Annotated in this window: 49 protein-coding genes (1 of these 49 cut by a window edge); 22 read left to right on the top strand and 27 right to left on the bottom strand. The window is 61.8% G+C overall.

Features of this window, described 5'->3' with window-relative positions; all coding sequences use genetic code 11:
- Positions 1 to 3549, bottom strand: the 5' portion of a protein-coding gene (gene carB / locus VJZ71_11885) for a carbamoyl-phosphate synthase large subunit (GenBank protein ID HKQ48761.1). 57 nt of this gene lie to the left of the window's left edge; the window shows 3549 of its 3606 coding nt (coding positions 1-3549); it begins with the start codon at positions 3547 to 3549; the stop codon falls past the left edge of the window.
- A 123-nt stretch (positions 3550 to 3672) separates the two neighbouring features.
- Here carB and hutH point away from each other — a divergent pair, with 123 nt between their 5' ends.
- Entirely contained in the window at positions 3673 to 5238 is a 1566-nt protein-coding gene (gene hutH, locus VJZ71_11890; GenBank protein HKQ48762.1) for a histidine ammonia-lyase, read from the top strand.
- Between the two features lie 5 nt (positions 5239 to 5243).
- On the opposite strand, the gene VJZ71_11895 is transcribed toward hutH, so the two are convergent.
- The 4 genes from VJZ71_11895 to VJZ71_11910 are packed head-to-tail and all read right to left on the bottom strand — an operon-like array spanning position 5244 to position 8675.
- Entirely contained in the window at positions 5244 to 6047 is an 804-nt protein-coding gene (locus tag VJZ71_11895) for an ABC-2 family transporter protein (protein ID HKQ48763.1), read from the bottom strand.
- Positions 6048 to 6051: 4 nt separating this feature from the next.
- The gene (locus tag VJZ71_11900) at positions 6052 to 6861 is read right to left on the bottom strand and encodes an ABC-2 family transporter protein (GenBank protein ID HKQ48764.1); all 810 of its coding nucleotides are present in this window, start codon (positions 6859 to 6861) and stop codon (positions 6052 to 6054) included.
- Positions 6858 to 7889: an ATP-binding cassette domain-containing protein gene (locus tag VJZ71_11905; protein ID HKQ48765.1), complete on the bottom strand. Its 1032-nt coding sequence runs from the start codon at positions 7887 to 7889 to the stop codon at positions 6858 to 6860. Before VJZ71_11905 ends, VJZ71_11900 begins: the two co-directional genes overlap by 4 nt.
- A 60-nt stretch (positions 7890 to 7949) precedes the next feature.
- Positions 7950 to 8675, bottom strand: a complete 726-nt coding sequence (locus tag VJZ71_11910) for a hypothetical protein (GenBank protein ID HKQ48766.1) — start codon at positions 8673 to 8675, stop codon at positions 7950 to 7952.
- Positions 8676 to 8992: 317 nt separating this feature from the next.
- Here VJZ71_11910 and VJZ71_11915 point away from each other — a divergent pair, with 317 nt between their 5' ends.
- From VJZ71_11915 to VJZ71_11930, 4 genes are all read left to right on the top strand, one after another.
- A complete protein-coding gene (locus tag VJZ71_11915) occupies positions 8993 to 9538 on the top strand; it encodes a type II secretion system protein (protein ID HKQ48767.1) in 546 nt (181 codons plus the stop codon).
- Positions 9519 to 10763 carry a phosphoglycerate kinase gene (locus VJZ71_11920; GenBank protein ID HKQ48768.1) on the top strand — a complete coding sequence of 415 codons (1245 nt, stop codon included), beginning with the start codon at positions 9519 to 9521 and terminating at the stop codon, positions 10761 to 10763. The genes VJZ71_11915 and VJZ71_11920 overlap by 20 nt, the downstream gene beginning before the upstream one ends.
- Before the next feature lie 26 nt (positions 10764 to 10789).
- Positions 10790 to 11368 (top strand): histidine phosphatase family protein, encoded by a 579-nt coding sequence (locus VJZ71_11925; protein HKQ48769.1) that lies wholly within the window; start codon positions 10790 to 10792, stop codon positions 11366 to 11368.
- Between the two features lie 121 nt (positions 11369 to 11489).
- Complete coding sequence (locus VJZ71_11930; GenBank protein ID HKQ48770.1) at positions 11490 to 12404, top strand: class I fructose-bisphosphate aldolase; 915 nt, start codon at positions 11490 to 11492, stop codon at positions 12402 to 12404.
- Here VJZ71_11930 and VJZ71_11935 read toward each other — a convergent pair.
- Positions 12388 to 13602 carry a hypothetical protein gene (locus tag VJZ71_11935; protein ID HKQ48771.1) on the bottom strand — a complete coding sequence of 405 codons (1215 nt, stop codon included), beginning with the start codon at positions 13600 to 13602 and terminating at the stop codon, positions 12388 to 12390. The two genes, VJZ71_11930 and VJZ71_11935, sit on opposite strands and share 17 nt — an antisense overlap.
- Complete coding sequence (locus VJZ71_11940; GenBank protein HKQ48772.1) at positions 13599 to 15341, bottom strand: hypothetical protein; 1743 nt, start codon at positions 15339 to 15341, stop codon at positions 13599 to 13601. Before VJZ71_11940 ends, VJZ71_11935 begins: the two co-directional genes overlap by 4 nt.
- 158 nt (positions 15342 to 15499) lie before the next feature.
- On the opposite strand from VJZ71_11940, the gene VJZ71_11945 reads away from it, so the two are divergent.
- The gene (locus tag VJZ71_11945; GenBank protein HKQ48773.1) at positions 15500 to 17434 is read left to right on the top strand and encodes a hypothetical protein; all 1935 of its coding nucleotides are present in this window, start codon (positions 15500 to 15502) and stop codon (positions 17432 to 17434) included.
- Between the two features lie 104 nt (positions 17435 to 17538).
- Here VJZ71_11945 and purH read toward each other — a convergent pair whose 3' ends face one another.
- Complete coding sequence (purH, locus tag VJZ71_11950) at positions 17539 to 19254, bottom strand: bifunctional phosphoribosylaminoimidazolecarboxamide formyltransferase/IMP cyclohydrolase (GenBank protein ID HKQ48774.1); 1716 nt, start codon at positions 19252 to 19254, stop codon at positions 17539 to 17541.
- 134 nt (positions 19255 to 19388) lie between these two features.
- Entirely contained in the window at positions 19389 to 21326 is a 1938-nt protein-coding gene (locus VJZ71_11955) for a PQQ-binding-like beta-propeller repeat protein (protein ID HKQ48775.1), read from the bottom strand.
- 585 nt (positions 21327 to 21911) lie between these two features.
- On the opposite strand from VJZ71_11955, the gene VJZ71_11960 reads away from it, so the two are divergent.
- From VJZ71_11960 to VJZ71_11970, 3 genes are all read left to right on the top strand, one after another.
- Entirely contained in the window at positions 21912 to 22823 is a 912-nt protein-coding gene (locus VJZ71_11960) for a hypothetical protein (GenBank protein ID HKQ48776.1), read from the top strand.
- A 79-nt stretch (positions 22824 to 22902) separates the two neighbouring features.
- Positions 22903 to 23067 carry a hypothetical protein gene (locus VJZ71_11965; GenBank protein HKQ48777.1) on the top strand — a complete coding sequence of 55 codons (165 nt, stop codon included), beginning with the start codon at positions 22903 to 22905 and terminating at the stop codon, positions 23065 to 23067.
- Between the two features lie 269 nt (positions 23068 to 23336).
- The gene (locus VJZ71_11970) at positions 23337 to 24365 is read left to right on the top strand and encodes a rod shape-determining protein (GenBank protein ID HKQ48778.1); all 1029 of its coding nucleotides are present in this window, start codon (positions 23337 to 23339) and stop codon (positions 24363 to 24365) included.
- Here VJZ71_11970 and VJZ71_11975 read toward each other — a convergent pair whose 3' ends face one another.
- Together VJZ71_11975 and VJZ71_11980 are read right to left on the bottom strand one after the other, a co-directional pair.
- Positions 24366 to 25181 carry an ABC transporter permease subunit gene (locus VJZ71_11975; protein ID HKQ48779.1) on the bottom strand — a complete coding sequence of 272 codons (816 nt, stop codon included), beginning with the start codon at positions 25179 to 25181 and terminating at the stop codon, positions 24366 to 24368.
- Positions 25178 to 26089, bottom strand: coding sequence for an ABC transporter ATP-binding protein (locus VJZ71_11980; GenBank protein ID HKQ48780.1), 912 nt, complete (start codon positions 26087 to 26089; stop codon positions 25178 to 25180). Before VJZ71_11980 ends, VJZ71_11975 begins: the two co-directional genes overlap by 4 nt.
- A gap of 655 nt (positions 26090 to 26744) precedes the next feature.
- Between VJZ71_11980 and VJZ71_11985 the strand changes: the two genes are divergently transcribed.
- Positions 26745 to 28445 carry an amidohydrolase gene (locus tag VJZ71_11985; GenBank protein HKQ48781.1) on the top strand — a complete coding sequence of 567 codons (1701 nt, stop codon included), beginning with the start codon at positions 26745 to 26747 and terminating at the stop codon, positions 28443 to 28445.
- Positions 28446 to 28497: 52 nt separating this feature from the next.
- Positions 28498 to 29577, top strand: coding sequence for an NAD-binding protein (locus tag VJZ71_11990; GenBank protein ID HKQ48782.1), 1080 nt, complete (start codon positions 28498 to 28500; stop codon positions 29575 to 29577).
- A gap of 95 nt (positions 29578 to 29672) precedes the next feature.
- Here VJZ71_11990 and VJZ71_11995 read toward each other — a convergent pair whose 3' ends face one another.
- The gene (locus VJZ71_11995) at positions 29673 to 29855 is read right to left on the bottom strand and encodes a hypothetical protein (protein ID HKQ48783.1); all 183 of its coding nucleotides are present in this window, start codon (positions 29853 to 29855) and stop codon (positions 29673 to 29675) included.
- 154 nt (positions 29856 to 30009) lie between these two features.
- On the bottom strand, positions 30010 to 30957 hold the full coding sequence (queG, locus tag VJZ71_12000; protein ID HKQ48784.1) for a tRNA epoxyqueuosine(34) reductase QueG: 948 nt from the start codon (positions 30955 to 30957) through the stop codon (positions 30010 to 30012).
- A 116-nt stretch (positions 30958 to 31073) separates the two neighbouring features.
- On the opposite strand from queG, the gene VJZ71_12005 reads away from it, so the two are divergent.
- From VJZ71_12005 to VJZ71_12045, 9 genes are all read left to right on the top strand, one after another.
- A complete protein-coding gene (locus tag VJZ71_12005; GenBank protein HKQ48785.1) occupies positions 31074 to 31535 on the top strand; it encodes a hypothetical protein in 462 nt (153 codons plus the stop codon).
- Between the two features lie 245 nt (positions 31536 to 31780).
- Positions 31781 to 33634, top strand: a complete 1854-nt coding sequence (gene sppA, locus VJZ71_12010; GenBank protein ID HKQ48786.1) for a signal peptide peptidase SppA — start codon at positions 31781 to 31783, stop codon at positions 33632 to 33634.
- Positions 33635 to 33789: 155 nt separating this feature from the next.
- Positions 33790 to 34284 (top strand): hypothetical protein, encoded by a 495-nt coding sequence (locus VJZ71_12015; GenBank protein ID HKQ48787.1) that lies wholly within the window; start codon positions 33790 to 33792, stop codon positions 34282 to 34284.
- A gap of 17 nt (positions 34285 to 34301) precedes the next feature.
- Positions 34302 to 35012: a hypothetical protein gene (locus VJZ71_12020; GenBank protein ID HKQ48788.1), complete on the top strand. Its 711-nt coding sequence runs from the start codon at positions 34302 to 34304 to the stop codon at positions 35010 to 35012.
- 63 nt (positions 35013 to 35075) lie between these two features.
- Positions 35076 to 35753, top strand: a complete 678-nt coding sequence (locus VJZ71_12025) for a hypothetical protein (protein ID HKQ48789.1) — start codon at positions 35076 to 35078, stop codon at positions 35751 to 35753.
- 234 nt (positions 35754 to 35987) lie between these two features.
- Positions 35988 to 38102, top strand: coding sequence for a thioredoxin domain-containing protein (locus VJZ71_12030; GenBank protein HKQ48790.1), 2115 nt, complete (start codon positions 35988 to 35990; stop codon positions 38100 to 38102).
- A 51-nt stretch (positions 38103 to 38153) separates the two neighbouring features.
- On the top strand, positions 38154 to 38759 hold the full coding sequence (locus tag VJZ71_12035) for a hypothetical protein (protein ID HKQ48791.1): 606 nt from the start codon (positions 38154 to 38156) through the stop codon (positions 38757 to 38759).
- Positions 38760 to 38879: 120 nt separating this feature from the next.
- Entirely contained in the window at positions 38880 to 39107 is a 228-nt protein-coding gene (locus tag VJZ71_12040) for a type II toxin-antitoxin system HicB family antitoxin (GenBank protein ID HKQ48792.1), read from the top strand.
- Positions 39104 to 39340, top strand: a complete 237-nt coding sequence (locus VJZ71_12045; protein HKQ48793.1) for a type II toxin-antitoxin system HicA family toxin — start codon at positions 39104 to 39106, stop codon at positions 39338 to 39340. Before VJZ71_12040 ends, VJZ71_12045 begins: the two co-directional genes overlap by 4 nt.
- A gap of 60 nt (positions 39341 to 39400) precedes the next feature.
- Here the strand turns inward: VJZ71_12045 and VJZ71_12050 are convergent, their stop codons facing one another.
- The 8 genes from VJZ71_12050 to VJZ71_12085 form a co-directional block, all read right to left on the bottom strand.
- The gene (locus VJZ71_12050; protein HKQ48794.1) at positions 39401 to 40483 is read right to left on the bottom strand and encodes a hypothetical protein; all 1083 of its coding nucleotides are present in this window, start codon (positions 40481 to 40483) and stop codon (positions 39401 to 39403) included.
- Positions 40480 to 42183 (bottom strand): potassium transporter TrkG, encoded by a 1704-nt coding sequence (locus VJZ71_12055; GenBank protein ID HKQ48795.1) that lies wholly within the window; start codon positions 42181 to 42183, stop codon positions 40480 to 40482. The genes VJZ71_12050 and VJZ71_12055 overlap by 4 nt, the downstream gene beginning before the upstream one ends.
- A 57-nt stretch (positions 42184 to 42240) precedes the next feature.
- Positions 42241 to 42495 carry a PGPGW domain-containing protein gene (locus VJZ71_12060; GenBank protein HKQ48796.1) on the bottom strand — a complete coding sequence of 85 codons (255 nt, stop codon included), beginning with the start codon at positions 42493 to 42495 and terminating at the stop codon, positions 42241 to 42243.
- Between the two features lie 15 nt (positions 42496 to 42510).
- Positions 42511 to 43491, bottom strand: a complete 981-nt coding sequence (locus VJZ71_12065; protein ID HKQ48797.1) for a TerC family protein — start codon at positions 43489 to 43491, stop codon at positions 42511 to 42513.
- Positions 43492 to 43554: 63 nt separating this feature from the next.
- Complete coding sequence (locus tag VJZ71_12070; GenBank protein ID HKQ48798.1) at positions 43555 to 46683, bottom strand: CusA/CzcA family heavy metal efflux RND transporter; 3129 nt, start codon at positions 46681 to 46683, stop codon at positions 43555 to 43557.
- Between the two features lie 43 nt (positions 46684 to 46726).
- Positions 46727 to 47089: a hypothetical protein gene (locus VJZ71_12075; GenBank protein ID HKQ48799.1), complete on the bottom strand. Its 363-nt coding sequence runs from the start codon at positions 47087 to 47089 to the stop codon at positions 46727 to 46729.
- A gap of 21 nt (positions 47090 to 47110) precedes the next feature.
- Positions 47111 to 48640: an efflux RND transporter periplasmic adaptor subunit gene (locus tag VJZ71_12080; GenBank protein ID HKQ48800.1), complete on the bottom strand. Its 1530-nt coding sequence runs from the start codon at positions 48638 to 48640 to the stop codon at positions 47111 to 47113.
- Between the two features lie 86 nt (positions 48641 to 48726).
- Positions 48727 to 49140 carry a hypothetical protein gene (locus VJZ71_12085; protein HKQ48801.1) on the bottom strand — a complete coding sequence of 138 codons (414 nt, stop codon included), beginning with the start codon at positions 49138 to 49140 and terminating at the stop codon, positions 48727 to 48729.
- 127 nt (positions 49141 to 49267) lie between these two features.
- Between VJZ71_12085 and VJZ71_12090 the strand changes: the two genes are divergently transcribed.
- Positions 49268 to 50839, top strand: coding sequence for an NCS1 family nucleobase:cation symporter-1 (locus VJZ71_12090; protein ID HKQ48802.1), 1572 nt, complete (start codon positions 49268 to 49270; stop codon positions 50837 to 50839).
- Positions 50840 to 51118: 279 nt separating this feature from the next.
- Here VJZ71_12090 and VJZ71_12095 read toward each other — a convergent pair whose 3' ends face one another.
- Together VJZ71_12095 and VJZ71_12100 are read right to left on the bottom strand one after the other, a co-directional pair.
- On the bottom strand, positions 51119 to 51706 hold the full coding sequence (locus tag VJZ71_12095) for a hypothetical protein (protein HKQ48803.1): 588 nt from the start codon (positions 51704 to 51706) through the stop codon (positions 51119 to 51121).
- A gap of 53 nt (positions 51707 to 51759) precedes the next feature.
- Positions 51760 to 52923: a TIR domain-containing protein gene (locus VJZ71_12100; GenBank protein HKQ48804.1), complete on the bottom strand. Its 1164-nt coding sequence runs from the start codon at positions 52921 to 52923 to the stop codon at positions 51760 to 51762.
- A gap of 1047 nt (positions 52924 to 53970) precedes the next feature.
- Between VJZ71_12100 and VJZ71_12105 the strand changes: the two genes are divergently transcribed.
- Positions 53971 to 54348 carry a hypothetical protein gene (locus VJZ71_12105; GenBank protein HKQ48805.1) on the top strand — a complete coding sequence of 126 codons (378 nt, stop codon included), beginning with the start codon at positions 53971 to 53973 and terminating at the stop codon, positions 54346 to 54348.
- A 90-nt stretch (positions 54349 to 54438) separates the two neighbouring features.
- On the opposite strand, the gene VJZ71_12110 is transcribed toward VJZ71_12105, so the two are convergent.
- The 4 genes from VJZ71_12110 to VJZ71_12125 all read right to left on the bottom strand — a co-directional run bounded on the left by VJZ71_12110 (position 54439) and on the right by VJZ71_12125 (position 57485).
- Positions 54439 to 55290, bottom strand: coding sequence for a metal ABC transporter permease (locus VJZ71_12110; protein HKQ48806.1), 852 nt, complete (start codon positions 55288 to 55290; stop codon positions 54439 to 54441).
- Entirely contained in the window at positions 55290 to 56108 is an 819-nt protein-coding gene (locus VJZ71_12115) for an ABC transporter ATP-binding protein (GenBank protein HKQ48807.1), read from the bottom strand. The genes VJZ71_12110 and VJZ71_12115 overlap by 1 nt, the downstream gene beginning before the upstream one ends.
- Complete coding sequence (locus VJZ71_12120) at positions 56105 to 57037, bottom strand: zinc ABC transporter substrate-binding protein (GenBank protein HKQ48808.1); 933 nt, start codon at positions 57035 to 57037, stop codon at positions 56105 to 56107. The genes VJZ71_12115 and VJZ71_12120 overlap by 4 nt, the downstream gene beginning before the upstream one ends.
- Before the next feature lie 172 nt (positions 57038 to 57209).
- On the bottom strand, positions 57210 to 57485 hold the full coding sequence (locus tag VJZ71_12125) for a flagellar biosynthesis anti-sigma factor FlgM (GenBank protein HKQ48809.1): 276 nt from the start codon (positions 57483 to 57485) through the stop codon (positions 57210 to 57212).
- Positions 57486 to 57671 lie beyond the last annotated feature (186 nt).

The following is a 57671-nucleotide window of genomic DNA, read 5'->3' on the forward strand; positions in this document are numbered from 1 at the left end:
CCCGCGCGCCTTCATCGCCCGGATCGCCGACACCGCCGCCTGCGCACCAGCGAGCGTCGTAATCAGCGGGACATTTCGCGAAATCGCCGCCGCGCGCCACCGCCCCTCTTCCCACGCCGCCCCATAGTGAACCGGCGTGTTGATCAGTAGATCGAGCACGCCGTAATTAATGAGGTCAAGCAAGAATCCCTCCGGCGCGCCGGCCTGTTTGGAAACCACGACGGACTGAATCCCCGCATCCTTGAGCACTTGATGCGTACCCACGGTTGAGAACAACTTGAACCCTAGTTCCTGCAGTTCCCGCGCAATGGGAATGACCCGCGGCTTGTCCGGATCGTTCACGCTGACGAGCGCATTGCCCGACGTCGGCAGCGACAGTCGCGTAGCAATCGCCGCCTTCGCATAGGCCAGCCCGAACGAATCATCGATCCCCATCACCTCGCCCGTGCTCCGCATCTCCGGGCCGAGCGTCGCATCCACGCCGGGAAACTTGTTGAACGGAAACACGGGCGCCTTGATCGCCGTCATCATCGGCCGAATCCCCCGCCCCACGCCCCGGTCCCACAAAACGTCGCGCAGCGACCGGCCGAGCATGACCGCCGTCGCCACCTTCGCCCACGGCACGCCGGTCGCCTTGCTCACAAAGGGGACCGTCCTCGACGCCCGCGGATTCACTTCCAGCACGAAGACCGCCTCATCAGTTATGGCGAATTGCACATTCATTAAGCCGCAGACGCCGATTCGCTTCGCCAGAAGCTGCGTCTGCCGCTCCAACTCGCGCATGGTCTCTGGAGATATAGAGTGGGGCGGAATCGCGCACGAACTGTCGCCGCTATGCACTCCCGCCTGTTCAATATGCTCCATGATCCCGCACACGACGCAATCGCCGCGCGGATCATCGGGATGCCGATAGTCCGCCACGGCATCGACGTCGATCTCCGTCGCATCCAGCACAAACTTATCGATGAGGACCGGATGGACTGTGCCGGCCGACGACGTAACGCGATCGCTCGCCGCAAAGGCCTTCTCCACGTAGCGATCGAGATCGTCCTGGTTATTGCAAAGCTCCATCCCTCGCCCGCCCAGGACGTAACTCGGCCGGATCAGCACGGGATAGCCGAGCTTGTCGGCGATCCGCCGCGCTTCCGGGACATCTCGCGCCGTAGCGCTCGCCGGCTGCCGAAGCCCCAGGTCATTGAGGATCTTCTGAAACTCGTCGCGATCCTCCGCCAGATGAATTGACTCCGGCGGCGTCCCAATGATCGGCGCGCCCGCCCGCTTGAGCCCCTCCGCGAGATTCAGCGGCGTCTGACCGCCGAACTGCACAACGACGCCCTGAATCTGCCCCGCTTCTCCGATTGCCCGCAAAACACGGATCACATCACCGTGCGTCAGCGGCTCGAAAAAGAGCACATCCGATGTGTCGTAATCCGTGCTGACCGTCTCCGGGTTCGAGTTGATCATCACCGTCCGAAAGCCCATCCGCCGCGCTTCCATCGCCGCGTGGACGCAGCAGTAATCGAACTCGATGCCCTGCCCGATCCGATTCGGCCCGCCGCCCAGCACGATGACATGGGGCTGGGCGTCGATCCGCAGCTCTTGCTCCCGATGGTGCACGATCCGGCCGCCCTCCACCCGAATCGTCGGCTCCTCGCAACTCGAATAGTAATACGGCGTCGCCGCCTCAAACTCCGCCGCGCACGTATCCACCATCCGAAAACGCCCGTCGTCGTCGCGGCCTCCTAAATCGGGATGCGCGATATCGTCCGCCTGCAGCGCCTGTGCGAGCTGGTGCCCGCTGTACCCCAGCATCCGGCTTCTTTTGAGCAGGTCCGCCCCGACCCCCACCCCGCCGTGCGCCGCCGCCGAGCGCACCTGCGCCGCGTGTGCGAGCAAGTCGCCCTCAAACTCTACCAGCTCGCGCATCTGCTCCAGAAACCACGGATCGATCCGCGTCAATTCGTGTATCTGTTCGACGGACCAGCCGAGCTTGAAGGCGTAGCGGATGTAATACGGCCGCCCCTGGCACGGCTTCTTCAGCTTCATCCGCAGAATCAGCGGATCGATCGGCCAATGCGTCGCTGACGATTCATCCACGTCCGGCGGCGCCTCGCCCAAGCGGCTGCCCGACAGAACATTGGGCTCCTCGATCGCCCGCCCACCAATGCTCTTCACCGACGCTCCCACCGCCGCGCCCACCAGTTCCGCCTCATCCTCCTCGCGCCGCTCCAGGCTGCGATACGCATCGGCCTCGCCATCCGCGTGCTTGCGATGTGCCGCCCGCAACCAGCGATCGTTGCGATCCAGCCCGAACCCCGGCCGCTGAATCTCCATGCTGCGAATGCATTTCTGAAACGCTTCCTTAAAAGTCCGGCCGATGGCCATCGCCTCGCCGACGCTCTTCATCTGCGTCGTCAACGTCTCGTCCGCTTCAGGGAACTTCTCAAACGTCCACCGCGGGATCTTTACCACGCAGTAGTCGATGACCGGCTCAAAGCTCGCCGGCGTCGTCCGCGTAATGTCGTTAGGAATCTCGTCGAGCGTGTACCCGACGGCCAATTTTGCCGCCACCTTCGCAATCGGATAGCCTGTCGCCTTGCTGGCCAGCGCGCTGGAGCGCGACACCCGCGGGTTCATTTCAATGATGCACTGCCGTCCGGTCTTCGGATCGACGGCGAACTGCACATTGCTCCCCCCGCAATCGACGCCGATCTCCCGCATGATCGCCTTTGCCGCGTCCCGCATCTGTTGGTATTCGCGATCTGTCAGCGTCTGGGCCGGCGCCACCGTGATCGAATCGCCTGTATGCACCCCCATGGGGTCGACGTTTTCAATCGAGCAGACCACCACCACGTTGTCATTGCGGTCGCGAATCACCTCCAGCTCGAATTCCTTCCAACCGTATAGGCTCTCCTCGATCAGAATTTCGCCGATTCGAGAGCATTTGAGCCCGCGCGCCGCGATCTCTTCGAATTCCTCCCGCGTCTCGCAAAAACCGCCCCCCTCGCCTCCCAACGTGTACGCCGGTCGGATGCAGCACGGCAGCCCCACCTTTTTAAGTACATCGTTAGCCTCGTCCATCGAATGCGCCGTCCCACTTACGGGTACATCCAGCCCGATGCGAATCATCGCTTCCTTGAACAGCGTCCGATCCTCAGCCTTGGCAATCGCCTCAGGCGTTGCCCCGATCATCTCCACGCCGTACCGCGTCAGGATCCCCTGCTCATACGCCTCCATCGCGCAGTTGAGGCCCGTCTGCCCCCCCAGCGTCGGCAGCAGCGCATCGACCCGCGGCCCCCGCGCCTGCTCCGTCTCCAAGATCTTCTCAATGAACGCCGGCGTGATCGGCTCGATGTACGTTCGATCCGCGAACTCCGGGTCCGTCATGATCGTCGCCGGGTTGGAATTGAGCAGGACAACGCGATACCCCTCCGCCCGCAGGGCCTTGCACGCCTGCGTCCCGCTGTAGTCGAACTCGCAGCCCTGCCCGATCACAATCGGCCCGGATCCGATCAGCATAATCGTCTTGATGTCTTCGCGTTTGGGCATTCTCTCGTCCGCCTCGGCCGGTTTTTCGACCGGCCTCCTCGCAGCCGGGCAATTATATCGAGCCGCGCCACCAGCGACACACGATTTTCGCCACGCGGCCAAGTCGCCGGTATATTGCTCTCCGTGAAACGAAACTCACAGCCATCGGATCAGAGGGAAACCACGCCGGCGCATGCCGTTCATCTGGACGGCTCGCCGCTGACGCTCGTTCAACTCGACGCCGCCTACGACCGCCCGCTTCAGGTTTCGATTTCTGATGAGGTCTGGGCCGCGATTCGAGCGGCCCGTGCGAAGATCGAAGCTCACCTGGCCGGCGGCGAGGTCATTTACGGCGTCAACACCGGCTTCGGAAAGCTCTGCAACAAGCGGATCGCGCCGGATGAAGTCGAAAAGCTCCAGGAAAATCTGATCATCTCTCACGCCGTCGGCGTCGGCCCGCCGATCCCGCTTGAACTCGTCCGCTTCATGATGCTCTTCAAGATCGTCGCCCTCGCCGCCGGGGCCAGCGGTGTTCAACCCGCCGTGATCGAGTGTCTCGCCGCCATGCTCAACGCCGACTGCCTGCCCGTCATTCCAACCCGCGGCTCGCTCGGCGCCAGCGGCGATCTCGCGCCGCTCGCACACATGGTCCTGCCGATGATCGCTCGCGGGGATGTCTCCGTCGCTGGAAACGTACGGCCGGCAGCGGGTGCCTTCGAAGAACTCGGCATCAAGCCCGTGAAGCTGGGTGCGAAAGACGGCCTGGCCCTTGTCAACGGCACACAGATGATGCTCGCCTATGCCGCCGCAATCTGCGTCCGCGCCCGCCGCCTGGCCAAACACGCCGATCTGCTGGCGTCGATGTCGCTCGAAGCCCTCCGCGGCAGCCTCAAGCCCTTCGACGAGGGCCTCATCGCCCTCCGGCCTCACCCCGGCGCGGTCGAAGTCGCGGCCAACATCCGCCGCCTCATGGCCGACAGCGAAATCCTCGTCTCCCACGCCAACTGCGACAAAGTCCAGGACCCCTACAGCCTCCGCTGCGTTCCCCAGGTCCACGGCGCCTGCCGCGACGCCCTGCGACACGCGACCGAAACGGTCCTCATCGAACTCCGCTCCATCACCGACAACCCAGTGCTCGTCAACGGCGAAGTCATCAGCGGCGGCAACTTCCACGGCGAGCCCCTCGCCCTCACCCTCGACTACCTCGCGATGGCCCTAACCGAATGGGCCAGCATCTCCGAGCGCCGGACATACCTTCTAACGCTTGGCCACGACGGTCTGCCACCGCTCTTAATGAAAAACACCGGTCTTAACAGCGGTTTCATGATGCCCCAATACACCGCCGCCGCGCTCGTGAACGAATGCAAAGTCCTCTCCCACCCCGCCAGCGTGGACACCATCCCGTCGAGCCTCGGTCAGGAAGATCATGTCTCCATGGGTGCAACGAGCGCCCTGAAATGCTGGCAGATCATCGACAACGCCGAGACCGTCCTCGCCATCGAACTCCTCTGCGCCGGTCAGGCCCTTGATTACCGCCTCCCCACCAAACCCGGCCTGGGTCCGCGTCTTGCTTTGGAAGCGTTGCGCCAATCAATTCCCCACGCCGAGGCCGACCGCGCATTCGGCGAGGACATTCAAACCGCGCTGCGCTTGCTGCGCAAACAGGCGGTTCTCGCACCTGTCGAAAAGGCCCTGTCCCGGCTCGACTGACGATCCTACGCCGACGCCCCGCTGTAGTGCCTCAGCCCGAATCGCCAAAACCGATTCGAGACGATGAACATTCCCGCTGCCAACAGGCAGGCCCAGCCGAGTGCGGCCGTCGGCATCTTGGATGAATCGCCGAGAAACGTCGCGGCGGGGACCATCGTGATGAATGCCAGGGGCAAGATGTAAGTCAACGCCCAGCGCAGCCAATCCGGATAAATCGTGATCGGATAGCGGCCGGCCTCGAACACATTCCAAAAGACCATCTCGATGTTCTGGATACGCACAAACCAAAAACAAAGCGTCGCCAGCATCAGCCAAATACCATAGACAATGACGTATCCCGCCGCGATAACGCCGACGAACATGGCAAGGTTGACCGGCGACACCGCCCCGTGGAGCTTGACGCACCCAATGACGCAGACGGTCAGTCCGAGGACGACGTCGACGAGCCGATAGATGATGATCTCGCGGATGCTGACCAGTAGCTGGGCGTTGACCGGCCGAAGAAGGACGAAGTCGAGCGTCCCTTTTTGGATGTCCTCCAGCAGCTTGTGCATGTTCGGAAGGATTGAGATGCGCAGGCCCCCGGCCACCATCCGATACACGCCGGTCAGCACCAGCATATGCTGCCACTGCCAGCCCCGGATCTGCGGCGTGTTATGAAAGACCGTCCAGACGACGAGCAATTCGCTCGCCAGGTGCATGATTGACACGACGATCCGCATCATCATGTCGAAGCGATAGGCCGCGACATTCTGAATGCTCACGCGGGCAAACAGCGCCGCCAGTCTAATGGGTCGCTTCAGGGACATCGGATCACCCGCTCACCGCCGAGTAACGTTTGACGGCCGCCGCCCACCCGACGCGAAAAAGGATCACCAGCCCAGCGAGCCAGACCAACTGCATCGCCAGGCCGGTGGCAATCTGGCCGGTATCCGTCATCTTGCCCGTCAGCACCTCTGCCGGAAACGCAAACATCCAGCGAAATGGCAAAGCCCAGGCAAACGAAAGAACCGCGCCGGGCAGGGCCAACATCGGCGAGAATCGCCCGCCAAGAAACATGCTCAGACCAAAATAGACCTCGCCGACCGCATCGAGCTTGGGCGTCCAGAAAGCAATCAAGGACACCACGTAGCCCAGGACGAAATTCAGCGCGCCGGCCAGCACAATCGTGAAGATCCCAACAGTAATCTGCCATGGCGGCGCACGAAAATCCGGCGCGTACAGCCAGAAGCAAATCGCCCACATCGGCGCCAGGAAACCGAGCGTCGCAATCTTGTAGGCGAGGTTATTCGCCATCGACTCCCAGATGGGCAAGATCGGTCGCAGAAGCTTCGCCGAAAGCTCTCCACTGCGTATGCGGTAACCCATCTCATAGGTATCCCACGCCGTGGTCACGTGCCCGATGACCATGATTGCGAAGTAGTAGGCCGCCAATTGGCCCTTCGAGAACCCCGCGATCTGGCCATCCGGTCGGCCCTCTGCTGCGGCGCTCCACATCGCATACAACACTGCGGGATTCACCAGGCCCCAGATGGCCCACAAGATGATCTCCCCGCGATACTGAAGCATCACGCCGATATAGACGCGAAGAAAAGCGGGAAACGCTCGCACGATGGTCGTCACGTTCCGTGCGCCTCCGCGGGTTGACGGGAAGAATCCGGGTTCTCTCCGGCCGCGGCCTGTTCGCTGAAGGCCCGCTTGATCACGTCCTCGATCGGCGGATCTTCGATCGTCAGATCGAGAATTGGGAGGTCGTTGAGCAGCCGCTCGGTAATGGCCGGGGCGCTGCGCTTGGGCACCCGCAGCTCCACCTTGCGCCCCTCGCGGACCAGCACCTCTCCCAGGGCCGCAAAGTCGTAGCCGTCCAGTTCGCGGTCCAGATCGACTTTGATGACCTTGAACGGGGCCAGCTTGGCAGACAGCGCGTCGAGCGCCCCATCGAACAGAATGCGCCCGTGGTGGATGACGATGATCCGCTTGCACAGCGCCACCACGTCGGCCATGTAATGGCTCGTCAAAATGATCGTTGCGCCGTGCCGCTTGTTGTAGCCGGCGATGAACTCTCGAATCCGCGCCTGCATGGTCACGTCCACGCCGATCGTGGGCTCGTCGAGAAAAAGGACCGCCGGGCGATGCAGCAGCGAAACGCAAATCTCGCACTTCATCCGCTCGCCCAGGGACAACGTCCGCACCTGCTTCTTTAAGATCGGCGTCAGGTCCAGCAGCTCCACCAACTCGTCGAGCGTCTCTTGATACTGCGCCTTGGGGATGTTGTAGACCGCCCCATGGACCATGAACGAATCGATCGCCGGTAGGTCCCACTGCATCTGCGAGCGTTGCCCCATGAGCATGCTGATCTGCCGCAAATACTCCGCCTCCCGGTTCCACGGCACATGATCCATGACTCGTGCCGTTCCCGACGTTGGGTACAACAACCCCGAGAGCATCTTCAGCGTGGTCGTCTTGCCCGCCCCGTTGGGACCCAGAAAGCCGACGATCTCCCCCTTCTCGACGGTGAAGCTGACCTGATCGACCGCGTTGACCTGTCGATACTTCCGCCGAAACACGCTTCGAAGCGATGCGACGAGCCCGCCTTCCCGCTCCGGTACGCGAAAGTTCTTGCTGAGTGAATCCACCTCGATTTGGGGCATAGAGAATTGACGGAGTGTAGCCGCGGTCGCCGACCGGAATCCAGCCCGCCCTCCGCCGATTTATGGAGAGGGCTTGGCCAGCGCCTTGTCCACTTGCTCACGCATCTTCTTGTAGTCGCGGTTGATCTGCAGCGTCTTGTCCAGGCGGATCATCTCGTCCAGCTTCTCGCGGGCGATTTCCCAGCGCTTCTGGGCCACGTCCTCGCGAGCCTCCCGGAGCAGCAGCCGGGCACGGTCCGTGTTCTTCATTTGCGGGCCGGTCTCCTCGTGCATGTAGGACGTGACAAACTTGACCAGATAGACGCTCCCAACCACGCCCCCGCCCAGCAGCAGCGCGATAAAAATGTATTTGAACGCGAACGTGCCAAAAAGCGTCCCGAAAGCGTCCGCGATCTTGGTGAAGACCGTCGCCTTCCTGGGCTTCAGTTCCGTAAGCTGACCCTTTTTCTTCTCTTCCTTCGTGCCGGGTCCGGCTCGGCCGGTCAATTGGTCGTAGCTTTCGATCAGCTTGTTCTGCTCCTCCCGATACTTCGCCTCCTCCTCCGCTGAGAGCTGCTTTTTCTTCTGTGCCTCCTGGAATTTCATCAAGGCCGCTTGCTCGTCGACCTTCGGCGTGGCGGACGATCGCCCCGTCGCCGGTTTTTTCGCGGCGCCCGCGCTCGCTCCGACCGTCACGCCGGGGATGCGCAGCGGCCCCTTGCAATGCGGGCAGCGAACCGCCTTTCCGGCCAGTTCGTCCTTGACCTTCATCTGCTTGCCGCATTTACAGGAAACGGAGATCGCCATGTGCAGGTTTTTCCGTTGAAATCGTGCAGCGCGTTCGTCGCGCCTGCCTCCGCCCGTTGCCCAATGGACCTAATGGATTATTGGTGTTCCGACCGTGTATGACAAGCATCGCCCTATTGCGATCGAAGGAGCCTTGCGGAGAGGTGTGACTTCGCCCGATAGCGATAATGGACCGCACAGCGTCCGCCAAACGCAAAGCGCAGCATCTTGACCCCCCCGGCCGTTCTCATAACATCGAAGGGATGATGGAGAAGGTGGAGGACTCGCCGGGGCTCAATTTTCGCGCCCGCGCTGGCCGCCCAACCCAGGGGCGTGCGATGACCCTCATCGAAATGGCGGTCGCCGTCCTGCTGATCGGCGCCGGCCTGTTTCTGCTGGTGGGGTGGACGCGGGGCCTCCAGTCCGACGCCCGCCGGACCCTGGCGGTGCGGCTCCTCGCCGAACTGGATAAGGCCCTCGCTCAATATCATCGGGCGAACGATCGCTATCCCATCGCCCCTCAACCGAACGCCGCCGCTCGCGTGACCATCGCCCTTCTCGACTTCGAGCGAACCCGGCAGACGCTCGACGATCTGCCGCCCTCCGTCTGGCGCGGCCCGGGACAGCGTATTCTGGTAGACCCCTGGGGGACGCCGCTCAAGTATTTCTCCGAGACGGACGAATCGCGCTACGTTCTGGCCAATAACGGCCGGCCGGTCTTCGTTTCGGCAGGTCCGGATCGCGATTTCGGCGATGAAGACGTGTCGAAAATCGGCGACAACCTGCGCAGCGACGATCCGGGTCCGGCGGGATTCCGACTGGACCACATCATGCGCGAATCGTTAACGGAGGAGGAGCCCGCGGGTGGCGAAAAAGAACATTGACCGGGTCGACGTTCGCGATCGACGCGTCTTAATGCGCGTCGATTTTAACGTCCCGTTGAAGGAAGGTCGGATCACCGATGATCGCCGCGTGGTCCAGGCGCTGCCTTCGATTCGCTCGGTCATGGACCGCGCCGGCAAACTCATCCTCATGAGCCATTTGGGACGGCCCTCCGGCAAGGGCCCCGAGTCCGCCTTCAGCCTGCGCCCCGTCGCGGAACACCTGGCGACGCTGTTGGGGAGAGGCGTGCGCCTGGCCGACGATTGCGTGGGAGATCAGGCCAACCAACTTGTCGATGAAATGAAATCCGGCGACGTGCTGGTCCTGGAGAACCTGCGCTTCCATGCCGAGGAAACGCTGGTCGATTCCGCCAAGAAGAACCCCGACAAAAAGCCAACGGCGAATCAGCAGGAAAAGATCGACGCGTTCGCCCGTGCCTTGACGCGGAACGCCGACCTTTACTGCAACGACGCTTTCGGAACCTGCCATCGCAAACACGTGAGCATGTACGATGTGCCCATGCTGCTGGGCGCCGGCAGGAGAGTCTGTGGCCACCTCGTGCAGAATGAGCTGAAATTTCTGGGAGACGCACTCGCTCAGCCTGAACGGCCGTTTGTCGCGATTCTGGGCGGGGCCAAAGTCAGTGACAAGATCAAGGTCATCGAGAATCTGCTCACCAGGGTGGACACGATCCTCATCGGCGGGGCAATGACCTACACCTTCAACGCCGCGAAGGAACTTGGCGTAGGCAAGAGCCTCTGCGAGCGGGACAAGACGAACGTGGCCAAAAGCCTTCTGGACAGAGCAGGACAGAAGTTGCGCCTGCCGAGCGATCACGTCTGCGCTTCGCAATTGGAAAAAGGGGCTGCCACAAAGACGGTGGCCGGCGCGATTCCCGATGATCTCATGGGTTTGGACATCGGTCCTATGACTATTGCGGATTACCGCAAGTTGTTGGCGACCGCCAGGACGATCGTGTGGAATGGACCCATGGGCGCATTCGAGACGACTCCCTTTGATCGGGGAACGTTGGCCATCGCACAGGCGCTGGCGGACGCCACGGCCAATGGCGCAACGACCATCATCGGCGGCGGCGACTCGGCCGCGGCCGTCGAAGCCGCCGGCCTGGCCGACAAGATGACCCACATTTCCACCGGCGGCGGCGCCAGCCTGGAGTTTCTCGAAGGCAAGCCCTTCGCTACCATCGAGATCCTGGACGACGCCTGACCGCATCGACTATTGGCGCGAGCCCCATGACCCGACTCATCCTCATCGCCACAGCACAGACGGATTGGCGCGTCCAGGACCGACTGGCCGGTGACACCGATCTGCCCCTCAATCAGACCGGCCACGAACAGGCGGTCGCCGATGGCGGCGCCCTCACCGCGCTGGCGCCGACCATCTGCCGTTGCGGTCCCGAGCAGGCCACCAAACAAACCGCGGGGATCATGGCGCACCAACTTGGTATTCGCTTTCGCACCGTCAAGGAGCTTCGCGAGGTCGACCTCGGCCATTGGGAGGGGCTGACGATGGATGAATTCCGCGAACGCTTTCCCAAGGTCCATCGCCAATGGCGCGCCGAGCCGACGACCGTCGAACCGCCCGAAGGCGAGTCCATTCCCACTGCCGCTTCGCGCCTATCCAACGGACTCAAAAAAATTCTCAAGCGCCATCCCGACGAGGCCATGATCATCGTCGTTGGCCCGCTGGCCCACGCCATCCTTCGCTGCCGACTGCAGGACGGCAATTACGAAAAATTCTGGGAGTACGCGGACAGCGACGAGCGACGGTGCGACCTGACGATCGAACCGGCCAGCATTGCCGCACCCTGACTCGTCTTCGCGTGGCTTTGGGATATTGCTCGCTAATGACGATGCGCGCGAGGCCTTGACGATGAACGGGGAATCGTTACCTTCATGGCCATAGGCTCCATTTTCCTGGAGGGACACCACCATGACCGAGCGCGTTCGCGAAATCCTGAGCTGGTACAAAGGTGAAAACCCCGGCGTCCTGACCAATCTGGCCCGGATGCTCAACCACGGCCGCCTTGGCGGCGTCGGCCGCATGGTGATCCTCCCCGTCGATCAGGGATGGGAGCACGGTCCCGTGCGCAGCTTCGGCCCCAACGACGCCGGCTACGATCCTCACTATCACTTCAAGCTCGCTACGGAAGCGGGCCTGAATGCCTACGCCGCTCCGCTGGGTTTCCTCGAAGCTGGCGCCGCGGACTTCGCCGGCGATGTCCCCCTCATCCTCAAGGCCAACAACCACGACATGCTGGCCGACGAAAAAGATTCGTGGCAGGCGCTCACCGCCTCGGTTCGCGATGCCCGCCGCCTCGGCTGCTGTGCCGTCGGCCTGACCATCTACCCCGGTTCGGCTTTGCGGAAACAAATGTATGAAGAGTGTCGGGCCTACGCCGAGGAAGCCAAGGCCGCCGGTCTGGCCGTCGTCGTATGGAGTTATCCCCGCGGCAGCTCACTCTCCAAGGAAGGTGAAACAGCGATCGACGTGTGCGGCTACGCAGCGCAGATCGCCTGCCAGTTGGGCGCGCACATCATCAAAGTGAAACTGCCTTCCAACCACATCGAACAGGACGCCGCACGGAAGGTCTACGAGAAAGAAAAGATCGCCATCGGCACGCTGGCCGAGCGCGTCAAGCACGTCATCCAGTGTGCGTTCAACGGCCGCCGAATCGTTATTTTCAGCGGCGGGGCCAAGAAGGAGAATGACGCAGACGTATTTGAGGAATGCAAGGCCATCCGCGACGGAGGCGGCTTCGGCTCCATCATCGGCCGCAATACCTTCCAGCGCAAGCGCAACGACGCCCTAAAGTTCCTCGACCAGATCATCAAGATCTACTCGTAGGTTCGACCTCCGGTGAAGGAGCGCTCGCGGACGGCAATAACCCGTTTTCCTTCATGACGCGGTGAATCTCATCCGCGAGAATCTGGTTTCCCTCTTCTCGTAAATGGCTGTCTCGCGGAAAAAAAGGCCGCTCGCCGGCCGCCGCGCGTTCACGAAAGACCGGGAGCATATCCACACAGAGGATTTCCTTCTTCCTGCACCACGACGCCACTTCATTGCAAAACGTATCGGGGGGCATCTTGCGGGCATAGGGCAGCAGCGCCGCCGCCCGCTCGTGATAGACGAACGCCTTTGCCGGGATGGACACGACGATCAGCGTCGCGCCGACCTTTGCGGCGGCGTCGCGCAGGGACACCATCGCGCGCTCCGAGGAGGCCTTGCCTTCCGCCAGAATCGTGCTGCGCGTGTCTTGCGCCGCATAGGCATCGGCATCAAGGACATAGGTTTCGCCGTCGATTTCGCACTCCGCCGTCCCTCCCAGCGGCGGATGTTGCCAATCCGGCGGCAGTCGATAGGCGTTTTTTCGTACCGCCTCGAAAATGGCGTTCGACCGCGGGTAGTCGATCTGCGGGCCCAGCGTCTGCCGCGCCGCCCACCACGCCTGAAAGCACGCCTCATCAATCCAGTCATTGACAAAAGTGACCATGATGACGACGCGCGGTCGATGGGACGCACCGTGGACCTCGAAACACCGCAAGAACTGCGTCGGCGCGCTGGCGGAAATCCCCAGGTTCAGGACGTTGCGGCCGATCGCCGCCTCCAGCCGTTCCGTCCACGCCGCCTCCAATGCAACCTTGTGGCCGAACACAAAGCTGTCACCAACCGCCACCGCCCAAACCGGAGCCTTCGTCGGATGGTCACGAAAGCACACACCGTTCGCCCCAATGGGCTCGGACTTGTAGATGTATGCGCGGCCCAGTTCGTTCGTTTGCGCCACCACGACACCGCAGCGCATCGTCTTGCCAATATACGGATCGGCGACCCAATCGTCGTCGCTCCGCCATTCCGCGGTCAGAGGCGAGTACCCCCGGCGAAATTCTTCGCTGCCTTCCGATCTCAACCATACCCAGGCCGAGAATCCGAACAACACCAACGAAATGCTGAGGAGGCCGAGTGCCAGGCGCGCGTACAACGGCCCTCGATGGGACACCGACGATGGCGGTGCAGGTTTATTCGCTTCGGTGGGGTCGTGCGTCATGGTGTCTCAATCGGTTGAATGCGTTCCGCCCGCAGATAATCCTGCCACTCCCGCCATGGCCGCCCGCGAAAGTAAACCGTGCAGAGATCGCCATAGCGCACTTGTCCGCCGTAATCGCGCCGGACCCATTCCTTCAGCGGTGCCAGGAGCCGTCCTTCGAGGTGGCCATGCCGGAGATCGGGTTCCTCCGCCAGTGAAAAACCGCCTGCCGGAACCAGAAGCGTCGGCGGAGATGCCGCGTCGCTTGGATCCGACGGTTGCACATCGATCGGCGTCCAATCGACGATCGTTTCCGGCGGCGTCGCTTGCAATCGCATCAACACCTCCGGCAGCGGCGGATCGAGCAGCCGAATGCGCCCCCCAAAGATGTCGATCGCCTGGCAGATCTCCAGCGGTGTCCGGCGACCGGCGTAGTAGCTCACGGCGTGATCGCTCGGCCAAAGCATGATCGCCTGATCGTCGGCCGACGTCTCACGCAAGACGCGGACCAGTTTGTCCACGCGCTCGCGGCGATGGTGGTACGCCCTTCGCGCACTGCTCTGCGGGCTCATCAGAAATTGAACGTGGTCCCGGAGTTGGCAGACCCCGACGACGAGACCGATCAGGAAGACAAATGTCGTCGCCGGGCGTTTCCGCGGCGTCCAGGGCGCATCCATCGCCCAGGCCGCGAGCACCGTTGCCGGCGGCGCCGCCTGCAAGAGGTAGTGCCCGTACCCATGCGGAGCAACCACGAATATCAGCGTGGCGGCCAAGGCGTACACCACAACCAGTCCGAATTCGACGTCAATCGTTTCATAGGCGCCCTCCTCCCCGGTCCCGGCGCGCCGGGATCGCCGTCGCGTCCAATAGCCCATGCACGCCGCCAGCGCCGGGCCGAACACGATCACGCTGAGAAAAAGATGCCGACCGACGCCCGACCAATGGTCCCACTCCAAAATGCGCCATCGCTGGTGCTCCGCCGATGTGGCCCGAAACAGGTCATGCACAGCGACCTGCCGCCAGAACGCCCCGAGCGATTCATTGGCCCGTAACCAGATCAGGATACCGATCCATGGGATCGCCGCGCCCAGCCAACACAGGGCCATCGATTTCCAACCGGATGATCGCCCCAACGCCCGCCATCGGGCCAGAATCCCAATCGAAATAATGGCGAGCAGCAACACGCCTGTCTGCTTGAACGTCGCCGCCAGCCCGCAACATAGCCCGATGAGCAACCATCGTGCCGCCGCCCGACGCGCGACCAGAAGCCACACGGCCGACATCTCAAACAACGCCACGAACTTCTCCAGGTTGTCTCCCCAATCCGCCAGGACGCGATGACTCAGGACGACGCTCAAAAAACATGTCGCAAAAACCGCCGGGCCGCGCGGCGCAAAACGCCGGGCCACCGCGTAAGTCACCCCGCAGACCGCGACGGTTAGAAAGGCATCCAGCCAAAGGAAAGCTCGATCATCACCCACCCCGAAGACCCGATCCAGGCCGGCAAAGGTCAGGAATATCCCCGGCGGCTTGCTCTCCCACAGATCCTGATAAAGCCGTGCTCCGTCGAGCATCCTGGCCGCAAAATAGGCCCATATTCCGGTATCCGTCTGGAGGGGAATCTCCGACCACACCCACCGCCCGGCAATGACTTGGATCAGGGCCGCCGTAACCACCAGGGACAGGGTCCAGTCCCATCGACCCGACTTAGGGATACCTGGCGAAGCCTTTTGTGCCGGGAGCGCGTCGGGCGTGGTCATTTGCAAAGTCTAGTCGGAGCCCGGGGCCGCGAGAAATATTCCGACTCCCCTCGTTAATACCTCATGGAACCGGAATCTCATTGCGCGGGCGGCCCAACTTCTCGACCGCCCCCGCCAGCCGTGTAATTCTTTGGCCGCCTGAAACTCGGAGGAAAGTCATGAATCGCTCGCGAACCCTGCTCGCTGCCCCCACCCTCACCCTGTTACTTATCGCCGCCACCCCTACCAATGCCCTCGCCCAGTCCAGCAATCAGCCCGAATTCTACAAGGCGTACTACCTCGAAAAAGAGGCCAAGGACTACGCCGCCGCCCGCACACTTTACAGCAAGGTCGTTAATGCCCGGGTCAGCGATGATGTAGCCTCCGCCGCCCGGGCCGGCGCCGATCGCTGCCGCGACCACCTTGCCGCGCAGAACTTCGCCTCCCTCATGCCCCCGGATGCCCTGGCCTATGTCGAGATCACCCGCCCCGGTCAAATCATTGAAAAGCTCGCCGAAATGCTCGGCCTCACCACGAACGACATGCAGCAGGTTCTGTCCAAACGCCCGAGCAAGGCGTCGTCGGCCCCCTTCCATGTCCCCGAGGAAGTCGCTATCAGCCCGGCGCTCTTTGAAGTGCTCAGCAGCTTTGGCGGCGCGGCCTTCGCGATGACCAATTTCGATCCGAACGAAGGCGGCCCGCCCTCCGGTCTCGCCGTCATCCACCACGGCGACGCCGCCTTGCTCAAGGGTCTTCTCGAAACCTTCTTCCAGTTCTCCCCCGTCGCCGAAAAAATCGGCGATATGCCCACCTTTGGTTTTCATTGTTCCAAGATGGGTGAAATCACCGGCGTTCTTACGCAATCGCTTCTTATTGTCGGCACCGGCCGTGATCTCGTCGAAGGCGCGGTCAAACGCCTGGTAAACTCGGATACCCCATCGCTCGCCACGCGCGACGACCTCTCCGAGGTCATGACCGATCGGACCGGTGCAACAATATTCGCATTCTGCGACCTCGCGGCCGTCTTGAAGCGCGTGACCGGCTCGATGTCTGAGGATGACCGGCAAGAGTTTCAAGTCGCCAATGTCCTGGGCGATCTCGACCATCTCCGCTGGGCGACCTACTCGATGGGTATCCACGAAGGCGCGCTCACTACGCAACTCGCCGTCCGCTACGCCGACGATCATCGCAGCATCGTCTACAACCTCCTGCGGCTTCCGCCGATGACGCGACAGTGCCTGTCCCGCGTGCCCAAGGACGCCGCAGGATTCTTCGGCCTCGGCCTCAACCCAGCCCTCGTCCAGGCCGCCGCCGACGCCGCTGGCCAGCCCGGAGACAAAGTCGCCGTGACCGGCTTCGACATCGGTCGCGAGTTCTTCGGAAACATCCGCGAGGTGTGCGCGTTCATCGTGCCCGGCGCGATGTCCGAAGGCGACGGCGAGGTCTCGAAAATCCCCAACGTCGGCATCCTCCTCGCCGTGAACGACGTTGCCCGCTCCAAAGCCCTGTGGAACCAACTACTGACCATCCCTGGTCTCGTCGCCGGCAAGGAGCCGATCGCACCCAAGGCGGTGCAAATTGGGGAGACGGACGTGATGTCTTACGCCATTCCCGAATTCGGCCGGGTCTATCTCGCCGAATTCGACGGTTGCATCGCCATCGGCCTGACGCGCACTGCCCTCAAAGCCGCCATGCAGGCGGGCAGCAAGAACCGCAGCGTTCTCGACGATCCCGTCCTCGGCAAGGTGATCGAGAAGATGCCGACCGACAGCAGCATCATGGTCGTCGCCCACGTCGGCCGGCTCGCCAAGGTCGCCGCCGGCTCCGGCGACATGGGAATGGCGATGGCCGCCGGCCCCGCCGCCGAACTCTGCAGCAACACCGTTGCCTGGCTGGGCCTCGGACAATCGCCGACGCAGCTTACGCTCCGCACCTCGATCAGCGGCCTACCCAACATCAACGCGGCCATCAAGAAGTTCTCGCCGATGATCAACGCCTTCGCCGGCCAGGCCGGGGCGTTTCATCAGGAGAAGGACGACGATGTAGTGAAGGTCGAGAAGCGGACGGAAAAGCGCACGGACAAGAAGCGAAAGCACAAGCCCGAACCGCTGTAGCGTCCGCCCTCTGTGGCGGACGATGGCGAACGTCAATCGTGCGGGAATCCTTTGCCGCGCTTGACTTTTTTCGCTATTCGCTATTCGCCATTCGCAATTGCACTTCAGTGCTTAAAGTGCCTTGTACCCGTAAAGATCATCGCCGCCCCACGTTCGTCGCAGGCGGCGATGGTCTCCGCGTCGCGCTTTGACCCGCCGGGCTGAATAATCGCCGTCACCCCCGCATCGAGCAGAATCTCCGGCCCATCGCGGAACGGGAAAAACGCGTCTGACGCGGCCACGGAGCCTTTGATCTTGTCCGCGTGCCCGTTCTCCTTGGCCAACCACGTCGCAATCCGGCAGCTCATCACCCGCGACATCTGCCCGGCCCCGTTGCCAATGAGCATCCCGTCCTTGCAGATGCTGATCGCGTTGCTCTTGGTGTGCTTGGCAATGAGCCACGCCATCCTCAAATCCGCCATTTCCGATTCACTCGGCGCTCGCTTTGTCACGACCTTCCACTGATCTTCGTTGAGCCCGATGAGGTCGCGCGATTGAACGAGCATGCCGCCGGCGATGGTCTTGTACTCCATTTCGTCGGCGCTCGGCGCAGCACTCATGTCGCCGACGGCGAGCAGCCGGACGTTCTCGCCCCACTTCTTCTTCGTGCGAATGATCTCGACGGCCTTTTCATCAAAAGACGGTGCGACCCAGACTTCGACAAAGAATCCGCCCGCCCCCGCCACTTTGCCGAAGCGATCGTAGGTCTCCATGACCAAGGTGGCGAAATCGTTCGTTACGGGAAAGTTGACGGCGAGTATCCCCCCCATCGCCGCATTCGGATCGCCGAGGTAAGCGCGGCGATAGGCTTCCCTGGATTCGGACGCTATGCCGACACCACACGCGTTAGTATGTTTTATGAAGGCACAATTAGACAGAGATTTGTTCGCACGCGTCAATTCCGCGCAAAGCTCCAACGCGGCGTTGGCATCAACATAGTTATTGAAAGACAAGTCCGTTGCGACCGATTTCACGACCCAGTCTTTCAGCCCTCCACTGATCGAAGACACGCCGGCAATTCCGATCGCCGACCGGATCAGCCATATGCAGGCTTCCTGATCGGGATTCTCTCCATATCGCGCAACATCTATTCGATCGAGCGCGAGCATGGCACTAGCCGGGGCAGGCTCAAATTGTGCGTCTCGGCCTGATTGTTCAGCCTTTCGCTCCATTGCCCATTCGATGAATCGACTCCAATGTGTGTAGATGCCTAAATCGTATTGGCTCGTTCGCTGAAACACGCCCGTCGCATAGACAAGGCTCATCATGTAGGGGACCTGCCCTTTGTCCTTCCGCATCGCGTCCAAAACGTATGGGTATTGCCGAGGATCGCCGATTACGACCAGACAGCCGAAATTCTTCGCCGCCGCCCGCAAGAGACACGGCCCCCCAATATCAATCATCTCAATCGCCTCCTCAAACTTGCAGTTCGGATCGGCGACGGTCTTTTCAAACGGGTACAGGTTCACCACGACCATGTCGATCGGCTGGATGCCCTGCTCGGCGAGCTGACGCATGTGCTCGGGATTGTCGCGGTCGGCGAGGATCGCCGCGTGGATTTTCGGATGCAGCGTCTTCACCCGCCCGTCGAGCATCTCCGGAAAGCCCGTGACCTCCTCGACGAGCGTCACGGGGATGCCCGCGTCCTTCAGGTGCCTGGCCGTTCCGCCGGTCGAGATGATCTCGATGCCGAACTCGTCCACCAGGGCCCGCGCGAAATCGGCGATGCCCGTCTTGTCATAGACGGCGATCAGGGCTCGGCGAATCTTGTGCTCAGCCATCGTCCTTCATCCGGGTGCGAGAATCCCGGCGCGCCGGGATCGCACCAGCACCAGCGCAACAAAAAGGCCGGCTCGTCACCACGAACCGGCCTTTAGCCTAGCAGATTGAGTTTTCGCGGCAATCGCCGCCGGCCCTATCGGGCACCGGGGGATTCCTCCTCCTTTTCCTCGGGCTCCTTGTCTTCTTCCTCGCCTTCCGAATCTTCCGATTCGTCGGGACTCTCCTCATCACCCTCTTCCGCCTCGGAATCCTCCGATTCCTCGTCGGCGCCTTCTTCATCCTCATCGGCGGGCTCACTCGTCGCGGAATCTTCGTCTTCCGCCTCCTCCTCGTCGGCCTCTTCGCCTTCCTCCTCAGCCTCGTCCTCGCTGGCTTCGTCGCTGGCGCCCTCCTCCTCAGCAGGCGATTCTTCGGCTTCAGCATCCTCCGCCGCGCCCTCTTCCTCGGACTCCTCGGTTTTCTTCGCGGCGGGCTTGGACTTCGGCTTCACCGGCTCTTCCTTCACACCGGCCAGCCCGCGTCCCCCCACCGGCCGCGCCGTGCTCTTGCTCGTCAGCCAGTCTTCCTCAAACAGCCACTCCGGCAGCTTGCTTCGCTTCGGGGGCTCCGGCGCCGCCTTGACCTTAGCCGCGAGCTTCGCCGCTTCGACATCCGCCGCCGCCTTGGCGCGGCGATCGTTCCGCAGGACATCCACCACCTGTTCCGGACTCAGTCTGGGCGCATCCGTCGAGCGCAAACACGAGATCTCCCCGCCGCTTCCCACCAGATAGACCGATTCATCGGGCTGCGACGCCGCCGCGAACGCGATCATCGACGCGTTGAGCGTCTGCTCGACGCTGCCCGTCGCCGTGCTGACCCTCAGCACCTCCCCAGACCCCTCCGAAAGCAAATAGGAATACCGGCCAAACTGCAACAGAAACTGCCCGCCCTCGCGCCGCCGCCAGATCTGCGCGCCGGTCCCGGCTTCCAGCGCGTACAGCCCCTCCTCCGGAATCGATTGGTACACGCGGTCCAGCGCCGCGTGCGGCGACGTGAGCAGCGGCGTATCAAACCGCACGCGCCAGCGCCGCTTCCCGATCACCCGATCCAGGCAATACAGCGACCGATCGCTCGACGCGACATAAACCGAGTCCGGCGTGACCACGACATCGCTGAAGACGGGCGCCTCGGTGTCAAACGTCCAATTCTTGACTTTATCCTCTTTCGTGCAGGAAACGACGCGGCCATCCAGCCCGGCAAAATACAGGTTGCCGCCCGAGATGACTGGTGTCCCGGCGACCGTGTTGGGCGTCATCAATTGCCAGTATTGGATGCCCCGCAGGATATCGATCGAGTAAAACCGCTGGTTCGCCGCACCGACGTAAATCCGCTTTTCGTCCGCCACGGCCGCGCAGCTCGCCGCGAACGGCAGCTTCACTTCTTCCAGCGGCAATTCCAGATCGCCGACGACGCGATCGCCCGGGCGGACCTTGTCCCCACCCTCCAGCCGCGTCAATTTGCCCATAGATTGGCGGTTGAGCACCGACGATAACTTCAGTTCCGCCAGCGCCGACCCCGAGACCTCGCCGACTTCATTCGGCCGATACACTCGCAACGTGTCGCCGACCCGGACGCCATGCGCCTCGCCGACGCTGATCGTAGACGTATCGTGCTGCACCTCGATCACGACGCCGTTGATCGAGCGCGGCTCCAGCGCCGGCTCACCCGTCCGCCGGTTCAGGACCATCACGGTCCCACCCGTCGTGAAGAAAACGTAATCCTCGCTATGGGACGGGCCGCGCAGCGCCTGATCGGCTTCGGCCAGCAGGGCCGACCAGCGAATAATCCCTGTCGGCGCGTGAACCGCGTAGGCTCGATTGGCGTTCGTAATGACGTAAAGGCTGTCGTCGAGCAGGGCGATTCGCGAAACGAGTTCCCCGTTCAGTTTCAGGTCCACCTCCCAGGCGCGTTGCAGGCCGAACCCGGCCAACGCCCCGGGGGCGACGACATCTCCGCGAACCGCCGCAGCGGAAACCAACAGGCCCGCGCAGCAAATAACACCCAACGATCTCAGGCTCGCTCTCACAGTCATCCTCGTACCTCCGGGCACATCGCCGCGGCCGCATTCCCCGGCAAGGAAGGCCAACGGTCTCAGGCAGGCTTGGCTGGCAGGATTAGCGACACGGGACGTATCGCAATGGCTGGCCGATGTCTCATCTAATCTAAGGGACGCGAGGGTCACGAATCAAGCCAATCGGCCCCCGATCGCACCCGAGAGGCCGCAAACCCCGCCGGGGACCGCCGCGGTCGGAGGCATTGCGGAAGCCGATAACACATCGCCGGTGTCCCGCCCCGCGCTGGACTCGTGCCGACCCGCCATTACTGGCCCTGCCATGACCGAAATCAGAATTCGCCGCAAAGCGAATTGTCGAGACCCCTACCCCTTGCAAATGGCCTGCCACGTGGGGATAATCAAGTAATCCTACCGGGTTTCCGGCTGCGGATTTGCCGGGGCATGGTAGGGCCTCACCAAGACCGCGCGGCGCCGACAATCGCCCGCGAGCAAAACAACACGCGCCACGGGCTGCGACATCCCTGCCGGGGGGCGGGTGGAAAGAGCGAGCGTAAGCGAACAAGCCTGCCGGTCCGTAGCGCGATACAAGCCAGGAGGATTGCCGTGAGCGTCCTGACAAAAGTGTTGGTCACCCTGCTGACCTTCTTATCCATTGCCCTCGCTATGCTCGTGGTCTCGGCCTTCGCCCAGCAGCAGAACTGGAAGCAGTCTGCGGAAGACTGGCAGACGGCCGCGACCGCCGCGCAGGCCAAGGAGCGGACCGTCGCCGCCAACGCCGCCCTCGAAAAACAGCGGGCCCTCGATCAGCATCTCGCGGACTCGGCAACCATCAGCAAGCTCAACGGCGATCTGGCCGAAAAGGAAGGCACGATTTCCGAACTGAATCGCGCCGTCGCCGACGCCCAGAGCAAACTCAGCATCGAGCAGGGTCAGGCCTCCAGCTTCGGCGAGAGCCTCAAGCTCGTCCAGGCCGATCTCAGCCGCGAGCGGGAATTCAGCACGAAGCTCGCCCGCCGTAACAGCGAACTCGAACGCGGTAATATCGACCTCACGGACCGCGTCAAGGAACTCACCACCAACATCGAAATGGCCAAGGCCCAGGTCCGGGGCCTCCAGCAGCAGATCGCTGCCATGGATAGCGGAGGAGCCGGCGGCTCCAGCACCGGACTGGCCCGTGCCACGCAGATCCCCAGCGGAGTATCGGTCGAGGCAGGCGTACCCTCCGTCCATGCCCCCGAAGCCGGCGGTCTGGCGATGCCCATCCGGGGCGAGGTGACGAGCATTCAGGGCGACTTGGCCAGCATCTCGGTCGGCAGTGCCGACGGCGTCGCCCACGGCATGAACTTCCTGATCTACCGGCGGTCCGGTTCGGGTAGCAGGCCCCAGTACCTGGGCACCCTGAGAATTACCAAGGTCGAAGCCAACCAGTCCGCCGGTCAGATCGAACAGTCCGAAGGCGACATTCGCCCCGGTGACTATGCCCGGGACGAGGCCAGCTTCGCAATGAGGGGCTAGCCGGTCATGTGAGAAGCGGAATCCCTCGTCGCCAAGCTAATTGAACGGCGATGATTACGACCGACCAGGAGCGATTACGATGAGCCAGATTCCCGCAGGCCCCGGAGGAGCCCCGTCGCGTCGGCCCTCCAATGACATCTATACCGTCATGGTCGCCGTCGCCCTTGCGACCGTCGCCGGCACGCTGGCCTTTGCCATCTTTCGCTGCATCGATCTCCTCGGCAAGCCCTTCCCCGGCATCTAGCCGCGGGTGGCACGGTCTCGCAGCAGCGAGGCCGTGGCTCTATCGAGCCCAACGCCCAACCTGGGAATTCACAGTAGGCCGCGGCACGTCCAACTTTTCTTGATTTCTGCCCGGTTCGCTATAGCGTTACGCCAGGCAAACGGTAGAATGCCGCCATCGGCTGAGCGGGACTTGTCTCTTTAAGCCGCTCGAGCGAATGGATTGCGCTTCATCGCGTCGTGGCATAAAAGAAGGGATTCGCTGCCTTGTTATTCGATTCACTTCTGGGAATGTTCAGCGTCGATATGGGAATCGACCTGGGCACCTGCAACACACTGGTGTGCGTGAAGGGCGAAGGCATCGTCCTGAACGAGCCGTCCGTCGTCGCCGTGCGCAAGGGCACGAATGAAGTCCTGCAAGGCGGCAACGCGGTGGGACTCGTCGCCAAGGAAATGCTCGGCAAGACGCCCGGCTCGATCATGGCCGTCCGCCCGCTCAAGGACGGCGTCATCGCCGACTTCGACATCACCGAGGCGATGCTCGGCTATTTCATCCGCAAGGTCCACGGCGGCCGGCGCTTCATTCGCCCCCGCGTCGTCATCGCCGTTCCTTCGGGCATCACCGCCGTCGAGAAGCGCGCGGTGTACGGCTCCGCTGAACGCGCCGGCGCGAGACGCGTGTACCTGATCCAGGAGCCCATGGCCGCCGGTATCGGCGCCGGTCTGCCCATCGCCGAGGCCCGCGCCAGCATGATTGTCGACATCGGCGGCGGCACGACGGAAGTGGCGATCATGGCGCTGGCCGACATCTCCGCCAGCACTTCGCTCCGCGTCGCCGGCGACGACCTCGACGAAGCCGTCACCGCGCACATGAAGCGCACCTACAACATGCAGATCGGCCCCCAGACCGCCGAGAACATCAAGATTCAGATCGGCTCGGCCGCGCAGATGGACCAGGAGCTGACCATGGAGGTCCGCGGCCGCGATATGATCAGCGGCCTGCCCAGAAAGACCGTCATCACCAGCCAGGAAGTTCGCGAGGCCCTCCGCGAGCCGGTCAGCCAGATTCTCGAATCCGTCACGCACACGCTCGAACACTGCGAGCCCGAACTCGCCGCCGATTTGGTCGAGACGGGCATCTATCTCTGCGGAGGCGGGGCGCTGCTTCGCGGATTACACACGCTCATGTCCGAGGCGACGGGCCTGGACGTCAAAGTTGTCGACGATCCGCTCTCCTGCGTCGCCCGCGGCACCAGCGTCTATCTGGAAAACCTCGCCGAATGGCGCAAGACGATGGAATCCGACAACGGCTTCGCGTAATCACCGCGCTGGAATGTCCCGCCGGACAAAGATCGCCAATCCCGCAAACCAGAATACTGCTGCTATGGCGAGCAAGGCGGCCATGTCCTTCCACGGCCACGCGGCGTCGCGGATGATGACGAGCGGCGCGTAATAGTGCAGGAAACCCGTGAAATCGATCGGCCGCAACGCCGGCCACAGCGAGCACAGGAAGTTCACGACGAAGGAGTAGAAGACGAGGAAGAACGCGGCGGCTACCGCCATCCCCCGCCGATCGGATGCGGCCGATATGGCCAGCCCCAGGCAGCAAACGAACACGACCGCCGCGCTGAGGTTACACGTCACGATGGCGAACAGGTCCAACGGCACACCCTGAAATCCCGTCAGCCGCAGCCCGATCTTCGCCCCCAACCAAACAAACCAACATAGCGCCGCGCTCATGCCCACCAGTGCAACGCTGACGGACGCGTAAATCGTGGCCCGTGAAACCGGCAGCGTGGCCAAGACGTCCGCCGTTCCGCGATCGACTTCTCCGGCCAGCGCGCCGCTGGCCAGCGTGAGCGAAAACGCAACAAGCAGCACCCACACCAACGGATGGCTGAAACCCAGGCTCAAGAGGCCGCCCGGCTTGGTAAACTCCGCCACATCGGCCCCGACCAGGGCCGAAATCAGCGACCGCACCCACGGCAACTTGAACCACTGTTCGGTCTGGTCGCGCGGCACGGAGTCCAGCGCGAAGTTGAAGAGCACGAGAAATGTTGCAAGAAGGATGGCTGCGGCGACCCAGAGCAGGAAATAGTCGCGGATGGTCCGACGGACGAGTGGCAGGCTGATCATGATCGCGCCTCCTTCCCGGGCGCGGGCGTGTCCTCCCGATAGTACGCCGCGAACAAGTCCTCCAGGTCCGGTGCGCCGATCGCGACGTCCTGCAGCTTGAGCGACCCGAGCCACGCCAGAAGTCCATCCACCGGTCCGCGCCAGCTTCCCAAGACCGCCCCGTCGCGACTCGACCCGTCGATCCAATCTTTCGGAAAGACGGCTTTTCGTAATTCGTCATCCGTCATGCGTAATTCCACGCGGCGAACGGCCCGCGCGCGCAGGTCGGCAATGCTGCTGTCGGCAATGATCCGACCGGCCCGGATAATCGCCACGCGATCGCAGAGCAGCTCCACCTCGCTCAGCGTGTGGCTGGAAAAGAGCACCGTCCGCCCCTTACTCGCCGCCGATCGGAGTTCGTCGTAAAGCGTCTGCTGTACCAGGGGATCCAGCGCCGTCGTCGGCTCGTCCAGGATGAGCAGCTTCGGGCGATGGGCCAGCGACGCGATCAACCCCAGCTTTTGCTTCATCCCCCGCGAGTAATTGCGAATCCGCCGGTCGAGATTCAAATCGAGCCGCCGGGCGAGCCGGTCGATCTCGCCCCACCCCCCATCACCCCGCATCGCATCGCACCACGCAGCGAACCGCCTGCCGGTCATCCACTCATAAAGCCGCACGTCGCCGGGCAGATACCCGACATCCCGCCGGATCGCCGTCGATTCCCGCCACACATCGCGGCCCAGGACCGTCGCCTGCCCGCCGCTCGCCCGCAAGAGCCCCACCAGAATCCGCATCGCGGTCGTCTTGCCCGCCCCGTTCGGCCCCAGAAACCCAAAGATCGACCCCGCCGGAACGCGCAGGTCCACCCCCGCCAATGCCTGGACGTCGCCGTAGTGCTTGGTCAGCCCGACCGTCTCAATCGCGAACATTGCGGGTATTCTATCACTTGCCGGGAGGCTGTAATCTCGTGGCGGATGGTTTAGCGCCCGGGGCCCTTGGAGTCATTGTTCTTGCCTTTCACTGCGGGAGTCAGGAGTTACCCAGATTAACTTTTTGATCGAGACTTGCTTGAAAAACAGAAATTTGACCTTGAAAACGCTTGAAAATCTTGAAAATCCCCGGGTACGCGCACGACGCGCACCGTCCCCGCGGCCGGGCGACAACTCGTTTCACGCGTCATGTTCGCCCGACGTTTCCTGTCGACTGCAACCACACTCTTGCTCAGCGCTCCCTCTGGAGGGTGTGAATCGCTCCTCAAGAATTGCCCAAATGGGGCAATGCCAGACAGCCCAGGGTTGGTCGCCAAGGCGCCCTACCCTGGGATTGCGCAAACGCGAAACCGGACTCAACCCCATCGCGGTTGTGCCGCAACCCTTTCAGGGTTGTGCCGTTAGGCCGCGCTGGGTTTCCAGGGTAGTCGCTGCGGCGACAACCCCGGGCTATGGGCCGGTACGCTGTTGGCGCAGAGCATTTGTGCCATCGGCAATTAGCCGGTGCGGTCCCTTTCGATTTTTCTTCGGCATCGTAATTGGCATCCTCCTCGTCTCAACTCATTTCGGATGTGACTATCCCGCGCCGTATTACATGGTTGTCACAAACGCGCGAATCTGGACTGGCGACCCCAAGTTACCGGAGGCGAATTCGCTGGTGGTCCATGAGGGTCGTTTTGTCTTTGTCGGCGACGATGCCAGACCCGAGTCCTGGCGTCGTCGAGGATTCAATACGGAAGTCATCGACGCCAAAGGCGCTCGCCTCATCCCCGGTCTCATCGATGCGCACCTCCACCTGGTCTCCGGCGGGCTGCAACTCTCGCGGCTCAATCTCCGCGATGTCCCCGACCGCGCGGCGTTCATTGGCGCCGTGGCGGAGCGTGTGAAAAAAACACCCAAAGGCGAATGGATCCTCGGCGGTCGATGGTCGACGGAAAGCTGGCCCGACCCCGCGCAGCCGACCAAGGAATGGATCGACGCCGTCACGCCGGATCACCCCGTCCTGCTCTCGCGCATGGACGGTCACGGGGCGCTGGCCAACTCCGTCGCCCTGAAGATCGCCGGCATCGATAGGAACGGCCCTTCCGACCCGCCCGGCGGTCAGATCGAACGCGACCCCGCGACCGGCGAATCGACCGGCATCCTTAAGGATGCAGCGATTGACCTCGTCGAAAAACATATCCCCCCGCCCACGGTCCGCGAATCACGCCATGCACTCATCGCGGCGATGAAAGAGGCCCACCGGCACGGGATCACGAGCGTCCACACGATGTCCGAATGGCGGGAACTTGCCCCCATCGAACAATATCGCAACTTCGATATGCTCACGCTTCGCGTCCGCTTCTACGTGAGCGAACACGACTGGCCCGCCTATCTCGATCGCGTCAAGGCCCACAAGGGCGACGACATGCTCCGGGTGTGTGGGTTCAAGGAATACGCCGACGGTTCTCTCGGTTCCCGCACCGCTTACATGGCCGATCCGTACTCTGACAATCCGCCGGACAAGAAAGATTGGCGTGGTCTGCCCCGCCCCTTCATTCATTCCACGAATCGTTCCAAAACGGATCCGAATCGTAAATCAGAGCTTCATCGCCTTTGCCAAAACGTCCCGCCGTTGTCTATTGCTGTACACTGCATTGGGGATGAGGCAAATTCAATAGTTTTGGCTATTTATGCCCGGGTCTTTGGTAATCACTTTGGTCCTCCCGAGAAAAGGACCCCCTGGATAGACGAAATGGGACAGGTTGGAGTGACCGGAGACGGATCACCGCCTTCTAAATCTATGCGATTGCGCATCGAGCATGTCCAACATTTGTTGCCCTCCGACATCCCAAGATTCGCTCAATTCGGCGTCGTCGCCTCCATGCAGCCGCTGCACAAGGCCGACGATGCCCGTTACGCCGAGAAGGCCATCGGCCCCGAGCGGTGCAAGACGAGCTACGCCTTCCGCAGCCTCCTCGACGCCGGGGCGCATGTCGCCTTCGGCAGCGATTGGCCCGTCGTCTCGCTCAACCCCTTTCTCGGCATCCACGCGGCCGTGACCGGCGAGTCGTTGGACGGCAAGGTCTTCGTCCCCGAGCAGAACATCACGGTCGAAGAGGCCCTGCAGTGCTACACGAGCGGCGCGGCCTACGCCGCCGGTGACGACGATCGGCTGGGCAGGATCAAGGAAGGCTATCTCGCCGATTTCGCCATCCTCGATCGGGACATCTTCGATGTGCCCGCCGGGGAGCTGAAGTCGATCGGCGTGAAGGCGACGTATGTGGGCGGCAGGGCCGTATGGACGGCGCCCTGAGCGGAATCTACGATGGCGCGAGCGAATCGAATCCCCTCTGGGTCAACCGCGCGTGTACCGACTCCGCATTGACGAACTGAAGTTCCCGCCCCCGCGGCGGCGCGTACTCTATTCCCGTTTCTGGCGCGAATGGTGCTTTCTCCGAGTACTTATTCTGCGATTCTACCTTCGGTTTGCCATTCTTTTCGGAGTCCTTGTCGCCGGGAGCTTTGCCTTCCAACGCCTCGAACCGGAAAAGAACCACACATTCTGGAAAGGCATGCACTGCGTCTGGTGCCTGATCTTCGGCCAGCCGCCCGAGGATTTTCCGGAGTCCGGCTATTTGCAGGCCCTTTTTTTCCTGGTCCCCGTGATCGGTCTGACCGTCATCATCGCGTGGATCGTGGACTTCGCCGTCATGATCGGCGACCGCAAACGATCGGAAAGGAGCTGGTGTGTCATGATGGCCACGTCTGTGACGGACCATATCGTGCTCGTGGGGCTCGGGAAACTGGGCTATCGGGTGTACCGCCTGCTGCATCGGATGGGTGAACCACTCGTGGTCATCGAGCGAAACGCGGGCAACCAGTTCCTGGATACCGTCCGGCGCGACGGCGTGCCGCTGCTCATCGGCGATGCCCGCCGCGAGGCGCTGTTGGGCGATGCGGGAATCATGAAGGCCCGCAGCCTGGTCCTCGCCGCGGACGACGATCTGGCGAACCTGGAAGTCGCCCTTGATGCACGAAAGCTGAATCCGGGGATCCGCGTCGTCATGCGGATGTTCGATCAGAATATGGCCGACAAGATCCGCGACGCGTTCAACATCCATATCGCGATGTCCCAATCGGCCCTCTCGGCCCCGGCCTTCGCGACCGCCGCGGCGCAGGGCATGATCGTCAACAGCTTTGTCGTGGGGAACGAGCTGGTCGTCGTGCAGCGCTGGCCGGTCGATGCCGATGGTCCGCTCAACGGCCGGACGGTCGGGGAGACAATGGAGCAACATCAGCTCGCGGTGATCGAGCACATCCCGCCGACCGGCGGGAGCCGCCTCTTCCCGCCACCCGGCACGCGCCTCTCGACGGGCGACGAGGTGCTCATTCAGGGAACCTACGAGGCCCTCATCGAACTCAAGAAAAAGGCGGCGAGTCGCTGAGCCCAAGTGAACAAAGCCGCATCGAACCGCGCGGGGAAACTCCACCCGTCAATTCCCCTGCAGTTGACAGTCCTTTGCGGGGCTCGCCGTCGAATCTACATCTTCTTGGCGGCGCCCGCGCGCTCGCCCGATTGCTTCCCTGCCGGCTCCTCACAGGTGCAACCGGTACCGTCGGCGCAGCCCTGGCAGCAATAGGTCTTGCCGTTCTTGGTCACGCCTCGGTCGTTCGGCCATGTGTCCTTGGTCATACCGCACGCGGGACAACTGGTCTGGTCCATGGGATTCTCCTTGAGTTGGTCGGGCCCATCGAATCACTTGCGACAGTTGCTTACGGAACCGCCGAGTGATCGACGCGATGGAATCCTATGCGCGCGAAAGGAACGGAAGATGAAAACCGGATGACGTGGAGTTTATCTCGGTGGCGCCGGCACCTCAGCCAGTGGATTTGGGGCGCGCTGCAATCGCCCCATTCCGCCTCCACATCTCCAGTCGCGCCCGATCCGTCGCCTTGCCTTGAGTCGAATCCCGGTACGCATGCTCGTCCCATGCCGCGATGTCTTTCAAGGGCGGCCACACTGCGTCCGTCGAATGCGGCGCAAACTCTCGTTCCGTCGTCGGGCGGACCTCACGATTGTATGGGCAGACCTCCTGACAGATGTCGCAGCCGAAGACCCAATCGCCCATCTTCTCCGCCAACTCCGGCACAATCTCGCTGCGATGCTCGATTGTCAGATACGAGATGCACCGCCGGGCATCCATGACGTATGCCTGCGGGAACGCCTGCGTGGGACAAGCCTCCAGGCAGCGCGTACACGAGCCGCAATGATCCGGCTCCGGCGCATCCGGCGCGAGCGGCAGATCGGTGATGATCACGCCGAGAAAGAAGTACGAACCGAGATCGGGGTGCAGCACCATCGTGTTCTTGCCGATCCAGCCGATCCCCGCCATTGCCGCCAGCTCGCGCTCGATGATCGCCGATGTATCGACGCAGACTTTGGCCTCGAATGGCTCAGGGAACTGTTCCCGCATCCGCGCGACCAGGGCGTCCAGTTTCTCCCGGACGACGACGTGATAGTCCTCGCCCCAGGCGTACATGGCGACCCGACCGCGTGGCGCGTCGTTGGGCTTGGGCGGGGCCCGCTGTGCATAATTTAGCGCGACGACGATCACGCTCCGCGCCGAGGGCAGCCAGGCGCGCACGTCCACGCGCGATTCGACGTGCCGCTGCAGATAGCCCATCGTCCCGGCGTATCCCTTTGCCAGCCATTCGCGGACGAAGTTCGCCCGCGGAATCTCGCTCGCCGGCGCGATCCCGCACCGGCCGAAGCCGATTTGGGCCGCCGCCCGCTTGATCCAATTGCTACGTTCAGCGTCGGTCATGGTCGTCGAGCATGCCCCTCACAAAAGCGTAGCGACGCCGTCCGTGTTTTGACAGCCCCGCTATCCACGACTAGACTTCCTTTTCTTACCCCGTGAACCCGCAACAGGAAAACGCCATGCTCTTCAACTACGACTGGTGGTTCGGCGCGGACTACGCCCGCCGGACCCAGGAAGCCAAGCGCCGCTGCGCCGTCAACCACTTCGCGCGCCTGGAGCCGTCCCGCCCCGCGAGCGAAGAGGTCCTCGCCGAATTCATGGGGCAGCTCGAAGCCCGCACGATCGTCTACCTCCGCGACGGATTTTCCTACGAAATGAAGGAACCCATCGACCTGAAGACGACCGCCTCGCTCACCTTTGAATGCACCCCCGCCGACGACACCTACAAGGTCGGCGCCTTTGTCATCACTATCCCCTTCGAAGAGATCGTTCGCATCGAGGTCTTTGCCTTCCATCCCCAGGAAAAGCCCGAAGAGATGGCCGCCATCAAGGGCTTCGCCAGCGCCCAGGCCGCCACGATCCCCGCCAAGCGGCTGGAGGAGCGGCCCCTCCGCCGCGACGCCGTTGAGGAAGTCCCTTAGCGCCGCTTAAATATTCCGCCGGGGTGCTACAATTCTTTGTGAGGCGGCCTGCAAATTATGGCGTGAGACGCCCCTTGGCCCCCCGTTTAACTGGCGGGATTGACAGTCGTGACGCAACGTAAGAGTCACCCGTTTTGCCCGATCAGCCCCGACCGGCGTGGATCGCAAGCGGACAGCGCCGAATGCAGGGCCGACCGCCTCATCCGGTCAGAAACCCAGAACCTAGTTTTTGGTGGAGCAGAGCCATGAAACAGTTTAGGTATCTCCTCATTCTCAGCCTCGCGTTCAGTCCCTTAGCGGCCGAGCCGGCCGCGGCGGGCGAGGACGATGTCGTCGCGGTCTTCGAGATCAAGGGCGACGTTCCCGAGGCCCCGGACTCCAGCGGCCTGGGCGAACTCTTCGGCGAGCAAGCCCCCACCACCATGTTCGACTTGCTCGAAAAGCTCCGCGCGGCGCGGACCGATGAGAACGTGCAGGCCGTCGTCTTCGAGATTGAGAATGCCGCGTTGGGCTTTGCGCAGATTCAGGAACTGCGGGCGCAGTTTGAGGCGCTGAAGGCCGCGGAGAAGGACGTCTGGGTCTTCGCCGAGACGCTCCACAGCGGTTCGCTGGCCCTCGGCTCCGCCGCCAGCCACCTCGTCCTGCTGCCGACGGGCGAGGTCGATTTCCGGGGCCTCTACGGCGAGGCTTCGTACTTCAAGAACATGCTCGACAAGATCGGCGTCGAGGCCGATATCCTCCACTGCGGCGATTACAAATCCGCCGGAGAGCCCTTCTATCGCACCGGCCCGAGCAAGGAGGCCGATGAGCAGACCAATCGCCTGCTGGACGGGATTTTCGAGGAACTCATCGCTTCGGTGGCCAAGAGCCGCCGGCTGGACCCGAAGCGCGTCCGCGAGTTGATCGACATCGGCGCGTTCAGCGCGAAGGAGGCCCTCGAAGCCAAGCTGGTGGACAAGCTGGCCTATCGCGAGGAATTTGTTAAGACCATCAAGAAGCGGTACGGGGCCGACGTCAAGATCACCCACAAGTACGGCAAGAAAAAGGGGCCCGAGGTCGACTTTGAAAACCCCTTCGCCTTCTTCAAGCTCTTTTCCGACTTGATGAAGGGGCCGGAGGAGTCCGACAAGCCCGCCATCGCCGTCGTTTATGTTGAAGGGCCGATCACCACGGGCAAGACCGAGTCCGGGTTGTTCGGCGGCTCCTCCAACGCCGGTTCAACGACCGTGCGCAAGGCCATCGCCAAGGCCGCCGCCGATGACAACGTGAAGGCCCTGATCCTCCGCGTCGATTCCCCCGGCGGATCGGCCATCGCCAGCGACATCATCTGTGAGGCCACCAAGCGCTTTAAGAAGAGCGGCCGGCCGTTCGTCGTCTCCATGGGCAATGTCGCGGGCAGCGGCGGCTATTACGTCGCCACGCTCGGCGACACGATCTTCGCCGAGCCCTCGACCATTACCGGGTCAATTGGCGTCGTCGGCGGGAAGCTCGTGACCAAGGGGCTCTGGGACTGGGTCGGCATCACTGGTCATGAATACAAGCGCGGCAAGCACGCCGACATTATGAATACGAATCGCAAGTTTTCCGAAGAAGAGCGTGCGAAGATCAGCGAGATGATGAACCGCGTTTATGAGGAATTCAAAGGGCGCGTCGTGGAGGGCCGTTCGGACCACATCAAGGGCGAACTGGAGTCGCTCGCGGGGGGCCGCGTTTATACCGGCAAGCAGGCCCTGGAGATCGGTTTGGTCGATCGGCTCGGCGGCTTCGCCGACGCGATCAAGTACACCGCCAATGAGGCGGAACTCGGCAACGACTACGAACTCAAGGTCTTCCCCAAGCCCAAGAACATCATGGACATCTTCGCCGAGGCCTTTGGCGGCAAGGAAGATAAGGAAGACTTCGTCAGCCTGAGGACGGCCGGAATGCAGATCGGCGCGAAGTTCGCCGGCCTGCCCGGCATCGCCGCGGGTGTCGAAGCGCTCAACAAGCTCGACCCGCAAAAGGCGCGGGCCATGAAAAACTTTTTGATTCAGATGGAACTTTTGTCCAACGAAGGGGTATTACTAGTAGGCCCTCCGTGCATGGAGATGATGCCTTAGCAATATATAGCGGCCGGCCCCTCTGCCGGCCGTAGAAGCAGAACAACGCACCGACCGGAGCCGGTGCGATTCAGACTCCCACTCCACCCTTGGCCCGGTCGCTGGGACCACATCCCCGCGGCCGGGCCAGATTCGTTTTACCTTATAATGTCTGCATGTCGTTCGATCCCTACGCGCTGCCGATTCCCGATCTCGGCCTGTTGTGCCGCCAATGCCGCTATCCGCTGGCGAGCCTGACCGCGCATCGCTGCCCGGAGTGCGGTCGGCCTTTTGACATCGACGAACATATCCCCAAGGGCGATTTCCCGACGGTCATCTTCAACGGCAAGGAAGTACCGCTGACCGTGGAGATGATGGATCTGATGCAGACCTATCGCATTCCGTTCATGGATGCCCTGCGTCACGTGGACACCGGCTTTGGCTACGACCGGTCGGTGACCACCCGCAGCCGCCTGGCAGTGCCGCGGGCAAGCTATTTCGAGGTGATCGACCTGCTCCGCCGCCGCGCCGCCGGCGAACCCCTGCCCGAGCCTCCGCCAGTGATTGACGGGCCCGAATGGCCCTGCGCCGCATGTGGCGAAATGAACCCCGGCAATTTCGAGGAGTGTTGGAACTGCGGAGCGGGAACCGTAACTCCCGCCCCGCGCTGAATCTGGAGGGAGAGACGATGGTCACACATATGACGGCGTTGTTGTTGATGACCCTGTTGCCATTCGACGATTCTACGCAGGCCGCAAGTGCCGAGGGAGCGCCGCTCGACAAGACCCTCGCCGAGGTGTCGTACCTCGGTGAGGATTTAGACGACGCGATCAGCGATTGGGCTGAGCAAGCCGGCGTGAATGTAGTGCCGGACTGGCCTGCCTTGGAGGCGCTGGGCATCTTCAGCGACACGCGTATCGACCTGTCGCTGAAAAATGTCTCGGCGGCGACCGCGCTGCACGCGATTCTCAATGTCGCCGACCAGCGTCACCTCGGCGCGTCCTATGAGTTGCAGGAAGGCATCGTGACGGTTACCAGCGCGGCCGTACTTGACCGTCGGATGGAAGTTCGCACCTACGATTGCGCCGCCCTTCTCCAATCCATCGACGCCGAACGGCCGCGTTACCGCTCCCGGCATCATTACTGTCTGTTCGACCCGACGTGGCGGGCTCGTCACATTTCCAGCGAAGACGGCCCTCAATCAATCCTATTGGACGCAATCGAATCGACCATCGCTCCCGAAAGCTGGGACCACCACGGCGGCCCGGCCAGCTCGCGAATCGTCGCGGGAAAGCTCGTGGTTCGGCAGACCCGCGATAATCACTATCAGATCGCCCGCCTGCTGCACTCACTCAGTGCGTCCGATGTAGTTTCACACGTAACCCTATCTGCTCCATAATCTTAAGACTCGCGTTACGCCGATTAGGTTGCGCCGACTATAGGGGATGAAAGGAGATCGTTTATGTATCTCGCCCAAGTTCTGTTGTTGGCTTGTCTCTCGTTCGTCGCGGCGCAGCATCCTGCCCTCAAACCGGCCTCACAGCCCGCGGAGAAACAGCGAAACGAGTTGCGCTTCACCCCTTGGCGAACAAGTATCAATGTGGCGGTCTACCAGACGACTCTCGCCGCCGATCGGGTAGACGAACTGGACCCGGATACCCTCCGAAAATCCGCGGTTACCATGAAGGACCTGAAACTTGCGCTGCAAAAGTTCGGCGAAACCAAGCTGATCAATCTAACCGATCAGTACGTCAGCGCAGATTCGGAACAAACGATGCAGATTGGGGTGTCCCGCCCCGTGCCGTCGGGGAGCCAGACGTTTAAGGGGCAGACTTCTACACAGGTCGAATACCAAGACACGGGCCTATTGCTAGAGCTCAAGAGCAGATGGAGTGACGACAACCCGACTCAAGGAATGATCGACTTGGGAATCGAGATTTCATGCCTGGGAGCTTCACAAATCCAATTATCGCCCGGCAGCATGGCCCCGATCATGTATCAGATGCGAGAGAGGCTCTCCGGACCTGTACGCTCAGGCGAACCCATGCTTCTCCTCAACATCGAAGGCGGCAATCAAGGCACGAATCTCCATGCGTACGTGACACGCGTCGTTTTTCATCGGACGCAAGTCACTCAGTAAATGGCGCCCTCGACCCCTGATTGAATCCGCCCACTTAAGAAACACCGGTCGCGGGTAGCACCGCAATAAGGGTGCTCCTATACTGCCCCGACAAACTAGCGGGTACGACAACTAGTGCGCATTGGGATAATGCTTACGGTCTACTTCACGCTTGGAACCGCGGTCATATTAACGTTTGGGCGCGCTTTGAATGCGGGCAGTGAGCCGCTTGAAGAGCCAAAAGGCAAGGCCGAGATGAACACAACAACAGCCGCATCGCGCCACACCAACCGCCTCATCCACGCGACCAGCCCCTACCTCCTCCAGCACGCCCACAATCCCGTCGACTGGAATGAATGGGGGTCCGAGGCGCTGGAGCGGGCGAAGAAAGAAGACAAGCCGATCTTCCTGTCCATCGGCTACTCCGCCTGCCACTGGTGCCATGTCATGGAGCGCGAGAGCTTCGAGAACGAGGACATTGCGCGGGTCATGAACGAGCACTTCGTCTGCATCAAGGTCGATCGCGAAGAGCGGCCCGACCTCGACGACATTTACATGATGGCCACGCAGGTCTTCACCCAATCCGGCGGATGGCCGATGTCGGTCTGGCTCACGCCGGATCAGCGGCCGTTCTTCGCCGGAACCTACTTTCCGCCCGACAGCCGCTACGGCCGGCCGGGCTTCAAGGACGTGCTGAAATTCCTCGCCACAGCGTGGAAGGAGAAGCGCGACGACGTGACCAAGCAGGCCGATGGCCTAACCAACGCCGTGCGGCAACTCACGACCGTCGAGCCGGGCACCAACATCGTGCCGTTCGAGGTCCTCGCCCGGACGGCCGGTCAACTCGCTAAGGCGTTCGACCCCGTCAAGGGCGGGATGAGCGGCGGCGGCACCATCAAATTCCCGCCGTCGATGGCGATGGACCTGATGCTGCGCGTTCACCACCACGCCCAATCCGATCCGAAGGCGGCGGAGACCGCCGGCAAGCAGCTACTGGGCCTCGTCGAATTGACGCTCGACAAGATGGCCTACGGCGGGATCTACGACCAGCTCGGCGGCGGAATCGCGCGTTACTCGACCGACGTGGACTGGCTTGTGCCGCATTTTGAGAAAATGCTCTACGACCAGGCGCTCGTCTCGGACATCTATCTCAAGGCGTATCAAATGACGAAGAAGCCGCTCTACGCCCGGATCGCCCGCGAGATCTTCGATTACGTCATCGCCGATCTGCAAAGCCCGGAGGGCGGCTACTACTCGACGCGCGACGCCGACAGCGAGGGCGTCGAAGGAAAGTTCTATGTTTGGACGCGGCAGGAAGTCGAGCAGCTACTCGGTCCGGACGCCGCCGTCTTTTGCGATTACTACGACGTGACCAAGGACGGCAACTGGGAGCACCACAACATCCTCAACGTGCAGCGGCCCGCCGAGACTGTCGCCAAGCTGCACAAGATATCCGTCGACGAACTTGAACAACGGCTTGCCTCCTCACGGATGAAGCTGTTCGACGCCCGTGAAAAACGTGTCAAGCCGCATCGCGATGACAAAATCCTCGCCGGTTGGAACGGTCTCATGATCGCCAGCATGTCCAAAGGTCATCGCATTTTGGGCGACACTCGATACCGCGACTCGGCGGCGCGGGCCGCGGATTTCGTCCTCACCAAAATGACCCGCGACGGCCGTCTCCAAAGAACCTACCGCCAGGGCAAGACCCACACGCTCGCCTATCTCGATGATCACGCGTTCATGATTGAAGCGCTGCTGAATCTGTATGAAACAACCTTCGACCTCAAGTGGCTGAACCAGGCCGTCGCGCTCAATGAACGGGTTATGAAGCACTTCCGCGATCCCGCCGGAGGGTTCTTCTTTACGGCCGACGACGCGGAGACCGTTCTCGTGCGGGCGAAGGATGCCAGCGACAGTGCCATCCCCTCCGGCAATTCAGTCCAGCTCATGAACCTCCTCCGACTCTCGGTCCTGCTCGATCGCAAGGACCTTGCCCAGGAGGCCGAGAAAATGATGACCGTCTTCGGACGACAGCTTGCCGAATCGCCGTTCCGCTCCGAGCGAATGCTTTCCGCAGTGGACTTTTATTATCGCCGCCCGCGCGAGGTCGCCTTTGTCGCCAGGTCCGCCGACACCGCTGTTCTCGACCAAATGATTGACGCGGCCTGGCGAACGTACGCGTCCAGTACCGTGTTCGCCCGGCTTCTGGAGGATGCCCCCGACGCTACTCAAACAGCGAAGTTGATTCCGTTACTCGAAGGTAAGAAGACCCTCGGCGGAAAGCCGGCCGCATACGTCTGCAAGAATTACGCCTGCCAGGCGCCGACAAGCGACGTTGGAAAGCTCTGCCAGCAAATCGGCCGATAGGCTACCATCCCGATCGAAGGCCGCGAAAGGCGAATTTGGAGTACAAAGACCATGAATAATAGCCATCAAACCCGATTGACCGCTCTCCTCTTTGTCGCCTTTATGGCCGTCGCAACCGTGGCCATGGTCTCGGCCCAGGATCGATCGGACTCGTCCTCCTCAACGACTCGACCGGCGGTCGAACGGAAGTCGGACGCCGCGCCCGAACTCGAACCACCGCGCGAACCCTCCCCCGAGGAGATCCTCAAGGAGCTTTCCAAACAAGGCGACGCCGCGCCGCGGCCGGTCATTCCCCCGTCGCGCCCCGGTCAGACCGTGCGCAAGACGGTGGACCCCTCCGCCCTTCCGCCCAACACGATCGCCCCGCCGACGCCAAAACTATTTCCCGACGGTTACCGCATCGTCGATCGCCCCGGTCGCCTGACGCGCGAGGGCGACTACTACACGTTCACCTTCGAAAGCCGGAGCCAGGGCACGCCGGAACTTCCCATTCGCCTGCTCCCGAATCGGCTGCTTGAAGATATGGAGATCGTCTCCGAGGGCGGGACCAAGTCCGTCGTGTTCCTTATTAGCGGCGAATTGACGGAGTATCACGGCGTCAATTACCTGTTGATCCAGAAGCTGTTGACGCGGCCGAACTTGGGGAATCTAAAGTAGGGCGGGCTATCCCCTTGGACGATTTACGGAGCAACCGAGATCGTTGCCGTTTGACGCGGAACAGGGTCCGTATTCCATTCAGGATTGTGACGCGTCGAATCGAGCGGCTATAATCTGAGCATGAAGCCGATCAAAGTCATTATCGAGAAACATCCGGACGGATATGTTGCCTATCCTCTTGGCCTCAAGGGAATTGTTGTCGGCCAGGGGGATTCCTACGACGAGGCGCTCGCCGATGTCACGTCGGCGATCAAATTTCATGTCGAAACCTTTGGGCTCGATGAATTGGACGGGGATCCGCCCGTGCTGGAAGCGTTTCTGACGGAAGCCCAGGTTGCCGTAGCATGAAGTTCCCCAGCGACGCGCCCAAGGAGCGGGTCGTCAAGGCGTTGCAGACGCTGGGGTTTCAAATCGTCCGAAAGGCGGAACACATCGCGATGCTCCGGCAGAACCTGGATGGTTCACGGACGCCGCTCACACTGCCTAACCATCGGACGATCAAAGGACCGACCCTGCGGACGATCTGCACCCAGTCGGGAATTTCCCGGGCCGATTTTCTGAAAGCCTACGAGCAGGCTTAGTTATGTAAGACGGGCCCTACGTGCCGCAATGAGAGTTTTCGAAGGCCCGAGAAACCCGCCCTATACCGCCTTCTTCAGCAACTCGATCGCCTTCTCCTCCAGGGCGCGGGCTTTCTGCAGAGTCTCGATTTGCCGGCTGCGAACTTCGATGGAGGGGATGGACGATGAATAGAGGTACTCGGGCGGGACATTTTCCAGGCCGCTGAGCAGCAATCGCACCTCCTCGTCGTACGCGTCGGCTGCTGACTTCAGGTGGATCTCTTTCGACCCGAACTCCGGAGCGATGCTCCTCAAGTAGCGAACCGCCGCCCCCCGCGCGTCGATCAGCCCAATGTACGTCCAGAAGTTCGGATGCAGGTAATTTCGATCCCGCGCCGATCGCAGGCTGAGGCACCATTCATCAAACGCCTTGCGACCCAGGGCGTATTCGCCGCTCGCCCGCGTGTCGAACAGCTCGACCGCACGACGGATGGAGGCGACATGCACCGGCCCGCGGTCCGGCAACGCCTTTTTTGCAGAGAGAATCACGACCGCCGTTGGCCAGCCCGCCGCGGGCTGATCGATCTGCTGCGCCGAGGTGTCGTACGCGCGGCATAGCCAGAGTCGATCGCGCCGGTAACCTGTGATGATCCCCCAATCCTCCGGCGGAATTACGTTGGCCGCCATCACCGGCACACCCTGATCGACACTGTGCCGGATGGCACGAGTGAGCGCATCGGCCTCGGCCAGCTCGTCGCGCCTGACGACCCGCAGGTCGTACTGCCAGCCGATGGCCGCAAAGAGCGCGTCCAGGCAACTGTCTCCCACCAGTGGGTCGGGGTTGCCGACGTCCCACTTGTCCACTCGAAATTGCGTGCGAAAGGCCATGCCGCTCACGCCCATCAATTCGTCGTAGCCGATCCTGCGCCCGGTCGCCTCCAGGATCAGTTCCAGGCAGTGCATGAAGGTGCAGTCGCGGCCCCTGGCGAAGCCGCGGATCGGCCCCACGCCCTCGACGCGAATGGACCCCGGCTGCTCGCGAACGATAGACAGCCGCGAGCGCTCCACGGGCGGCGGTGCCTTGGGCGCCGCGCACCGGGCCGAAAAAACAATCACCATCGTGCAAAGGAGCAATGCGATTTGCTGGTTTGAAGGAAATGTCATACGGCTTCGGCCGGTCTCGATGTTGGTGTGCGCAGGGCGGCGGTCACTTCCCGGGACAATCCCAACCAGAATGCGACCGGCAAGAGCCGGCCCAGAACCATCATGGCGATCATCGCCAAGCGCCCGCCCCACGTCAAATGCAGCGACAATCCCGTGGACAGTCCGACGCTATTGAACGCAGCGACCGCTTCAAAGACAGACTCATACCAGGAGCCATCCGTCACGGACGCCAGGACCAGTACGACCGTCGCGTTCAAGAGAAGCCAAAGCGTCAGCCACCGAGCGCAGCGGCGAAGCAAGGCATCGCGAACCGCCGGCCCTCCCGGCGTCGCCCACGCCGTCCGATTGACCAGTAGCGTCAACGCCAACAAGAGAAGTACGGACAGGCGCATCCCCCCCGCGACGCCCCCCAGGGATCCGCCAATCATCATCCACAGCAGCAGCATCCCATACGAGGGCCACGAGATCGCCCCTTGAGACAAGGGAAAACTCTGCAACCCAGCCGAACGCAGCGTCGCGGATTGAAATGCGCTCATCGACCAGCGGGCGCGCGGCCCGATGTCGTCGCGGATGGACACGCGTCCCTCGCCGAAATCCACTGGTCGCGACGGAACCAGCCGCTCCGGCACGACGCGCGGCGTCTCGAAGTAAAAAAGCAAGACCGCACCCAGAACCAACATGACCAAGGCGCCTCCGGCCTCCCAGGAGACCAGGCGTTGCCAAGCCGGCTGCGGTAGGGCTCTCCCGCCTGCCGGGCCACGGATCAGATCCAACAAGACGGGAATGCTCAGTGAGCCTGCTATGGCCAGTAAGGCCATCGTGCTGAAGATCATGGAGTCCGACAGGTACGCCGCCAAACCGTCGGAACGCAGCATCCACCCGCTGTTCCACAGCGCGCTGCCGGCATGAACGACGCCCCACCATATTCGCTGTGCCCCTCCGGTGACATCCCCCGCTGACCAGAACGGAGCCATGATCAGGATCGCGACAACCTGAATGACCACCGACGTGAGCATGACCGTTCGCAGGCGGATGACCCGCGACAGAAAGGGCTGGACAGCTGCCAGCCCGAGTGCGGCGAAGGCCATCCCCGAAAGTTGCGTGAGTACGACAATGACGAACTGACCGAAGCGCGTGTAGTTGCCCCCGAGATCATAAGCGCCGACACCCACCAGGCACGCGGAACTCACGGCGGCGTGAGCGCTATTGACGATGTGCAGCCAGAAGTTGTGGCGATAGTCCGGCACCCAGGAGTGTGTGGCGAGTGGAAGTGACAAGAGCACGGTCCCAGCCAGCGCGACACAAGTCCAGGAACGAATGACGAGGACCAACAGACCCGCCGGCTCCAGGACACGCTCGTCGATGCGGTGATAAACGTGGGCCAGCCATCCTAAGAGTAGTTGCGCGGCAATGAATACGGTTGTCGCCGTAAAAAAAACATCCGGCGAACGCCGCCAGAATGCCAACATCGCGGCCCCGACCGCCACGACGCCCGTCAGCGCCCGGTCGATCGATGGTCCAGAACCCGGAGTAGCGGTTCGCCCGCCCGCCTTCGATATCGCCCACACGATGACGAGCGGCGCCTGCGCCAAGGCCATCGCCCAGGCCGGCCAGTACGCGATGCCGTTCGCATCGCGGGCCAGAGCGGCGGCGACGGCGAGGAAGGCAAGTGCAGATATGAGAGGGGCTGAAACACCCACGATCAGCGGAACCTAACGCACGTTACACGTGGTGACAACTGCAGGCCGACGCGACGACTATTTGGGTCCATTCGTCGGGTCTTCATCCGCGGCCGGCTTCGAGCGAAAGTTATCCATAAGTGCACTCGCCTGCACTTTCGCTTTCCGAAGCAGACGCTTGGCCCAGACAAACTCCGTCGCCAGGATCGCCAAACCCAGAAACGTCAGCGGAATCCCGGGGATGATGGGCATGACGTACCCGACGAGGCTGAAAAGGAGGACCGTTCCTCCAATGACCGCGATGATCACGCGCCTGGCGTTTTTGAGCAGCATCGCGGTTTCCCCAGGTTACGGCTCGGTCGGCGGGCAGGGAGGCGGCTCTTTCTTGCCGAACAGCGAGGCGACGATGCCGACGCCAAGGATGCTGACGATGACCGCCAGCGAAACGATGGTATCAATATGGTAATGGTGCGAGAGGATCATTTTCACGCCGACGAACGCCAGGACAAAGACCAGGCTCGCCTTGAGATAGCGGAAGTGCCCCATCATGCCGGCCAGGGCGAAGTAGAGCGAGCGCAGCCCCAGAATGGCAAAGACGTTTGAGGTAAAGACCAGAAACGGGTCCTGAGTAATCGCAAAGATCGCGGGGATGGAATCGACCGCGAAGAGCACGTCGGTGCTCTCCACTACCAGGAGCACAAGAAACATGGGCGTGATGGCCTTCTTCCCGTCGATGTAGGTGAAGAACTTCTGCTCGTGAAAATCGGATGTCACGGGGTAGAGCCGCCGGGCGAGGCGGACGAGGGGGTTCTTTTCGGGCTCCACCTCGTCGGTCTGGGTCAGAAGCATTTTGATAGCCGTCACAATTAGTAGCCCACCGAAGACATAGATGATCCAGTCGAACCGCTGGATGAGCGCCGACCCGGCCCAGATCATCAGGCCGCGCATGATCAACGCTCCCAGGATGCCCCAGAACAGCACGCGGTGTTGGTACTTGGGAGGGACCCCGAAATACCCGAAGATCACTGCGATCACAAAGATGTTGTCGAGGCTCAGAGAGTATTCGATGACCCAGCCGGTGAAGAATTGAATCGCCGCGTCTTTTCCGGTCAGGCGCGATCCCTCTCCCGTGCCGATGCCCAGCCAGTGGTATTTGTACATGAAGTAGATGAGGCCGTTGAACAATAGCGCGAGCACGATGCACAACGCCGTCCAAGCGAGCGCTTCGCGCGTGCGGATTACGTGCGCCTTGCGATTAAAGACGCCGAGGTCCAGCGCCAGCATCACCAGGACGAAGACGATGAACCCGATCCAGAGCCAGACGACCATTCGGTAATCCTGTCACCGCGCCAACGTTGCGGGCCGCAGAGTTTAGCGGCGACCGGGCCAAGATCAAACACCCGGCGCGATTTCTTCGGCGGGCGTTGTCTCACGAGTAATGGTCCGAGGTTCACGGCGTCCCCAGACAGCGTAGATGGCGGGCAGGACCAGGAGGGTCAAGATGTTGTCCGAGATGATTCCCCCGATCACCACCGTCGCTAACGGTCGTTGAACCTCGGCACCCACGCCGGTATTCAGCGCCATGGGGACAAATCCCAGCGCGGCGACGAGCGCGGTCATGAGCACGGCCCGGAGGCGGATGAGCCGCGTTTCCAGGATGGCGTCGATGAAGGGAACGCCGGCTGCAATCCGCTGTTTGATGGTTGAAACAAGGACCAGCCCGCTCAACATCGAGACGCCGGAGACCGCCACAAACCCGACTCCCGCGGCGATCGTGAAATCCATGTTCCGGATCCATAACGCCATGACGCCGCCGAGCGCGGCAAACGGCGCCCCAGTCAGCACGATCAGGGAATCCCGGATCGTCCCGGTGCTGAAATACAACAGGACGAAGATCGAGACTAATGCGATCGGCACGATAATCATCAGCCGGTTCCCGGCCCGTTCCAGGTGCTCGAACTGACCTCCGAACGTCGCGTAATACCCCGGCGGCATGGAAACGTCTTCGGAAATCCGCCGCCGTGCCTCTTCGACAAAGCCCCCGAGGTCGCGACCGCGGACGTTGCACTGCACCACGATCCGGCGCTTGCCCCACTCGCGCGAAATCGTCGAAGGCCCTTCCACTTGGCGAATCTTGGCGAGTTGGGCGAGGGCCAGCCGCTCCCCGGATTCCGTCGGCACCAGGATGCCTCCGACGGATTCGGGATCGTTTCGATACTGATCCGCCAACTTTACGACAAGGTCGAAGCGGCGCTGTCCCTCGCGGATTTGTCCGACCGTCGTCTGGCCGAGAGCCTCGACGATTTCCAGCACATGATCCGCAGAAACACCGTACCGGGCGATGGCGTCCTGATCGACGAGTATTTCGAGGACCGGCTGCCCCGTGATTTGTTCGGTGTTGATATCGGCGCTGCCCGGAATCGCCTCGATAACGGAATGTACCTGACCGGCGACGCGCTTCAATTCCTCGAGATCGTCGCCGAACACTTTGATGCCGACATCCGAACGGATGCCGGCGATCATTTCATTCATGCGCATCTCGATGGGCTGGGTAAAGACCGCCCGCATTCCCGGCAGCATCGCCAGATCGGCGGCCATGAGATCCGTCAACTCGGCCTGCGTCGCCGCCTTTTTCCATTGTTCGCGCGGCTTCAGCGAAAGAAAGACGTCCGTCAGCTCCAGCCCCATGGGGTCCGTCGCGACCTGGGGCATGCCCGTGCGGCTCCAGACGTGCCATACCTCATCAGGATACGAGTCGAGGAGGAGCTTTTCGATCCGCGTGCTGTAGCGCAAGGATTCCTCCAGCGAGACGCCCGCCAGTCGAATGGTATTGACCGTGATCGCCTCTTCATACAACCGCGGAATGAACGATCGGCCGAGTTGGGTGGCAAGGTAGGCTCCGAGCGCGATCATGAGCGCCCCCGCACCGATCGTTAGCCCACGATGCCGCAGCGACATGGCCACAAACGGCCGATGTATCCAGTGAGCCGCGCGGACAATGATGTTCTCCCGCTCCGACACTTTCTTGGGCATCAACAGGCTGCACAGCACCGGCGTCAGCGTGAGCGAGAAGATCAGGGAACTCGCCAGGGCGAAGACGACGGTCAGCGCCATCGGGCGGAAGAGCTTTCCCTCCACTCCTTCCAACAGCAGGATCGGCAGATAGACGACCATAATGATCATCTCCCCGAACATCGTCGGTCGGCGGACCTCCACCGCCGCATCGCGAATCACGTCGATCAAAGGTCGCTTCCCGCCGCGATCCCGCTCCTGACCCACGCGACGAACGCTGTTTTCGACGATGATGACGGAGCTATCGACGACGAGCCCGAAGTCAATCGCCCCGAGGCTGAGCAGGCTGGCGGCGATCCCGAATTGAAGCATCGCGCTGAAGGAGAACAGCATCGCCAGCGGAATCGCCAGCGCGACGATAATCCCAGTCCGCAAGCTCCCGAGGAACGCGAAGAGTACGGCAACGACAAGCAGAGCGCCCTCAAACAGGTTCTTCTTGACCGTGTGGATGACACGGTCGACCAGCTCGGTGCGCTTGTACATGATCTGCACGTCGACATTGTCCGGCAGCGTCTTGCGCACCTCGTCCAGTCGCGCTTCCAGCCGCCGCGTCACCTCATGGCTGTTCTCCCCCATGAGCATGAACCCGAGCCCGAGCACCACTTCGCCCCCGCCCTGCGCCGTCACGCCGCCCCGCCGAATCTCGAACCCCTCCCGCACGCCCGCGACGTCGTCGATGCGAATGGGCACGCCGTCATGCGCCTCGATCACGATATTCCCGATCTCCGCGAGGTTGGTGGTGAACGCGACCCCGTGAACGAGACTGGCCTCGCCCGACCGAACGATGTATCCGCCCCCGACCGCCGTATTGTTCCGCCGCAGTGCCTCCACCACGTCGTCGACAGTCAAGGAATACTTAATTAGCCGGACCGGATCGATCAGCGTCTGGAATTGTTTGCGCTGGCCGCCCCACGTGTTGACTTCTGCGACGCCGCGGACGCTTAACAGTTGCGGCCGAATCGTCCAGTCGTGGATCGTCGTCAGCTCGGTCAGACTGGCCGGGCTTTCGCCCTTGCCCACGACGATATAGTGAAAAACCTCCCCCAAGCCCGTCGCCACCGGCCCCATCTCGGGCGGATCAATCCCGGCCGGCAGTTTGGCCGATCCGAGCTGCTCGTTGATCCGTTGACGGGCGAAGTAGATATCCGTGCCGTCTTCAAACGTCGCGGTAATCTGCGAGAGGCCGAATTTGGAGATCGAACGCATCTCCACAAGGCGCGGAATTCCTCCGATCACCGCCTCGACCGGCGCGGTAATCAGGCGTTCGATCTCGACCGGCGCCAGCGACGGCGCGACCGTATTGATCTGCACCTGCACCGGCGTCGTATCCGGAAATGCGTCGATCTCGAGGTGCGACAGCGAATAGGCCCCGCAACCAACAATGACCGCCGTAAACAGGATGACCAGAAAGCGATGATGCAGCGACCAGCCGATGATCCAGTTCAACATGCGGAGTTCCTAGAGGAGAGCCGGCAATCGGTTTCGCGGGGCATCACGACTTCCCATGCTCGCCAGGCTTGACCTTCTTGGCCAGTTCCGGATGACAGACGAAACACTGCGAATCCGGCGCACTGTGCTTCGCGCACCAATCCCCCTTGGCCCGGAACGCCGACTTCAGGTAGGGCCGACACTGGTAACACAGCGCCTCGGCCACGCCGTGCTCGCCGCAAAAGCCGTCGCTCTCAATCAAGCTCGGCGTGCAGAATGGGCACTTGTCCTTTTTGATCTCGTGCGGACACCCCGTGGCGTCTACCGCCGGCTTGGCAGCGTCGTCTTTCTTCTGCTCGCACGTCGATGATGCGAGCAACAGCATTCCGGCCAGCGCGGCCGCCCACCATTTGGAATCTCGTTTCATGACTACCTCTCTCAAAAAATGCTACTTCGCGAGATGATCGACCTCGCAACATCCCGCCCCGATATTTCCCTTCATCAGTTCCGTCTTTAGCAGGAAGCTGCCCTGCGTCACGATCGTCGCTCCCGGCTCCACGCCTTCCAGCACCTCGTAGTAGTCCTCCGCCGCGTAGCCCAATCGTAGGGGATGCGGCACGAAGAGCTGATCGTTCTGACGTACAAAGACCACGTTGCAGCACCCATCCCATTGCACGGCCGACTTGGGCACGACGACCCGATCGTCGCCCTGGCGTATCGTGACCAGCGCCTGGCCGAACATGTTCGCCCGCAAACGACCGTCCGGATTCTCCAACTCCGCCCGCGCCTTCAGCGTCCGCGTCCGCGCGTCCAGTTGCGTGCTGATCCACGTGATCGATCCGGCGAACGATTCCCCGCGCACTCCGCCGACCGTCAGAATCACGGGCTGCCCGAGGCGAATCAGCGCCAAGTCGCTTTCATAGACGTCGAGCAGCGCCCACATCCGGCTCGTATCGGCGATCGCAAAGAGCGGTCGCATCGTATCGACCGCCTCGCCCACGACGGCCGACCGTTCGACGACGATCCCGTCAAACGGCGCGCGCATCGCCAGCAATCCCTCCGTCTCGCTGTCCTGCGCCAATCCCTTGATCTCGTCCTCCTTCAGTCCCAGGCTCTTGACCTTCTGCCGCGCGGTCGCCAGGGCCAGCCGGCTCTCCTCCAGCTTCGCCTCGGCCTCCAAATCCTCCTTCGCGGCGGAAATGCCCTGCTTGACGAGGTCGTGTGTCCGCTCGTGGTTCTTGTCCCACAGGTTCAGCCGTGCCACGGCCTGCAAATACTCCGCTGTCGCCGACGCAAGCTCCGCCGATTCAATGACCGCTAGGACATCCCCGGCCTTCACCGCATCGCCGAGGTCTTTTTCGACCTCGCGGACGATCCCCGAAGCCCGCGGCGTCACGCGGGCATAGTGATTGCCGTCGTAGGCGACCGCGGCGTTACAGGCCACCGTGGCCGTCAGCGGGCGGCGCTCTACTTCTTCAAACTCCAGCCCGGCCTGTTTGGCGATCCCGGGCGAGTTGAAACGCACCCGCAGGGAATTGTTCTTGCACGTGACCGACGGCGGGCGCGTGCTTCGCGGCTGCTCATCCGTCGACGCGACGAGCTCAATCTGCTTCGGCGGCATCGCGGCGGTGGGCATGGCATTGGCCAACTCCGGGTTACAGAGGACGCACTGCGATTCCGGCAGGTCATGACCGGCGCACCAGTCGTTCTCGATCTTGAACGCCGCCACCAGAAACGGCCGGCAACGGCTGCATAGCGCCTCCGGCACGCCATGCTCCCCGCACTCGCCCTGCTCTTTGATGATGACGGGATTGCAAAAAGGACATTGGTCCGGCGTCAGACCGTGCTTTGCGCATGCCCCTTGCGTAGCCGGTGCAGATGTCGCCGCCGGCGCTCCCGCGCGATCGCAGCCCCATACAAGCACGCCCAACCCGATAAACGGGATTCCGAGCACGCGGATAGACCTTTTACGCAGCATGATTCGCTCTCCAAAAAAGCAGCCGTACAAACGGAACAATGGGCGCGCGGAATCACCCGCGCCGAATACGAGCGCAAGGAGAGCAATCAGATTTGCAGGGGTAGCGCCGCCGATGCTAGTCCGAAGCGATCCCGAAGCGTCTCTCGGAATCCATCGGTACTGAGGGATGTGATGGGATTTGTTGCCGCGCACGAATCGACGGGCGGCAGGGCTATGCACCAACTCGGCTCAAGGGAGGGTCGCTGCGGCCCGGCGTCGAGCAGCGTAAGCGGTGCACAGGTGATGACACAGGTCGGACACTCATTTTCCGGCGAGGGGTCGGAACACGGGCATTCGCAAGGGCCCGCCTGCTTTTCGTCGCCGCAGCCGCCGTCGCAATCCTCGTCGGCAAGCTCGCAACTCGTCACCGGCGCGCAGCAGGGAATCAAACCACCGGGGCACAGAAGTGGTGTGCCCAGGATCGCCCAGATCGATGCCAGCGCCGAGACGTAGACCCGCATTGCCGATATTCTATGATAGTTCGCGACGCCGGTCCACCGTAATGCTCTGCGGGCCTTGTGAAACGGCCCTTCCGCGACGTTACCGGCCCGGCCGCACTGTCGTGATGGTCTTCAAGGCACCCCACAAATGACCGCCAAAGACACCCCCGTCGACCCCGCCCTCATCGAGTCGGACGGTCATTCGCCCCTCGTCAGCGTGACCGGCGGCATCCATGAACTCACCTACGCGCCGGTCGAATCGTCCTATCACAACGAAGACTTGGCTCCGACGAAGCTCGCGGATCGTAAATGGGGCCTGAAGGACATCGCCGCGCTGTGGATCTCCATGGCGGCCTGCGTTCCGACCTACATGCTTGCCTCCAGCCTGATCGCCGGCGGCATGAACTGGTGGCAGGCCGTCCTCACCGTATTCCTCGGCAACGTGATCGTCCTCATCCCCATGGTGCTCAACGCCCACGCCGGCACCAAGTACGGCATCCCATTTCCCGTCTATTGCCGTTCGTCGTTCGGCATCCTCGGCGCCAACGTCCCCGCGATGCTCCGCGCCCTCGTTGCCTGCGGCTGGTTCGGCATCCAGACCTGGATCGGGGGCTGGGCCATCTATTCGATCCTCGCTGTCTTTTTCCCGGCGTGGCGACAATTGCCGGATACGGCTCTAGGCATCAACCTGGCCGAGTTCGCCTGTTTTCTTTTCTTCTGGGGCATCAACATCTTCGTCATCTACAAGGGCATCGAGTCCATCCGCATCCTGCTCAACATCAAGGCCCCCCTGCTCATCGTCCTCGGTCTCGCCCTGCTCTGGTGGGCCTATGACCGCGCCGGCGGGTTCGGTTCCATGCTCAATCAGCCGTCGGAATTCAGCTCCGGCGGCGAGCAGGAAGGCGAATTCTGGTCCTTCTTCATCCCCGCCCTCACCGCCAACGTCGGCTTCTGGGCCACCCTCTCCCTCAACATCCCGGACTTCACGCGGTACTCGTATTCCCAGCGCGATCAGGTATTGGGGCAAACCATCGGCCTTCCTGCGACGATGGGCCTGTATTCCTTCATTGGCGTCGCGGTCACCTCCGCCGCCTTTGTCATCTACGGCGAAGACAAGAGCCTCTGGGACCCGATCGTGCTGCTCTCGCGTTTCGAGAATCGCGCCGTGCTGGTTGTCGCCATGTTCGCCCTGTGCCTGGCGACGCTGGCCACCAACATCGCCGCCAATGTCGTCAGCCCGGCCAATGACTTCGCCCACCTCTGGCCGAAGCGAATCAACTTCCGCATCGGCGGCTACATCACCGGCGTCATCGGCGTCGTGATGATGCCCTGGCGGCTCGTCGAAGACCCGAATGGTTATATTTTCACGTGGCTCGTGGCCTACTCCGGTCTCCTCGGCGCGGTCGGCGGCGTCCTCATCGCCGACTACTTCGTCATCCGCAAAACCCGCCTCCACCTGCACGGTCTATACGTCAAGGATGGCCCTTACTGGTACACCGGAGGCTTCAATCCCATCGCCCTCATCGCGCTGGTCCTCGGCATCGCCCCCTGCGTCCCCGGCTTCATCGGCACGGTCGCTCCCTCCATCAAGGTCCCCGATTTCTGGATTCAGATGTACCACTACGCCTGGTTCATCAGCTTCGGGATTTCGTTTCTGGTGTACGCCGCGCTGATGAAGTGTGTTGCCCCGGCAAGTGTGGCACCGGCTGCTGGCCGGTGATTCTCTCCCCTTACAAAGAGTGGGTAAGGGCGGGATTGTCTGCCTTTGTGGCACCGGCTATTAGCCGATGAACTCTCCCTCTCCCTATCAGAAAGAGGAATAGGGTAAGGGTACGATTACCCCGTGCGCACGACTTGTGACGGCGAGTCGAAGACCTCGTCGTAGTGGGGCTCCTGCCGAGCCCTTTAGAGCGGATCAATCCCCCGTCCCGTGGTGCTGATTTCAGAAGGAAAAGGCATATCGCAAAAGCAGAATGTCCCCCTCACTTCACACTATTCGCTACTCAGTCAACGACCTTATCGCGCCGCCCAACTGCGGAGAAATAATGTCCACTATAAATTGCACAAACTTGTTAACCTTAATCGACATTTGTCGCCTGACGAAGACTCCGGCCATTGGGCAAATGAATTGAGGGAGTTGACCTGGCATTTCATCCATCAACATTCTGGCTTTTGCCGTCTGACCTGGATTGATGTGCGGTAAGCGAATTGCACAGGATTCTCCATCATTGCGTTCGAACATCCAAATTGTTTCATAACCAGGCGGCGGTGACTCAAAGTAACCGGGTATTACGTACGTGGCTCCGGGCGCGCGAATCTCTATTGGTGGATTTTCGATGACTGCGTTTCCCGTATTGGTTACATCCACAGAAAGAAGTACCGGTTCTGGCAGCTCCTCGCCTTTGTAGGATATTCGCAAGTCCGTAGCTTCCAATGCGGGAATGGGGCTACGTAGAATTGGTTCCATTGTCACCTTATACGTGAGTTCTCGTCTAGTCTGCGAGTAGCGCGCAACTCTCCAAGTCACGATAACGCCCAAGAGAGTGGCTGCAACACCAAGCGCGCCGATCCAATATTCTGTTGTCATATGCCTTTTTCTAGCGAAAGTTCCGCATCAATGTCGTCTGCTTCATCCTATTGTTAGCTTTCAACTTCCTGCCCAGGAAGTGGGTAGTTCTTGATGTCTTTGATCGCCTCTAAGAGCTTGATAGTAGCGCCCGCATCCAAGGTGTCGTTCGAATAGCGAACCTCATACAGCCCTTGCAGATTTGACGGGAGTTTTACGCCCTCGCGAACGAGCAGAATAAAGCGTTTACCGTAAAAAGCCATCGCAGCGCCAATCTCAATGAGAACGTTTGGATTGAGCACGACATGCTCGTTGCCGTCTTTGTCCACAATCGTGCGGTCGGCATCGACGTGGATGATTGCAGCTCCACAGCCCCGCATGTCGCCCATCACCTTTTCAGGGACTGGTTTCGATACTGACTGTCGGTCCACAGATACGACGGCTTCGAGTTCACCAAACTCAAGGAGCTTTTTGATCGGGTCGACTAGGTCCCGACTCTTCCCATGCGTTATGAACACCCGTCGGCGGCGGAAGTCATCAACAATAGCCGCCGTGAATTCAGCGCCCTTTGGCTGAACTGCCGGAGGTGCCGCCGGTGTCCGGGGCGTGTCACGAACAGGTAGTTCACTCTCTGGTTCTCCCAGAGGAGTTGTCTCTGTCGATTCTGACGGCGGTGTCACTGCACCCTGCAGGGTGACGTAGTTTTTTCCCTTGATCTCTTCGATAAAACCAACAGAGCGCGCCGACGCATCAATCCGCTCCAGTACCTCGGCCGTCTTTTCACGAGGGACCCCCATTCCCTCTAGAACGTTCATGGCGATGTCCGAACGAGGAAATGCGTTACCATCGTACTGGCGCAAGAAATCACAAAAAATACGCGGCTTAAGAACAGCCTCACGTTTCGCTGCTACATCGGCCCCTTCAGCAGTCGGGCGCACTATCTGCCGCGCTAGCTCGGTTACGGATATTGAGGCGGCTTGAGCGCCGCCATCGACCAAACCGAAAGCGATTGCCGCTCCGGTTAGCAGGCGAATCTGGGACCCCTTCGGATCAACGTCGAGCGCCTTCGCAAGCTGAAGAGGGGGCGTGGGTTTTCCGGCATAGTTGTCAACGATTGCTTGAGGTATCCGCAGCGCATCATCGAGGGACGCTGCCGGTACGTCCGCCTGCTTTAGGTATGACCGTTTGGTAGAGGACTCTGAGCCACTTGCCGAGGGCGTCTTCTTTACTTTCGCCATATCAGATCCAGTCCACTATGTGTTGACAGCCAAGCATGTTTTGGCCGAGCCATTTAGCACTCCAGACACGGTTAGATTACCAGATCAATTCGGAAGCGATCAGGGCGAAGTGCTTTGCCCGGCATTCCGTGTCGCGTGGCCGATTTCTTACCACTGTATCTTACGTGGAACAGCAGCATATCCGGATTACGGAGTGCATTCAACGCCAACGGAGTTGATGTCCGCTAGCCCAAGGGTTGGTCGCCGCAGCGACCCACCCTGGGACAACAAACGCCCGCGAAACCACCCAACCCCATCGGGGTTGCGCCTCAACCCTTACAGGGTTGTGGATGCGCTGGCCGCGACGTTGACCCAGGGTAGCCCCGGTGCACCGGGACAACCCTGGGCTAGTGCCGAAGCCCCGTTGGGGCAGGTTAAAGTGTTAACATCATCCGCAGGCTCGCGGCAAAGCGTTTTCTGCGTTCTTCCCTCACGCCCCAGTCTTGGACCCATGAACCCTTCGTCCCTCGCCCCATTTTTACAGGGATCACTGAGCAAGTGTTATGGGCAGGAAGGAAAAAGAAAGGCAGGCCGTATCTCTCGCAGAAGACCGAGGGACACAGCCCCGGAGATTCCCCGCCCATGCGTCGAGAATTCAAGAAATTGAACTTTGTCAGGCCAATACAACCACTTTATTTTTTTCTGCGCGACGTGCAGCGGTCCATCTTCAACGCCCAAGCCTCGCCTTTGCGCTCGTTTGCGGTCAATTGCGCTTCAAAAAAAACTGTGCCCATCGGCGCCAGGAGTTTACCCGCCGTGTCCGCAGGACCTCGCCGTGGCGGGGCGGGCGGATTCAGCCTCGTTCCGCCTCGTTCAGGCTCATTCACCCACCGGGGGGACCCGCCGGAACGCCACCACTCGGCGTTTTCATCTTTTTTCACCTTGTCTCGGCTTTTCTCGGCCAAAAAAAAATTTCCGTGCCACGCGGCGCGCTTCCGTCTTGTCACCAGCGATCGCCGTCGAGCCCGGACAGTCAGCTCTCTGGAATTGATGCTAGACTTATCCGCTATGAGCATCTACGCAACGGTGGCTGAGATTGGCGTCAAACGCTTTGGCGACAAGGAGTTTGTGGACATCCTGGTCCAGGGTATACCGCCGCACATCGATTACACCGGGCCCGAGTGGGAGTTTTTGCCGCCGCCGGTTGATCCGGAAGGATCGATCATGCGAGCGGTGTTTTTCGTCGAAGCGGGCGATGAGAAGGGGACGGAACGGTGTGGGCAGGAATACGTTCGACCACTGCTGATGTTGACGGGCAAGGAATACGAAGACATTCCCTTTGTCGAATTGATGAAAAGGCTGGACGATGCGCTGGATGCGAAGTACGGACAGCGACCGGGGATGATTTACATCGATCCAGAGGGAGAAGAAAGGAAGTTTTACTGAGCTTACCGGCTACAAGAAGAGGATATCCCCGTTCGCACCATCTGCGGAAGTGCAATCCAAAATCTTGTCAATCCTGCAAATCCTGTCCATTCAACTCCGTCGCACGCGCCGAACGACTCCCCCACCCGCCAGCGCCAGCAGATAAACCGCCCCCGCCAGCACGATCGTCGTCGCCCCCGTCGGAAGACTGGGGCCGTAGCTGATCGCCAGACCGCCGGTCGTCAGAACGACGCTCAGCAGTGCGGAGAGGCCCATCATCTCCAGGAGCGTCCGCGAGAACTGCCCCGCGACGGCGACCGGAAGCGTGAGCAGCGCGATGACCATGATGATGCCGACGACCTTGATAAGAACCACGACCGTCAGGGCCGTCAGGCAGAGCAGGAGCAGGTAGTAGAACTCGACGCGAATCCCCCGCAGCCGGGCGAACTCCTCGTCGAAGCAGACGGCGAGGAACTTGTTGTAAAACAAGAGGCCCATGAGCACGACGACGATGTCGAGCCCGGCGATGAGCCAGAGGTCCTGGCCGGAGACCATGAGGATATTGCCGAAGAGATAGCTCATCAGGTCTTCGCTGTAGCCCGGTGTCTTGGCGATGAAGAGGATGCCGATGGCCATGCCGATCGCCCAGATCGCCCCGATGACCGTGTCCTCGCGCTGTTTCGCGCGGAGCGTGACCCAGCCGATGATCAACGCTGCGACGAGCGCGGCGACGAGGGCCCCGGCGAGTGGATGACAGAACTGCCAGCCGTACACGGCCCGGCAATAGCCCGCCGCACCCATGCCCCCAAGGACGCAGTGGGAGATGCTCGCGGCGATGTACGTAATCCGCCGCGTCACCACATAGGTCCCGACGATCCCGCAGGCGACACTGGTCAGCACGCCCGTGACCAGCGCGAAGCGGACGAAATCGTGCTTGCCGACGGCCTCGAAGAACTCGCCCATCAGGAGTGGCCCCCTTCGTGGCGGCAATCGTGATCGTGGTGGACCATATGCACATCGCGGCCGTACAGCGCGACGATCGCGTCGCCGCCCAGTTCGGTCGCGCAGTGCACCGAAACGGTACGGTTCACGCACACGACCGTTCGGACCAGCTTGGAGACGAATCCCACGTCGTGCGACACCAGTATGACGGTCAGGCGCTCGCTAAGATGGCGCAGGAGTTCGTAAAAATCGTCCTGGATACCGATGTCGAGGTTGGAAGTGGGTTCATCGAGCAGGAGCAGGTCCGGCTCGCAGGCCAGCGCACGGGCAATGAGCACGCGCTGGCGTTGGCCGCCGGACAGCATGGAAAACGGCCGGCGGCCCATGTCGGCGAGTCCGACCTCCGCCAGGACGCGCTGGGCCACGCGCCGATCCGCGGCACCATACGGCCCGAAGATTCGTCCCATGCCCAGGCGTCCCATGAGAACGACGTCCAGCACGCTGACCGGGAACTGCGGATCGAGCTGCGCGTATTGCGGCATGTACCCGACGCGCGGTCGCGCCCGTTCGGGCGTCACGCCGAAGACGCGAAGCGTCCCGCGCGACGGGGTGAGCAAACCGAGAATCAACTTGAGCAGCGTCGTCTTCCCCCCGGCATTCGGTCCCACGATGGACACGAAGTCCCTTTCGGCGATACGGATCGTCACGTCCTTCAGGACGGGTTCCCGCTCGTACGCAAAAGAGACGTCCTCGAACTCGATGATCGATCGCCCGTTCGCCCGGCTCGCCGGCGAGGCGGAGTCCGATGTGGGCCGTTCTGTCGCGGGGACCTTCATCATTGCGCTTGTGTCACCCGATCTGTCGCCTGGCCGGTCCCGGTGCGCAGCGACGCCGCGATCTTCTCGGCCATGCCGACGTAATTGTTCAAATAGTCGCGGGCCAGCGGATCGATCGTCACCACCTCGGCCCCAATCTCCGCCGCGACGGTGCGGGCCGCGCTCGACGAGAATTGCGGCTGCACGAAGATGGCCCGTGCGCCGGTCTGCCGGGCCTGTTCGATCATCGCCGCCAGTTGCCGCCCGCCCGGCTCCTTGCCGCCTTCCTCGACGGCGACCTGCTTCAAGCCATAGGCGTCCCCGAAGTAACCAAAGGTCGGGTGAAAGACAAAAAACTCGCGGCCCTTGAATGGGGCCAGCGCCGCCGCGGCCCGCTGATCCGCCGCATCCAGGTCGGCCTGAAACGCCCGCAGGTTCTTCTCGTATTCGTCGGCATTATCGGGGTCCAGTCGCGCCAGCGCGGCGGCGATCGTCGCGGCCTGCGCCTTCACCAGCTTCGCGTCCAGCCAGATGTGCGGGTCCATTCCTCCTTCACCATGATCATGACCCTCGTGTCCGCAATGATCGGTCGCGTGACGCATCGCGACCCCCGCGCGCGTATCCACCACGACAAGGTCGGGCCGCGTCGAACGGACCTTTTCCTCCAACGTGCGCTCGAACGGAACGCCAATCGTGAAAAACACCTGCGCCTCCGAAAGGTCGGCGATCTGCCGCGGGGTCGGCTCGTAGCTGTGATAGGACTGACCGGTACCGACGAGGACCTGCACGGCCACGCGCGATCCGCCCACGCGCTCGACGAAATACGCCTGCGGCAGGATCGTCACCACGGCCCTCACGACATCGATTGCCTGCACCGGGGCCATTTCCCGACGACAGCCGCCCGCGTGAGCGAGCAACAGGGCCAGACTTACCAATCCAGATATCCCGCGCATGACCATCCCATCCCGGTAGTAATACATTGTATTACAACCATCGTCGGCCGCCAACCGCGGCGATCGGGGGTAAAAACACTGAAACGGGCCGGCCATGGCCAGACCCGTTTCGGTGACCGAATGCAAAGGAGAGGTAGAGGTTTGTACGCTTAAGCGCCGCGGCGGTTCGCGCCTACAGATCCGTCAGGATGCGTTCGGCCGCGATCTCGAGCTTGTCGGGGGACTCATACGTCCCATTGAGAATGGCGTTTCGAACCTCGACGATCTTGCGGGCGCGGGCCTCCGGCAATTCCGCCAGCCGACTCAGGAAATCGGCCAGTTCCGAGATCTCTACGCTGTCCTCCAGAACGGCGGCGTTGCCGGAATCCATGCGTTCAAAAGCGTGATTCGCGAAATCGCGAAGGGTGGGTGACGTTGCCAGGGTGCCGATCGTGTTAATCTCGTTCATGACATACCTCGCCGAAACTTGCCGATAAAATCACAGGTCCGATACTTGCTCATTACGCGAGATTCAACGGCGAAGTTCTCGAATCTCCACGTTTGTCAGTCCTGCCGCACGCATCGGCCGGCAATTCTTGCCTGAGAACACCGGTCAGATTTGGGGCAGAACTCGCTACCTTGGATATCGACCGGG

The organism is Phycisphaerae bacterium (genome assembly GCA_035275405.1).
Taxonomy (GTDB): domain Bacteria; phylum Planctomycetota; class Phycisphaerae; order UBA1845; family UTPLA1; genus DATEMU01.

Bases quoted from the DNA above. Each gene is read 5' to 3' on its own strand.
- VJZ71_12070 (HKQ48798.1), bottom strand. From the start codon at position 46,683: ATGTTGAACTGGATCATCGGCTGGTCGCTGCATCATCGCTTTCTGGTC.
- VJZ71_12075 (HKQ48799.1), bottom strand. From the start codon at position 47,089: ATGAAACGAGATTCCAAATGGTGGGCGGCCGCGCTGGCCGGAATGCTG.
- VJZ71_12050 (HKQ48794.1), bottom strand. From the start codon at position 40,483: ATGACATTTCCTTCAAACCAGCAAATCGCATTGCTCCTTTGCACGATG.
- VJZ71_12095 (HKQ48803.1), bottom strand. From the start codon at position 51,706: ATGACAACAGAATATTGGATCGGCGCGCTTGGTGTTGCAGCCACTCTC.
- VJZ71_12020 (HKQ48788.1), top strand. From the start codon at position 34,302: ATGGTCACACATATGACGGCGTTGTTGTTGATGACCCTGTTGCCATTC.
- VJZ71_12045 (HKQ48793.1), top strand. From the start codon at position 39,104: ATGAAGTTCCCCAGCGACGCGCCCAAGGAGCGGGTCGTCAAGGCGTTG.
- VJZ71_11910 (HKQ48766.1), bottom strand. From the start codon at position 8,675: ATGGCGATCTCCGTTTCCTGTAAATGCGGCAAGCAGATGAAGGTCAAG.
- VJZ71_12030 (HKQ48790.1), top strand. From the start codon at position 35,988: ATGAACACAACAACAGCCGCATCGCGCCACACCAACCGCCTCATCCAC.
- VJZ71_11975 (HKQ48779.1), bottom strand. From the start codon at position 25,181: ATGATCAGCCTGCCACTCGTCCGTCGGACCATCCGCGACTATTTCCTG.
- VJZ71_11970 (HKQ48778.1), top strand. From the start codon at position 23,337: ATGTTCAGCGTCGATATGGGAATCGACCTGGGCACCTGCAACACACTG.
- VJZ71_11965 (HKQ48777.1), top strand. From the start codon at position 22,903: ATGAGCCAGATTCCCGCAGGCCCCGGAGGAGCCCCGTCGCGTCGGCCC.
- VJZ71_12005 (HKQ48785.1), top strand. From the start codon at position 31,074: ATGCTCTTCAACTACGACTGGTGGTTCGGCGCGGACTACGCCCGCCGG.
- VJZ71_12125 (HKQ48809.1), bottom strand. From the start codon at position 57,485: ATGAACGAGATTAACACGATCGGCACCCTGGCAACGTCACCCACCCTT.
- VJZ71_12120 (HKQ48808.1), bottom strand. From the start codon at position 57,037: ATGCGCGGGATATCTGGATTGGTAAGTCTGGCCCTGTTGCTCGCTCAC.
- VJZ71_11895 (HKQ48763.1), bottom strand. From the start codon at position 6,047: ATGTCCCTGAAGCGACCCATTAGACTGGCGGCGCTGTTTGCCCGCGTG.
- VJZ71_11905 (HKQ48765.1), bottom strand. From the start codon at position 7,889: ATGCCCCAAATCGAGGTGGATTCACTCAGCAAGAACTTTCGCGTACCG.
- VJZ71_11945 (HKQ48773.1), top strand. From the start codon at position 15,500: ATGAATCGCTCGCGAACCCTGCTCGCTGCCCCCACCCTCACCCTGTTA.
- VJZ71_12065 (HKQ48797.1), bottom strand. From the start codon at position 43,491: ATGGTCGTCTGGCTCTGGATCGGGTTCATCGTCTTCGTCCTGGTGATG.
- VJZ71_12085 (HKQ48801.1), bottom strand. From the start codon at position 49,140: ATGCGGGTCTACGTCTCGGCGCTGGCATCGATCTGGGCGATCCTGGGC.
- VJZ71_11930 (HKQ48770.1), top strand. From the start codon at position 11,490: ATGACCGAGCGCGTTCGCGAAATCCTGAGCTGGTACAAAGGTGAAAAC.
- VJZ71_12100 (HKQ48804.1), bottom strand. From the start codon at position 52,923: ATGGCGAAAGTAAAGAAGACGCCCTCGGCAAGTGGCTCAGAGTCCTCT.
- VJZ71_12035 (HKQ48791.1), top strand. From the start codon at position 38,154: ATGAATAATAGCCATCAAACCCGATTGACCGCTCTCCTCTTTGTCGCC.
- VJZ71_12040 (HKQ48792.1), top strand. From the start codon at position 38,880: ATGAAGCCGATCAAAGTCATTATCGAGAAACATCCGGACGGATATGTT.
- VJZ71_12115 (HKQ48807.1), bottom strand. From the start codon at position 56,108: ATGATGAAGGTCCCCGCGACAGAACGGCCCACATCGGACTCCGCCTCG.
- VJZ71_11940 (HKQ48772.1), bottom strand. From the start codon at position 15,341: ATGACCACGCCCGACGCGCTCCCGGCACAAAAGGCTTCGCCAGGTATC.
- VJZ71_11980 (HKQ48780.1), bottom strand. From the start codon at position 26,089: ATGTTCGCGATTGAGACGGTCGGGCTGACCAAGCACTACGGCGACGTC.
- VJZ71_12025 (HKQ48789.1), top strand. From the start codon at position 35,076: ATGTATCTCGCCCAAGTTCTGTTGTTGGCTTGTCTCTCGTTCGTCGCG.
- VJZ71_12110 (HKQ48806.1), bottom strand. From the start codon at position 55,290: ATGGGCGAGTTCTTCGAGGCCGTCGGCAAGCACGATTTCGTCCGCTTC.
- VJZ71_12105 (HKQ48805.1), top strand. From the start codon at position 53,971: ATGAGCATCTACGCAACGGTGGCTGAGATTGGCGTCAAACGCTTTGGC.
- VJZ71_11995 (HKQ48783.1), bottom strand. From the start codon at position 29,855: ATGGACCAGACCAGTTGTCCCGCGTGCGGTATGACCAAGGACACATGG.
- VJZ71_12090 (HKQ48802.1), top strand. From the start codon at position 49,268: ATGACCGCCAAAGACACCCCCGTCGACCCCGCCCTCATCGAGTCGGAC.
- VJZ71_11925 (HKQ48769.1), top strand. From the start codon at position 10,790: ATGACCCGACTCATCCTCATCGCCACAGCACAGACGGATTGGCGCGTC.
- VJZ71_11915 (HKQ48767.1), top strand. From the start codon at position 8,993: ATGACCCTCATCGAAATGGCGGTCGCCGTCCTGCTGATCGGCGCCGGC.
- VJZ71_11985 (HKQ48781.1), top strand. From the start codon at position 26,745: ATGGTTGTCACAAACGCGCGAATCTGGACTGGCGACCCCAAGTTACCG.
- purH (HKQ48774.1), bottom strand. From the start codon at position 19,254: ATGGCTGAGCACAAGATTCGCCGAGCCCTGATCGCCGTCTATGACAAG.
- VJZ71_11955 (HKQ48775.1), bottom strand. From the start codon at position 21,326: ATGACTGTGAGAGCGAGCCTGAGATCGTTGGGTGTTATTTGCTGCGCG.
- VJZ71_12015 (HKQ48787.1), top strand. From the start codon at position 33,790: ATGTCGTTCGATCCCTACGCGCTGCCGATTCCCGATCTCGGCCTGTTG.
- queG (HKQ48784.1), bottom strand. From the start codon at position 30,957: ATGACCGACGCTGAACGTAGCAATTGGATCAAGCGGGCGGCGGCCCAA.
- sppA (HKQ48786.1), top strand. From the start codon at position 31,781: ATGAAACAGTTTAGGTATCTCCTCATTCTCAGCCTCGCGTTCAGTCCC.
- VJZ71_12060 (HKQ48796.1), bottom strand. From the start codon at position 42,495: ATGCTGCTCAAAAACGCCAGGCGCGTGATCATCGCGGTCATTGGAGGA.
- VJZ71_11935 (HKQ48771.1), bottom strand. From the start codon at position 13,602: ATGACGCACGACCCCACCGAAGCGAATAAACCTGCACCGCCATCGTCG.
- VJZ71_12080 (HKQ48800.1), bottom strand. From the start codon at position 48,640: ATGCTGCGTAAAAGGTCTATCCGCGTGCTCGGAATCCCGTTTATCGGG.